We start from the raw sequence: 57,671 nt of genomic DNA, 5'->3' as shown, positions 1-57,671 counted from the left end.
CATCCAGATTGGCCGTCGGTTCATCCAGCACCAGCACCGGACAATCGCTGTACATCGCCCGCGCCAGTAATAAACGCTGACGTTGCCCAAGTGATAGCGCAGCATGACTCTCCCGCACCAACGCACTTAAGCCGCCGGGTAATTTATCGATAACGGGGGTTAATTGCAGACCTTGTAATGATTGTTCGATACGCTGACGTTTGGCCGCATCCAGATGCCCGTCGAACAGAGTAATGTTGTGTAATACCGAGGCATTAAACAGAATATCTTCCTGACTTTGCAGGAAGAACAAGCTATGCGCCTGCTGAAAATCAACGGCTTGCCCATCCACCAGAACTCGCCCTTGCTGTGGCGGCAACAACCCGGCCATCACTTTTAGTAGCGTGCTCTTCCCGGCACCTGACTCCCCGACAATCGCCACACTTTGGCCGCGCGCAAGCGAGAGCGAGAGATCCCGCAACACCGGCTGGCTGGCGTCATAAGCAAAACAGATATCCTGATAAACCAACTGACGACTAAACGCCGGAACAGCCGCAGGAATAGATGAATCAGTTGAGGCGGGCGTTTGTTGCCCGGCAGGGAACAGATCACGGGCACGGATATCAATCACATGCAGTTGGTTTTTCTGCAAAATGGCATAGAAGATCTTGGTGATATAGGAGGTGAAAATCTCGCGCACAAAACTATAAGCAAAAAACTCCCCTAAACTCAGTGTACCCTGCTTTAACATCGGCAATGCCAGCAGCATAAAGAACACCATTTCCAGGCTGCCGATCAGCTGATACAGGCTATTTTTGACCTGATCGTAGATTTTTTTCTTCTGTAACGCACTGAACAGTGACAGTACCAGGCCAGCAAATACACTCTGGCGCTGGCTGGCTAAACCCGCTGATTTAATGGTAGAAAAGCCCTGAATCGTTTCCAGAATAAAATCACTTTGCTCAGCGCCTTTTACCTGTAACTGTTGGGTGTAATAGCGATCGCGATAAATAGCCCAAATACTGATCAAGCCCATCAATATCACGCCAACGACAGAAACCATCGCCAGTAACAGGCTCATATAACACATCACCGCTAATGCAATGGCACCGATTATCCAATCAGTCCGCAGGCCGTTATCCAGCTCGATTTTCTGTGTTGCAGCCATCTGCCAATTTGAAAAACGGCTGAAGATATCCCCTGGGGCGCGTTTATCAAAAAAATTGAGAGAATGGCTCAGTAAGCGAGAGAATCCGGCCACACTGCTCAGCACCACAAATTGTTTGATATAGCGCTCGGTGATGTATCGCACCACAAAAGCTAATGATGTAGCAACCACGAAGGCCAGCAGAAAATAGAAATAGGGGAAATCAGTCTTTCCGACAGAAGAAAACACGTCATTAATTGCGCTGCTGACCATCGTCGGCATGATAAACAACGTCAGCGAGATCAAGAGCGCTAACGTCATCAGCCAATAGATGCCACGGACATTAGCCGTTTCTTTCAGGCTCATGCAATCAAGCGCACTCAGTCGTGTGCTGTGTTCAATCTTCTTTATCGCGTCAGGGGAGGCCGGTGTTTCAGAATCCAGCACCAGTGCATAGCCGCTGATTTCCGCTTTTAATGCGTCCATTGGCAGTAGTTGCTGGCCGATCGCCGGATTCATCACACAGACGTAGTTGCCTTTGCGGTACGCGAGCAGCACGTAGTGACTCGCTCCGTAATGCAAAATAGCAGGCAATGGCAAGGCAGACAGTTCCTGATGTTCAAATACCACCGGATAAACCGGTATCGCCAGTTCAGACAAAATAGTGCACAGGGTCGCCAGTGACGTTCCGTGCTCAGATGCAGGATAGCGCTCCCGTAAGCTCTCCAACGGTGCGTTGATGCCTTGGGTCTGTGCCAGCATCGCAATACAGGCCAGGCCGCATTCATTGGTTTCGCTCTGAAAAATCAGCGGCGGGATTATCTTTTCCATTTTCTACTATTCTTCGTAAGTAACATTATTCGTTAATAAAAAATAACGAATGCGAGTGCCATAACAACCAGTCTTGTGGATGCTGTATCATTGATATTTCAATCAATTCGGGTAATTTCATTTTTACTTCCCGAGCCGTGAGCGCAGGGTAAATATGGATTTTTATTTCTTTGTCGTAATAGAGATAATAAAAAACCACCTGCGCTGACAGTGCTCTGGCAACGCGAATAATGCCGCTGTGCAAACTCGCTGGGCGGTTAAATAACTGACAGGGCATTTTGGCCGTTTCAGCCATCTGGTTATTCACGGTATAATCCGGCGTGATATCGGGGAAGATAATGATATTCTGTTTATGTTCAGCCGCTTGCATAATGGCATCCATCAGATTACCTGCAATTGCACGGCTATCCGCATGGATCGAGCAGTAAGAAATATTCACGCCGCCCATTTGCCGAGCCTGCTCTTTATAAGCCTCCGCGCTGGCCGAAACGACCACCGTCGCCTGCCCAGGGTAAACCCCTGCACCGACTATGCCCGCCAGAACATCGGAAACCATATGCAGTGGGGCCAGAATGACCGGTGAACCCGCCTGATGCAGCGCACTCACCTGATTATCCAGTTGTTGGGTGCAGGCAGCTAACTGCGCTAAAATTTGCCGGTTTTGCCCATAAGTTGCAGCCAGTTCCAATACCTGACGACGCTGGGCTATTTGGATAAAATTCCGCATTGACGGGCTATTCTGACCCTGCAATAAGCATTGGCTGTTAGCCGCCGCCACCCGCGCCAAATTTTTCTGTCGCCGTGAATTCAAGCCCATCACGCGGCGAACCGCAGCACACCACAATAAAAAGCGGTAATCACCGTGGTGTAATAACCAGCAAGCCAGTTTTAGCTGCATACGTCTAAATACTGCACCACTAAAGGTCAACTTATCGAGTTGGTTTCTCCAGATAAAATAGCCCCAGACGACAAACAGCCTCATTATTTGTCCAGTGCCTTATCGTGCTGTAATAATGACAAAAGATGGTCTGAGAACGCAGGGAACGCTCGATCCTGAAGTGCTACCCATTTTTTACCGACAATAAAAGCAGGTGTAGCGTCAATTTTGTAATATGTCCTGACCGCCGTCATATAGTTGAGCAGGTCTTTAACCTCTGCCGACTGGCTGGTTTGCTGATATTTTACGACATCAATATCATTCGATTTTAACCAAGCGTCTCGTTGGCTGCGGTCAGTTAAATCAATGTTATCTTTTAGCACCGCTTTATAGGCACTCTGGCGATATTGTGGTTCAATTCCCATGACGCTTAAGGTGGCAAAGATCGGTGCAAACCGCGCCAGGCCGCTGGGCTGATCACTGCTGATATGCAGGCGAATAAAACGTGTCCCTTCCGGCATTCGCTGTTCTAATTTGGCCATATTCTCTTCATTAATGGCACAGTAATGGCAACCATAAGAGAAGATCTCGATAATAGTTTTATCGTCTTTGATAGGGCTGCCTTGAATGTCACTACTGCTGACAGATATGAGGCTTTCCTGTGTGTCCTGATTGAGTACGAAGTAGTGAAAGTAGGCGGTAGTTATCAATGAAGAAACCAAGATAACAAAAATTGTGTAGCCTATAAAAAACCCGCTTTTTCTTAAAATGCTTTTTTTGGTAAATATATCATTCTTTATAGGCATAAAATTATCTTCACATTAAATTAACGCTAAATTTATTAAACTCCAGCGCTAAAAACACATTCATAAAAGTAAAACAGGCAAGCAAGATAACTAACCCTATACTTGCCTGGGTTATCATCAGATATTAATCGTTAATCAATTTGATATCTTAACGGCAGTTAGCAACACTGGTCGGTGTCGCAGTACGGCTAACAACTTTACCGTGTTTATCTGTACATGTAGTAATTGCCTGACAAGTTAACGTCGTGCTGCCAGTCAACCATTCGTAAGTATCTGTACATGTAGTACAAGTCCCGCCAATAACAGTATTGGCATCAGCCATGTCAATTTTTTTCATGTGAATCCCTTAAATATAAATTTACAGCCTATTACTCAATAGCCCATTAGTAAGAGTACGTTAGAATAAAATAATCCTAAGCGATAAATTTATACTATATAAGCACAATAAAACACAATATAAATAATATTTATTTACTGAACGCGACGTGAATTAAACCCACGGGAGATTTTCACTATAGCTATATAGCGAAATTAAGATTAAATACTAAGAATATAAATAACTACCCGAGTAAAATCCTATTTATATTCTTAATAATGATGCGCTAATATAAAGCACACATATCAATCGGGGTTTAAAAATAAGACATTATCACCACTCCACTACCATTAAAACTCCCCGCGTCAGGTAACCCTGCCGTATGCAATGTCGACTCAATCATAAAAGTATTATTTCCAACCCCTGCGGTCACTGATACCCCATTTGACAAATCTTGCCCTGACACTTTCAGCGTTGATGTCAGGTTACCGTTTTGCCCAAGGTTGATACTGGTGTTACCCACTAACGTTAATTTCAGTAAGGTATTGGCGGTACAGTTTATATACAACGGTGCGCTTTTTTGCGAGCCATTGACACTCTGTTGATTAAGAGAGCCATAGCTAATGTTGACATCACCGGTGATATCACACGTTTCTGGCGTTGGAGGAACCGTGCCACAGTAAGAGCCAGGAATAGATTGGCCGCTGAAGTTGATATCGTTAGCCCCTTGCCAATACATCACGCCAAAGCAGGTGCCCACTGCCCGCAGGGGGTTGGTGGTTATTGTCGCCCAACTGCCGGATACGCCATTTTTGGTAACGAAAGCAACCCTCATATCCTGAGCCGTTGCGCCACGCGGAACAATGACACGAGATAAGGCATAGGATGGGTTGGCACAAAGCTCATCCGGATCATTTGAAAAATGGCATATTGCTACAGAGCAAGAGGCTGCGGTACAAAGTTGAGTGCTGCCATTTTCCTCGCTAGGCCAGGAGAAAGTACCAATATATTGGCCACTAATACGTGTTTGTGTCGATACCCAGGCACTGGCTTCGCCATATTGCGGGAATAAAAACAGCACACAGGCTATTATCCAGCAATATCTATGAGTTAACTGCATATCAGGCTGTTTCATTAATTAAATTTCCATTGAAAATAAATCTCAGCTACGGTTTTTTCGTCTTGAAATAAACCGTGATAAGAAACACCAATCAATAATATTGCAGAGTAAAAGTTGCTATTGCTGTAAAACCGCCACGCTTAATTGTGTGCTGGGTGATAGCATCCGGTTCACCCTGAACATACGCTTTTAATGTAATAACATTGCCGCCAGAATTAAGTACGATAGCATCGTTCTCTTGATCTAAAGGTAAAAGTGTTCCGGCCAGCGTTTCCAGTCCAATCGCTATTCCCATATCATTACCGTTGACCGCCAATAGCCCTGGTAAATAGCTATTATTACTGCCGGAGAAAATAATTTTCACGGTATTACCCTGACTGATATCACAATCAATCAGATGTATTTGAAACTGTTTACCTAACGTACGCTGATTCAGATAGAGGTATTTATCTATTACCGTGCCAAACTCCAGAGCAATAGCTTCATCTCCTGGGCGAATAGTGCAAGGTTCTGCCACCAGAGCGCCATGAAAACGCATATTATCTGCGGCATATATCGGTAATATCCAACAGATGTTCAGTATCAAAATACTCAAGACAATAAGACAATAGCGCATCAGCAGATATAAATTAGTCATTATTTTATCCTATTGATAATCTACTAATAATGTCGCGGTAGCCTCAAAAACACCCTCACCCAAGGTTGCCCCCACAACCTGAACCGGTACCGCCTGTAATATTGGTGGGTTGCTGTTGTCATAAGGAATACGGGTATTAAGGGCAAGCGGAATACCATTTTTCAGCAAGCGAATACCGAGATCCGGCATATTGGTTTGTATCGCCGCAGAATCAAAGGTAGTGACTGATGCGCTGATTATCGTAAGACCAAGATCCAAGCCTGCGGTTAACGCATCGCAAGTCACTTGATAAGGCACATTTTGGGTATAGTTGATGCCATCGATCTTTTTCACCCCCAGATTTTCGCCGAAAGCCACATCAATGGTGCTGCCACTGTTAATAACGCATGGCGGCGGATCAATTAATGTACCAGAGAATTGCATATTATCGGCGTATGCCAAGGGGCTACTCAGCATCACAACAACCGTAGCCGCAACGCACAATATGGATTGATCATTCATCATTACTGATACTCCACAAGCATCGTCGCTGAAGCGGTAAAATCACCCGTCGCCAGCGTGATATTGGTCTGTTTTACCGGCACCGCCTGCAAAACCGGAATAGTCGGATAAGTGAAATTGAGTGAAGTATTGAGCGCTAAAGGCTGCCCGTTCCGAATTAACTGGACACCTAATCCTGGGGTGCTGGTTCTCAATATGCCGTTACCAAATGTCGCGGTATTACCCTGAATACTCATTTTCAGGCTGTTGGATGCCGCCGTTGTACAGTCGAGGGTATAATTCACTGGCTGCATATATTGAGTGCCGTCAATCCGTGAAGTCAGGATATCGTTGCCAAAATTGACATTGATGGTGCTATTACTGTTAATCACGCAAGGCGGCGCGGCAAAAATAGTCACCGAAACATTGACCGTTGCGGTCTTGTTCAATGCCCATGCCGTGGTGCTTGATAATGTCATTAACGCTATCATCATCGTGCCCAATCGGTTAACAGAACTCATCCCATATTCCTTATTCATCGTTCAGCCAAATATCACGGCTTTATCTCTATCGGAATTACGCCGTGATAAGCGCTTATTTGGTGCTTTCAACTACTGAGCAGGTGCTGCCGGTGCAAGCAAATGTCAGTTTTGGACGACCGCCAAAATCGTTGACGTAAGTCAATACCGGCTTGCTGCCTAACGCGCCAGCACTGGCATCTAACATGCTCTGCCCTTTCGGTGGAACCATCAATGGCTTAAAGCCCGCAGCGGTTTTCCCGGTTTTACTCTCGCTAAAATCGACCAACGTGATGTAATACGGTGTCGGGTTATTGACCTGATAACGGTCGCCCTGGCGGGTTAGCTGCAACTTTTCTTGCCAGGGCGTCGACATCTCGCTCTTGGTCGGCACGATGGATGCGGGCCGGTAGAAAAGTTTGATGCGTGTTTGTAGCGCAATCTGCAACGTATTGGGTTTATCTGTGCGCGGTGGAATTTCACGCAAGTTAAAATAGAACAGTGTTTCCCTGTCCTGCGCTAACTGGCTGACGGCGGGCAGTGTTTGCACTTTTAACTGGCTGAGTGCGCCCGCTTCCACACGCTGCACCGGCGGAACTACCGTCAGCGGTGTATTAATTTTGTTACCCTGCTCATCTTCAATCCACCCTTGAGCCAGATAAGGCAGTTGCTTATTCTGATTACTGATATTCAGGCTGATAGATTTATCACCACCGTTAAGAATTACCCGAGTCCTGTCGAGTGCGATGGCAGCCATTGCGCCATGTGCCATAAATGCCGTGATTAAAATGGCAGTGACTCGCAATTTATTGTTCAATTTCATTACCTTTTCCTTCGATTAATCATGTCAGAACCGGGCAGCACTGATTTTCGGTTATTTCTTTATGTTTTTACTGTGTTTTTATTGAGTCGTAGGCGGCTTATCCCCCACCGCAATCGGGTGGCAAGGTAGCAACAGATTGGTCAGCACTTGCGCCGATAATGTCTCCGGCAAAGTGATGCGACACTGCGCCTGTCCATTCCAATTTACTGACATAGTCTCACCCGCTTTGATACCACTTAAGTAGGTCGAACCGTCGTCGTTCACAATGCCAGTTTCCTGCTGAGATTCGTTTAATACCGTAGCGCCAAACGGCGGTGACGTGCCATCCGCCATCCGCAATACGGCCATCGCCTTCTCACCTGAAATCACATCAAAACGGCGATAGCCAATAGCGCCTTCGGTCAATGTCAGTTGTGCCACCGAGCTGTTGCCGACCTCAACATCATCAGCCAAATTATCGACATCAATGCTGGCGCGATTGCGGTAATAGCTGTTGATATCACTCACCACGGCCTTACCGAAATTGTTGGTTCGCACCGTGGATCCGTACCCCTGAACCGGAACATCGGCAACACCTTGGGTATCAAGCATGAGTCGGGTACCGCCGATGGTATTTGCCCGATGAAGTGCGCCACCTTCCGCCGTCAAGGTGGCTCCGCCTTGCACACCAACCCCTACTGAGTTGTATTGCCCTTCTTGATAACTGGCATTCGCATTCACGGTGGCGTTGTTACCTTCATGATTGAAGTTACCACTCACTAACGCGCCACTGCGCGCCACACCAGTATTAAGCTGATAACTATTATGTGCATCCAAACGATCGGTATAACCTACGCGTTGCGTGGTTTCGCTACCGCTCACGGTTGCGCTGTAACTGACAGTGGCGCTCTCACCGAATGGCATCGACATCGAGACATAGACCCCGTCATCATTGCTATCGTTATAGCTGTTACGGTAAGCCGACAGCGTCACACTGACATTCTTGAATTTGCCGATATCAAAATAGCGAGCTAATGACAGGTTATAGCGATCATTCGCCGAACGATCCCAATAGGTCTGGTGGCTATAGTTCAAATAAGCGCTCAAGCCCAGATCGCGAAATTGCTGGTTAAAGCTGATGGTATACATCTCTTTGTTGCCACCAACGGGGTCGCCGCGATAGCGCGTATTGAGATAATCGGTCATGCTCATAAAATTACGTTCGGAAAAACGATAGCCGGCGAACGTCACCTGACTGCCACTCTCCTGGAAGTTTTTCGAATAGTTGATGCGGTAAGAGCCACCACTCAAGTTGCCTTGATCGGGCAAACTGGCCCACGATTGAGTCATATCAACTGACAACGCGCCCAGCGCCATCAAGTCTCGGCCAACCCCCATTGAAGCGGCCTGATATTCGTTTTCACCATTGATCGCACCGCCATACAATGACCAGCCGTTATTAATCCCCCAGGAGAACTCACCGGTGGCAAATAATGGCCCTTCAGCATGATGGCCAATATCCGAAGGCTTACCGGCGGCCACCTTGTAGCGCACCATCCCAGGGCGTGTCAGATAAGGGATGCTGGCAGTATTAACCTGGAATTTCTGCACCTGCCCATCAGCTTCCTCCACCTGGACATCCAGTGTGCCAGAGACAAAACTGTTTAAATTTTGAATACGAAACGGGCCAGCGGCGACCAATGTTTCGCTTAATACGCGTCCTTGCTGACTGACAACCACTTTGGCGCTGGTACGCGCAACCCCTGAAATTTCAGGCGCATAACCCCGCAAATTCGGTGGCAACATATTGTCATCGGTTGCCAGGCTGGCACCGCTAAAGCGAAAGCTGTCAAAAATACCCGAGTTCAGAAAATCCTCCCCCAGTGTCAACTTGGCACCTAAATTTGGAATAGCCCGATACGCGTAATAACGGCTCCAATCCCACTGCCGCTCAGTGGGCGAACCAGAGACTTGAGCGATTCGGCTCTGCCAGTCCGCACGCAATCGCCAGGCACCGATATTGGCACCCGTCGTACCATTCCCACTCAGGGTATTATTGCTACTATTATTTGTTTCCTGACGGTTAAGCTGCCCTAACATATTGTAATCAAACAGTACGCCAGAAATTCCTTCTTCCCAACGTGATGGCGGGTCCCAATCGGCGGAACTGTATTCCAACCAGGCTTGCGGTACCCCCAAAAACAGTGACGACGAGGCCAAATCACCCCGCACAGTCATGCCGGGCAAGCTGTCGATGTTCAGACACTCACCGTTATGCCACCAAGTCAGTTTATGGAGATTCTCTTCTTTCAACGCCAGCAGTTCTACCAACTTTGGGGATAAACAAGCATCACTCTTCTTAGGATCTTTTTCGGCGGGATAAAACACCACTTGTTGCTCATTGAGTTCTTGTTTATTCATATATACCAGCAGGTTGTAACTGCCTGGCATAATAAAACCACGTTGAGAAAACTGACTTAAATCGATATTGGCTCGATCCTTGGTATCCAGTACATCGGTATTAAACTGAATATCATCACTGGCCGCCGCCCCACAAGCATTGCTACATAACGCTGTCGCAATCAAAATACGTAACAAATCACGACGGACAAAACCGTAGGTGATGAAAGGAGCGGATACCATGAGATAGATCACCTTACTTATTGAAATCAGTAATAATCCAATTTGAAACGGACGCTGGAATGATAAGAACCAGCACGCAGCATTTTTCCATTGCCCACTAAACGCAGGGCATAATTGAGCGTCATATCACCAGGGATGATATTGATATCCGGCGACTGCACACCAGGCGCAGCAATATTCCCCCTGTCATCCACAATTTGTAACGCAACCCCTTCAGCCTCACCGAGAACGGCAAAGTCACTACCGTCCGCTGCGCCGTCAAATGTCACGGAAAAATGCTGCAAATTAGATTTAGCAGGATCAGCATGAACCAACGTGCAATCCAGCAAACGAATCTCGAACGGATGCTCACTTCCCGCACCGTTTTCGACTAACTGGCCGATAGGTAATATCGACATATCAATGGTTTGTTCGAGGCTGCCTGGATCAATTGCACAGGCAGTATCAGTAATACTTCCTTCCATACTTACGCGACCCCACTCTGTTTTCAGGGGAGCAGCCATTACCGATAAACTCACCAATAAGGCCATCAGTAAGGAAGGAGGCACTATTTGAAAAAATGACCCGAACATAAATCACCTGGCTCATCCAACACGTATCTTTTTCAAGAGGAAAAGACATGCGGAAAGCTCCGCATGTCCAATTAAAAAAGGGGTGCTTATTGGTAAGCCAGCGTGAAGTCAGCTACGCTGTAGAAGTTACCAGGCTTAACTGCGTTAGAAGCTGTGCTGCCTTGCAGGTAAGCTGAGAAAGTCAGTGTATTGTTTGGGCCAACCAAAGTTTGCCCAGCAGTTGGCTGGCCCAAAGTCACTACAGAACCAGAACCATCAGTGATGGCAATACCCGCGCCTTCAGCTACACCAGTGATACCCAACAGGCCAGCGACAGCTGTTGATTCTGAACCGCTGAATGTAGTGGTTACAGTGTCCAGTGTCGTGACATCGCAGTTTTCCAGTTTGATCAGGAAATTGCGCGGAGTTGATTTACCACCATTTGTCAAAGCAACATTAGAGATCTGGCCCAAATTCACAGTCTGATCAACGGTATCAGGAGTGATTGAGCAAGGTGCGTCAATGATAGAACCGGTAAAAGTCACAGTACCGTGCCCCTGATCAGCAGCGTGAGCCACAGAAGCAAAACCCAGTACCAAACCCGCAGCCAAGATCGTTTTATTCAGTTTCATTACGTGATTCCTTTATGCACACAATTAAAATTTGGCATGCTGACTTACCTTAATAAAATCAAGGGAAATACAGCATTGACGTAGTTAAAAATAAAATTAAATACAACTTTTTCTTAGAAGATACGGCAGAAAAAGTGTCGAAACGCATGGAGCCATAAAGTAACGGTGTAGAAACTCTAAGAGTTCCACACCACATACTTTCATTTAAATAACGACATGGCTCTTAGTTTTCGTTGCAGATAATACAAATATAAACATTTAGTTCATAGATATTTAATTCAAACAGATAAAATTCAGAGTGTTTAACTTATTTAATTCCCCCCAGTCGATTGTATCGATAACTTTGATCGATAAACCCTATGCCCTCGACATATACCACTATGAAAAAGAGCAAGTCGACATATTAGATCGCTAAAACTTGCTTTTTCAAAATTAAAGATTGCATATTTTCAATGGCAAATTATACTCGACATTAAGTGCTTACCGTTGAAATACAAACAGCATAAACACCTTAAAATCACAAAATATACAAAACCTTACAACAACTTAGGAAATACACGATCACGAGCAAGGTTTATCTTAATTAAATATGGCTGACACATAGAAGTAGAAAAGATAAAGCCTTTGATATGTAAGTGATTACCAACAGAATGAAAATAAAATCTATTTATTAATTAAACCAACAACCTTTTGTTTACATGCAATAACAAAAGCATTCACATCATATAGATGGTCGCATTAGACCTTAATGAAGAGGGAATATAACAACACATCTAAAACAGAAAGGAAATACACCCAGAAAAATGTAGGACCATTCTATTTTGTCGTATGAATAATCCCACATGTAAATAGGAATTAAATATATCACCAACAGACAAATATAAGCACCGCAGTAGAAATTCTTAAGTCATCATTACAACAAGGATAAAAATATGGCATACAGAAATCAGCGTAAAGAAGAAATAATGGAAATTCTGGAAGAGAAGTGTAATGCATTAAAGGAGCAGTTTACTGAATCTCTCCCTCCTGTGGTCAATTGGCCTAAAACCAGAGAACTTGCCGATAAAGCACAATTAGATATTTATACGGCAAGGTTGGTATTAATGAAGCTGGTCGATGAAAACAGGGTGGAAATGTCAGAGACCAAAGTAATGAACTCCTTACGCTGGTTTATTGCGCAACCGACAGAAAAAAGAATGCGGTCTGAACCAGAAAGCTGATGATAGAAATGAAACCATCCATACGTGCATTCATAAGATCAGCACTCTCACCCCAAGGTATTAATCTTGCTGTTTTGGGTGTCTTATCTCTCACCTTTCTTGCCATGATGCACTACGCAATCAATCCAGGAGGTTCAGGGCTACATCTTCCGCTTAACATTGTCGTCTGGGGCATGATGGCACTACTGGCCATAGCACTCTATGTACCTCGTTTCGACATGAAGGAAATCATAACCTCACCAGGAGGCCGCTGGCTGTTATCCGGTGTACTGCTTATGAGTCTTCCTGGTTTACACCCTGAGAGCCTAGAAAACGTTAGCAGTTGGCTACCCCGAATACTGGGCTTGTGGGGTGGCATAGTCCTGCTGCTGGGGCTGTTTCGCCTCAAGCTGAATGCGAATGTACGTCAAGGGTGGTTATTACTGATTTTGCTCTCTGCCTGGAGCCAGACCATTCTGGCGCTACTGCAATGGACCGTTTTTACATCCAATAACTGGATGGAGTTTGATCTAGCTGAACGCCCTTACGGGATATTTCAGCAAACCAATGTGTTAGCCAGTTATATTGCCACAGGGTATGGAATTGCCATCTACCTGTTTATGGTGTCCTCTCATCGAATTGTACGTGGCCTATGTACACTCACGCTGCTGGTCTTCCCAGGCTTATTGATGTTGTTACATTCCAGAATTGGCTGGCTTGGTGGGGTAACCACGTTGCTATTGTTGTCGCTCTATTATTGGCGACAGAGGCAGATGGTAGGGTTATGGCTATGCAGTTTATTAAGCCTGCTGGCGGCGTACTCTCTGTCGGATCAGATGGTGGATAGTGTTTGGATATCGAAAGCAGCCAGTAACCAACAACGCGGGTTAATACTGGTCTATACCTGGCAGATGATACAGCAGCATCCGTGGCAAGGCTGGGGTTTTGGCAGTTTCGAACCGGCTTTCGCTCGCGAACTGGCACAAGCTGGGCATGTCACCAAACACTTCATTTACCCCTCCCATCCACATAATGAACTGCTCTATGCTTGGGTCGAGGGGGGCATAGTGGCATTGATTGGAATGCTGGTATTAGCTATTGGCTATATCAAACCACTTTTCATTCAACCGAAAATAGTCTTCCCTCTCTGGGTGCTAACTCTGCCTATCGCCTTACATTTAATGACCGAACTCCCACTTTATCAATCAGCAGCTCATTGGTTAGTGCTGATTTTATTGGGCCGATTGATGGTTCCCGAAACCATGATTCACCCCACGATAGCCAAGCCAGCTTTATGGCAACGTAGGCTCGATGGTAGCGTAGTTTTCTCGGCGCTGTTCACATTGATATTTATGATAACCGGCTGGCAAACAGGGCGGGTACTGACGCTAACGGAGCGAAGTGGCTTGGTAGATATGCGGCCATTAGATAACCTGAAAAATCCTTATATCCAGTGGGAACGCTATCAATACATCCGCCATATCAATCTACTATTACAATTCAACAAACGGCCTGATCCAGCTTTACTGGCGCAGTTTACGATATGGGCAAAGCAGTACATCCAGTACCATAACGATCCAAACGTTTATCAAAGCCTTATCATGATTGCCCGCTATCAGAATGAGGTTGCTCAAGCCGATAGCTTGCTACGAGCGGCTCAAGCATTATTCCCCGATAACCCGACGTTCGGGTCGTCTTAACAGGATAAAAACCGGGGGAAGACACCCGGTTTTCCACTTTGCCAGAAGAGATTACTACAGTGGGTAACGCAATATGGCATTTAGATGCTGGCCTTTAGGCAGATCATTCTGACGAACAGCCATCACTTGTGCACCAGTAGCCAGCGCACGTCGGGCTATTTCGTCGATAACACCGTAGCTTAGCGCATCATCTTGTTCAGTAAAGGTGATCGAGCCTTGCTCATCAACAATACCTGCAACAACACTATCCATATCCACCAGTAATAGATCTATTGCCCCCTGAGTTGCCAATCGTGCAGCATCAGACAAATCAGTTGTTACGCGTCTTTGGCCTGCTCGAGTTTCAAACAGGGGTTTCAACGCTGCTATCTGAGATTGATAGTACCGCTCCATGAATGGACGCGCCATCGTGACTAATTCAGATATACCGATATGCTCCGCGTTGGTAAATAAAGTTTCATCAACCAGATGGGGTAATGTATTCGTCGAACGGTAAATAGAAGCCAATGGTTCAGTGCTCACTAAAATCAACGGGCAGTCACGCTGAACAAAAATCGGGCGCAGCGCATGGTCAATTTGACGAGTGTATTGCGCCAAACGAATTTTATCGTCGACACCACCGTGTTTCTGCACATTTAGCGATGCTTTACCCACGGCATCCAAGACACTGGTTGGCAAGTTTGCTACAGCCATTTCTGCTGCGGGGACATCCGCAAAAAACTCTATAACCCGCGTTTGATTCTCTGATAGAGCCAAAATATAGGCAGAATGAGGAAATGTCAGCGCCCGCAATAGCGGCTTAACATAGAAACGGTCACTCACATGTAACTGATTGGGAATAGCATTCGCTAAACGATAGGTTCGGATACTGTCCGGGTTAGCAAAAATAGCTAAACTGTAGGCGTGCATGTCCCAAAAACTGGCGTCATCCAAGATAGAATTTAGCTCTACTTCAATCTGAGCCAGACGGCGTTTATCAAAATCAATCGCTTGAAGTTGCCGTAATGCATCTTTGATGAAATTACCCATCTGGATTTTACTGGCGGTCAGTTCCTGATGCCTTGGCGATGTTTCAATGTAGATAGATACGCAAGCGTCTGCGCGTGCATCAGATAAAAGTAAAAATTCTTCACGGCTGGGGATATCTACATAAAGCATGGGTAACCTCGTCACATATGACTGTTTAAGATGGATTATTTTTCACCATCAGAAAAGAATAAAAATCTAATCAAAGCACCACATATCCGTTGTTAATATCGCAATGTTGGAGATGAAGTTGATAAATTAAAATTTCTGCCTTAATCAACGATAGCCCCCCCTATTTAAATTGTACTTTTCGACATTGGCCTGACGATTACGCTGATACTTTATTGCTTGTTTTTTGAGCTGCAAATAGCATAAAAAACTCCCTAACAGATGTTTTTTTCCCCACATACAAATAAACTCTGCGAGATGTCTCGAATTTTTACCTATGTCAGTTTCATGACCGCTGGGCTAGTATACCTGCTGGAAAAAAGACTTGATGGTGGGTAACAATGAAGTGGCCTTTATCTCTATTATAGTTGCACTTTTAATAGCTTGCCTCTCTTGTTAGCCGTAAAATCATGTGATGACCAACGATAACAATAAAAATCACAATGCACTTTAAATTCAATGGACTAGAAACTATATCGCATGAATAACACCGACAAACTCGACTCCCATACCCCAATGATGCAGCAGTATCTGCGACTCAAAGCCCAACACCCTGATATCTTATTGTTTTATCGGATGGGGGATTTTTATGAGCTATTTTACAGTGATGCCAAGCGCGCGTCACAGTTACTGGATATCTCGCTGACTAAACGGGGTGCCTCCGCCGGAGAACCAATTCCTATGGCGGGTGTTCCTTACCATTCAATAGAAAACTATCTGGCAAAGTTAGTCCAGTTGGGTGAGTCTGCGGCTATTTGCGAGCAAATCGGTGATCCCGCGACCAGTAAAGGCCCGGTTGAGCGCAAAGTAGTGCGTATCGTGACACCAGGTACAGTCAGCGATGAAGCTTTATTGCAAGAGCGGCAGGATAATCTGCTGGCTGCTATTTGGCAGGATGGACGTGGATTCGGTTACGCAACATTGGATATTAGTTCAGGCCGTTTTAGGGTCACAGAACCGGCTGATCTTGAAACTATGGCCGCCGAACTGCAACGCACCCATCCCGCGGAGTTACTTTATCCCGAAAATTTTGAGCAAATGTCGCTGATAGAGCAGCGTCATGGCTTACGCCGCCGCCCATTGTGGGAATTTGAGCTGGAAACCGCTAAACAGCAGCTTAATCTGCAATTTGCTACCCGTGATTTAATTGGTTTCGGTGTGGAGCAAGCCCATCTGGCGCTACGTGCCGCAGGTTGCCTGCTGCAATATGTCAAAGATACCCAGCGCACCTCGTTGCCCCATATCCGTGGTTTAACGATGGAGCGCCAGCAAGACGGTATCATCATGGACGCAGCCGCGCGCCGCAACCTCGAACTTACGCAAAACCTGTCTGGCGGAACTGAAAATACCTTAGCTGCCATCCTTGATTGCAGCGTAACAGCAATGGGCAGCCGTATGCTGAAACGCTGGCTACATATGCCAGTTCGTGACATCAAGGTATTAACAGATCGCCAGCAAGCCATTGGCAGCTTGCAAGAGATTACCGCCGAACTGCAAACACCTTTGCGCCAAGTCGGTGATCTGGAACGTATCCTGGCACGCCTGGCGTTACGCACTGCACGCCCGAGAGATTTGGCGAGAATGCGTCATGCATTTCAACAGTTGCCGGAGATCCATCGTTTACTGCAACCGGTAAATATTCCCCATGTGCAAAACCTGTTGTCGCAGGTGGGCCAATTCGATGAGCTACAAGACCTGCTAGAACGGGCTATTGTCGAAACGCCGCCGGTATTAGTGCGCGATGGTGGCGTGATTGCACCAGGTTACAACACTGAGCTGGATGAGTGGCGGGCGTTGGCCGACGGAGCCACTGATTATCTGGATAGGCTGGAGATCCGTGAGCGTGAGAAACTGGGGTTAGATACCTTAAAGGTGGGCTTTAATGGTGTGCACGGCTATTACATTCAGGTCAGTCGTGGCCAGAGTCACCTAGTGCCAATTCATTACGTGCGCCGACAAACACTGAAAAACGCCGAGCGCTACATTATTCCGGAACTGAAAGAGTATGAAGACAAGGTTCTGACCTCTAAAGGCAAAGCGCTGGCGATTGAAAAAGGTTTATACGAAGAGATTTTTGATCTTCTGCTACCACATTTGCCCGAATTGCAGATCAGCGCCAATGCACTGGCCGAGCTGGATGTGCTGGCGAATCTGGCTGAACGGGCTGAAACACTCAACTATTCCTGCCCGACCTTAAGTGATAAACCGGGCATCAAAATTACCGGTGGCCGCCACCCGGTGGTGGAACAAGTTCTGAGTGAGCCTTTTATTTCCAATCCGTTGACGTTATCACCCCAGCGGCGAATGCTGATCATTACCGGCCCTAATATGGGGGGAAAAGTACCTATATGCGTCAAACTGCATTGATCGTGCTGCTGGCTCATATGGGCAGCTACGTTCCAGCGGATCAGGCCACTATTGGCCCAGTTGATCGCATCTTTACCCGCGTTGGTGCAGCGGATGACCTGGCATCCGGCCGCTCGACCTTTATGGTGGAAATGACCGAAACTGCCAATATTCTGCATAATGCCACCGAACAAAGCCTGGTGTTAATGGATGAAATTGGCCGTGGCACCTCAACCTATGATGGCTTGTCATTGGCTTGGGCCTGTGCTGAAAATCTGGCCAGCCGTATTAAGGCAATGACACTATTTGCCACCCACTACTTCGAACTAACGACCCTGCCGGAGAAAATGGAAGGTGTGGTGAATGTTCATCTGGATGCAATGGAACACGGTGAAACCATCGCCTTTATGCATAGCGTGCAAGATGGTGCGGCCAGTAAAAGTTATGGTTTGGCGGTCGCAGCACTGGCTGGTGTTCCACGGGATGTCATTAAGCGGGCGCGGCAAAAACTGAAAGAACTGGAATCACTCTCAAATAACGCCGCAGCCAGCAAAATTGATGGCTCGCAACTGACACTGCTTAATGAAGAAACGCCACCGGCCGTTGAAGCCTTGGAAGCACTCGACCCCGATTCACTGTCACCCCGTCAGGCACTGGAATGGATTTATCGCCTGAAGAACATGGTCTAGCAGACATAAAAAAACGGTGAACATCTGTTCACCGTTTTTGTGTTTTATAGAATGCATATGTTTATATGCTATTCGGCGGACTACAAGATATTGACCTTTCAAGGGCCTTTATTCACCCAAGGCATGATCGGTATCTGTATCTAGTGTCCTTTATTCTTTCTATTCGCGGAACAACGCCTCGATGCTCAGACCTTGTGTTTGCAATATTTCCCGCAAACGACGCAAACCTTCAACTTGAATCTGGCGGACACGTTCGCGTGTCAAACCAATCTCACGGCCTACATCTTCCAACGTTGCAGCTTCATACCCTAGCAGACCAAAACGACGGGCCAATACTTCGCGCTGTTTGGCATTTAACTCAAACAACCATTTGACGATACTTTGTTTCATATCATCATCTTGCGTCGTATCTTCTGGACCGTTTTCATTTTCGTCAGACAGAATATCCAACAAGGCTTTCTCTGAATCGCCGCCTAAAGGTGTATCAACAGAAGTGATACGTTCATTAAGACGCAACATACGACTCACATCATCGACCGGTTTGTCGAGTTGCTCTGCAATCTCTTCAGCGCTCGGTTCATGATCCAATTTATGAGAAAGTTCTCGCGCGGTACGCAAATAAACGTTTAATTCTTTAACAATATGGATAGGTAAACGGATAGTTCGGGTTTGATTCATAATTGCCCGTTCAATCGTTTGACGAATCCACCAGGTAGCATAAGTGGAGAAACGGAAACCGCGTTCAGGGTCAAACTTTTCCACCGCACGAATCAAGCCGAGGTTACCCTCTTCGATCAGATCCAACAGTGCTAAACCACGATTACTGTAACGGCGGGCAATTTTCACCACCAACCGCAAGTTACTTTCGATCATCCGCCGACGTGAAGGCACATCTCCGCGCAATGCACGGCGGGCAAAATAAACCTCTTCTTCGGCAGTTAACAATGGTGAATACCCAATCTCACCAAGATAGAGCTGAGTCGCATCCAGCACCCGCTGGGTAACACCTTGCGCCAACAGCTCATCTTCTGCTAACTCGCTTTCAGTAGATTCATCCTCTACTAATGCTTTTTCATCGAAAATTTCAGTTTCCGTACTGTTTTCATCAAAATCAGCATCTTCATGCAACTCGTTAACTTTCAGCGTATTTTGGCTCATATGCTGCTCCTACCCGTGAATCCGGCGAGCAGAATACAGCGTATTCTGCCCAATCTATCGCTGCGGAAGGTAACGCAGCGGGTTTACGGATTTCCCCTTGTAACGAATTTCAAAGTGCAATCTTACTGAACTGGTTCCGGTGCTACCCATGGTTGCTATTTTTTGACCCGCCTTCACTTCTTGTTGTTCCCGGACCAGCATTGTATCGTTATGAGCGTAGGCGCTCAGGTAATCATCATTGTGTTTGATGATGATTAGATTACCGTAACCCCGCAGTGCGTTCCCGGCATACACAACTCGCCCATCTGCTGTAGCGAAAATCGGTTGCCCACGAGAACCGGCGATATCAATCCCTTTATTGCCCCCTTCGGAAGCAGAGAAACTATCGATCGTTTTACCTTCAGTTGGCCATTTCCAGCTACTGACTGGACCACCATTACTGGCGGGTTCACTGACGGAACTGCCTGGCGCGGTAACAGGTGCGGTTGTAGCGACAACAGCCCCTGACGCTGGTAACATTTTACCAACATTCTGTTTACCCGAGTTTTCAGAATACGCGCTAGTTGATTGAGAATCAACCGTTGTAGTTGTGTTCTGAATATTTGCCGGCGGTTTTGCTACTCCGCCTGATGTGGCATCGGTTGCGGCTAACATACCGCCACCCGATCCATTACCCAACTGGAGGGATTGACCCACATTCAAGCTGTAGGGTTCAGCAATATTATTTTTTGCAGCCAGATCACGGAAGTCATTCCCCGTTATCCAGGCAATATAAAACAGCGTATCACCACGCTTAACGGTATAGGTATTACCGCTGTAGCTTCCCTTGGGGATATCGCCGTAGCTACGGTTATAAACAATACGTTCACCAGAACTATTGGTGCCCGTACCCCTTATCATCGCACCTGAACTGTCACCACCCACACTACTGATAGGGGCCGCTGTTGAATTATCATTATTGGTACAACCAACTAACCACAAACTCATAACCGTACATGCCGCAACCCGGCGTAATGTAATCATTGGGCTTCCCGTGCTCATGCTTCCCCCGTGACAGCAATAATAAGCGATGTATCCAAAATACCTTTTATACTGTAGTCAAAATGACCATTAGCGACAGTAAAACCGCGGGTTAATGACGGTCACTTCACTCATTTTCACGTATTAAAAGGCTCATCAGCACATAACCAAACCAACGGTTGGTCTGCACCAAAGAAACAAAATGCACAAGCGCGCATCCTATCAAGACCACGCCTGCCAGACCATAAAATTTATGTTACTGATTTTACACCGATCTTTAACGTTAACAATAACGTCGCAGCCACGATGAAGGTTTAAGGATGAAATAGAGACATTTCTCAGGCGAGTTCCCCTTTAACCAAAGGTACAAAGCGCACCGCTTCCACCGTTTCAACCTTGAATTCATTGTTACGGCGTTGCACGCATTGCAATGTTTGAGCCTGCTCCCCAACCGGCAACACCAAAATTCCACCGTCATCTAATTGCTCAAGCAGTGCATGAGGGATTTCGGGGGGGGCTGCGGTCACAATGATCGCATCAAATGGCCCGCGTGATGTCCAACCTAACCAGCCATCACCATGACGGGTAGAGACATTATGCAGATCCAACTGTTTCAGGCGACGTTTTGCCTGCCACTGTAGCCCTTTGATTCGTTCGACTGAGCAGACATGTTCAACCAAATGCGCCAGAATAGCAGTCTGATAGCCAGAACCGGTGCCTATTTCTAATACCCGCGAGGTGGGAGTCAGTTGTAACAACTCGGTCATCCGCGCCACCATGTAGGGCTGAGAAATCGTCTGCCCAGAACCAATGGGAAGAGCGGTATTCTCATATGCCTTATGGGATAAAGCTTCATCGACGAAACGCTCACGTGGCACCGCTTCGATCGCTTGCAACAAGCGTTCGTCCTGAATACCTTGCTGACGTAACTGCATCAGCAATGTTTGCATACGTTTATTCACCATTCCCCGTCAACCTCGGTATTTATTAATCAGTAATATCAGCTAACCAACGTTCAACTACGTCCTGTGCCGCGTAGGCCGTTAAATCAACCTGAAGCGGCGTGATAGAAACATAACCTTGCTCAATCGCAGCAAAATCAGTATCCGGCCCCACATCAAATTTTTCACCAGGCGGCCCAATCCAATAGAGATCCTGCCCGCGCGGGTCTTGTTGACAAAATACCTGCTCTGCCGGATGGCGGCTACCACAACGTGTCACCCGAATACCTTTAATCTCAGATAAGGGTAAATCAGGGACATTAACATTGAGTATCTTGCCAGTACGCAATGGCTTACGGTGCAACGCCCGTAATATACGGCAGGTGACTGCCGCTGCGGTAGCGTAATGCTGATGACCGTTGAGTGAGACTGCCAGAGCAGGGAAACCTAAATGACGCCCCTCCATGGCCGCAGCTACCGTGCCGGAATAGATGACATCATCACCCAGATTTGGGCCTGCGTTGATACCCGATACCACAATATCGGGTCGCGGGCGCATCAAAGCGTTGACCCCCAGATAGACACAATCGGTCGGAGTGCCTTGCTGCACCGCAATATCGCCATTGGATAATGTGGTAATGCGTAATGCGCAATCGAGCGTTAATGCATTGGATGAACCGCTACGGTTGCGATCCGGTGCAACAATTTGCACCTGTGCAAACTCCCGCAATGCGGCAGCCAGCGTTTGTATACCCGGTGCGGAAATACCGTCGTCGTTACTCAGCAATATCCGCAGCATCGGCATTATCCTGGCTCATTATTTCTCGCACCACACTGGTGGCAAAACTGCCGGCGGGTAACCAGAAGCTCACTTCAAGAGTTACGTCATCCCACCAATTCCATGCCATATTCTGCGGTTTCAGCAAAATGGCACGGCGCCCGCCTTCGACGCGTTCACGTCTGATCAACGCCAGTAAGTCGGTTTGCGCCGCCAGACATGCCAGTTCAAACGCCAATGCTTCGCCTTGCGTGCCTAATTCGCCATCACCCGGCAGAGGTGCGGTAATATTCAATTCACCGATATCAACCCGTTGCTGCAAAGTAGCCAGTTCATCCGGTTTGGCAACAAACCAACTGCCGCGCCCGGAGAGCTGCAAAGCATCGCCTTCCAGTACCGTTGCCGCCTGCTGTTGTGCTAAACGGTGACTGCTGATTAAATTGAACATTGCGCTGCGGCTGGCCGAAAGATAAAAGCTGCGTTTGCTACGCTCTTTAACCCGAATCTCATTATTCGCCCATAAGCGCGCCTGTACCAGATTATTCCCCCCACGACCAAAGCGCTGGCTGCCGAAATAGTTAGGTACGCCGTGAGCGGCAATCTGTTGCAACCGTTGTTCGACATCCTGCCGATCCGTAATATGACGCAGCACCAAGGTGAAAGCATTGCCTTTCAGTGAACCAATGCGCAGCTTGCGTTTCTGTCGCACCGCTTCCAACACTTCACACCCTTCAAGTTCGAAAGTAGACAAATCCGGCGCGTCTTTACCCGGTAAGTGCAGACAGAACCACTGCTCGGTGACCGCGTGACGATCTTTCAAGCCGGCATAGCTCACCAGGCGCGGATGGATCTTGGCAAAACGTGCCAAATAATCCGCAACAAACTGGGTATTACAGCCATTCTTGCGGATACGGACCAGCAAATGCTCGCCTTCACCATCCGGCTCAAATCCCAAATCCTCTATCACCAGAAAATCTTCCGGATTAGCTTTTAAAATGCCGCTGGCCTTGGGTTTGCCGTGGAGCCAGGTTAGATTTTCCATATCCATCTGTTATGCCTTAAGCCTGTTCGACTTTAATTAATAGCGCAACCGCTTCACACGCAATGCCTTCACCACGCCCGGTAAAACCGAGCTGCTCAGTGGTGGTCGCTTTTACGTTGATATCATCCATATGACATTGTAGGTCTTCCGCCAAATTAACGCGCATTTGCGGGATATGGGGTGCCATTTTAGGTGCCTGAGCAATAATCGTAATATCGAGATTACCGAGCTTATAGCCTTTCGCCAAAATCCGGCGATAAGCCTCACGCAATAAGCCACGGCTGTCAGCACCTTTAAAGGCAGGATCGGTATCGGGGAACAATTTGCCGATATCGCCTAACGCTGCGGCACCTAATAGCGCATCGGTGGCTGCGTGTAATGCAACATCACCATCAGAGTGCGCCAGTAAGCCCTTCTCGTAGGGGATACGCACGCCACCAATAATCAGCGGGCCACTGCCATTTTCGCCAAATTTATGAACATCGAAACCATGACCAATTCGCATTAATTGCACTCCAATCATTTTGGATATTGCCGTTGGGTTAAGTAAAACTCTGCCAGCGCCAGATCCTCTGGGCGCGTCACCTTGATATTATCCGAACGGCCCGCAATCAGTAGCGGATGATAGCCGCAATGTTCCAAAGCTGAAGCCTCATCCGTGACCATCACCCCGTCTTGCAGGGCGCGGGATAAGCACATTTTTAATAACTCAAGTGGGAAAATCTGGGGGGTAAGGGCGTGCCACAGATCCTGGCGATCTACTGTATGGGCTATGGCGTGAATACCCGCTTCACCGCGTTTCATGGTGTCACGAACCGGTGCTGCCAGAATACCGCCAACCTTGCTGTGTGCTGTAATCGCTAACAGCTTTTCAAAACAGTCAGGGTGCAAGCAAGGACGAGCGGCATCATGAACCAACACCCATTTGGCCTGCCCTGCCTGCTGCAAACCTGCCATCACAGAGTCAGCACGCAGCTCACCACCGTGGACAATACTGATGCGAGAGTCCTGCGCGATAGGTAGCATAGAAAATTGAGTGTCCTGCGGGTGTATCACCACGATAATCCGCTGAACTCGCGGGTGGCCGAACAACGATGAAATTGCATGTTCAATTATCGTCTTGCCCCCCACAGTCAAATACTGTTTAGGACAATCAGCCTGCATACGGCTACCAATACCCGCAGCCGGTACTATCGCAATAATATCAGGCGCGACCACATCAGGAAGGGAAACAGCGAAGTTACTCATTATTTATTGTTGCGCGTTATTTTGTGTCGAAGGGATACTCGCATTGCGTCTGGATTGGTCAGGAACCAGACGATAGAAACTTTCACCGGGCTTAATCATACCCAGTTCGTTACGTGCGCGTTCTTCGATCGCCTCTTGACCACCGTTCAAATCATCAATTTCAGCAAATAGCTGATCGTTTCGGGCTTTAAGTTTGCCGTTATTGCCCTCTTGAAGCGCCACGTCATCCTTAACCCGAACAAAATCATGGACACCATTCTTGCCCAACCACAGTGAATACTGTAGCCAGCCAAGTAAAATCAGCAATAGTAGTGTAAGTTTTCCCATTCCCGCCCCCTGAAAAACTGCCTATACCGTAAATAATTCGAGTTGCAGGAAGGCAGCAACTGAGCGACAAATTGGTTGTAAACCATTTTGAACAGCGCCTGCTGGCCCGTAGGGTGAGCCTTTAACGAGGCTCATAATCCTCAGGAGCTTACATAAGTAAGTGACTGAGGTGATCGAAGGCAGCCAACACACATGCAACTTGAAATATGACGGGTACAATCATCCCATAACTTTTCACCGGACTCCACTGTGTGACGGAAATAGGCCATCAGGGTCAGATTAAGGACGATTTCCAGCAAAAATACCACGCAAATCGGCAAAATGTTATTAATTGCTGTTTTTCAGCACACTTTACTGCCACTGCCCCTACCCATTATCAGATCAAACAAGTCATGCAGAGATAAATACTGCCAAAACTGTTTTTAGCCTCAGCTTTCACCAACAACCAAACCAAAAGTGCATATTTAATGCTAACAAAAATAAATAAACCCTGTATTGGTTGAGTTTGTAGTTATAAAAGTTTATTTTTATGCACTCAAACTGCATAAATAAAAAAATCGACATTAACTCAATTTCACTTTTCAACGGGGATGATTACATGTTTAAACGTTTAATATTGGTCGGTACTTGCCTGGCTGCGGTGTTATCCGCAAGTGCCACTATGGCCGCAGAACCCACGTATGTGGTCGGTTCTGGGGGGACATATCGTCCATTTGAGTATGAAAATAGCCAGAAACAACTGGAAGGCTTTGATATCGATATCATCAAAGCTATCGCTAAAGCAGACGGTTTTCAGGTCAAACTGGTGAATACCCCGTGGGAAGGTATTTTCGCCACGCTAGGCTCCGGTGACCGCGATATCATTATTTCAGGTATTACCATTACCGATAAACGCAAGCAAATGGTGGATTTCTCAGATCCATACTTCCCGGCGGAACAAACTATCGTGGTCGCTAAAGGGTCTAAAGTTGATTCTATCGCCGCACTGAAAAACCTGAATGTCGGTGTCGTTAACTCCAGTACCGGCGATATCGTGGTCTCTGATGTATTGGGTAAAAACAGCACCGCCATCAAGCGCTTTGATAACACCCCACTGATGCTGCAAGAGTTATATGAAGACGGTATTGCCGCCGCCGTAGGTGATGTGGGTGTCGCCAAGTTCTACCTGAAAACCCATCCGGAAAAAGCATTTGAATTGGTCTCCGATACCAAATTTGAACGCCAATATTTTGGTATCGCGGTAGCAAAAGGTAACGACGAATTACGTAATAAAATCAATAACGGTTTGCAAAAGATCGTTGCTGACGGCACTTACGCCAAAATTTATGAAAAATGGTTTGATGCTCAGGTGCCTACGCTGCCTACAGCAACACAGCCAGCAAAATAACCCTTTCTTCTATAAGCTACCGTGTGTGTGAATACGCGGTAGCCTGATTGACCGGACTACCCTATGTCAGGATTTCGTTGGGAAATCATCCAGGAATACGCCCCGTTGTTTATGGACGGCGCCTTGATGACAATAAAGTGCACCATTATTTGTGTGATTCTGGGAACAACCTGGGGTTTAACGCTTGGTTTGGGGCGATTGGCGCAGGCACCTCATGGTGTCTGGAAGCCGGTCTTGTATTACTTTGTTCAATGGCCGGTGCGCATCTATATCAGCGCCATTCGGGGAACACCGCTGTTTGTGCAGATCATGGTGGTTCACTTCGCACTAGTGCCGCTATTTATCAATCCGCGAGATGGCATTCTGGTTACCAATGGAATTATGTCCTCTGATTTCGCCAGAATGCTGCGTTCTGATTACGGTGCTTTTTTATCCTGCGTTGTTGCAATCACTCTAAACGCCGGTGCTTATGTCTCAGAAATTTTCCGGGCCGGAATTCAGTCAATTGATCGCGGCCAGATGGAGGCTTCACGCTCGCTGGGCATGAGCTACGGCAAGACGATGCGCAAGGTTATCCTGCCACAGGCTTTCCGTCGTATGTTGCCACCGCTAGGTAACAATGCCATTGCTATCGTCAAGGATTCATCGCTGGCATCCGCCATCGGGCTGGCTGACTTAGCCTATGCCGCCCGTACCGTCTCCGGTGCCTACGCGACTTATTGGGAACCCTACCTGGCCATTTCAGTAGTGTATTGGGTCATTACATTCTTACTTTCGCTGTTAGTGCGGCATATGGAAAAGAGGTTCGGGAAAAGTGATTCACGTACATAACCTGCAAAAACAATTTGGCGAAACCCATGTGCTGCGCGGTATTTCCTGCGAAATTCTGCCCAAAGAAGTGGTTTGTATTATCGGGCCATCCGGCTCGGGTAAAAGCACGTTTCTGCGTTGCATTAACGCCTTGGAAACCTTGTCTGGTGGCGAGATAACCGTCAACGGTTTTGAGATACATAATCCGAAAACTGATCTCAACCGTCTGCGTGAAAGTGTCGGCATGGTGTTCCAGCGTTTTAATCTGTTCCCGCATATGACCGTGTTGGAAAACCTGGTTATGGCACCGATGGCGGTCAAAAAGCTGTCTCGTAATCAAGCCATAGAACGGGCTGAATTGCTGCTGCGCAAGGTTGGATTGCTCGATAAAATCGATGCCTATCCCAGCAGCCTGTCCGGTGGGCAACAGCAGCGCGTCGCCATTGCCAGAGCCTTGGCAATGGAACCCAAGATTATGCTATTTGATGAGCCAACCTCGGCGCTTGACCCTGAACTGGTCGGCGAAGTGCTGGCGGTAATGAAAGCCTTAGCATTGGAAGGCATGACGATGGTGGTTGTCACCCATGAAATGGGCTTTGCCCGCGATGTGGCCGACCGGGTGTTATTTATTGATCAAGGGGTTATTCAGGAAGAGGGGCGGCCAGAAGAGATCTTTACCGCGCCAAGTAATCCGCGTACTCAGGCATTTCTCAGCAAGGTGCTTTCAGCACAAGGGTAACAACCATCGCTTTAACATGGCGGGCTGCCATCGGGTAAAACTCAGCAGCCCGCAGATTCAGCCCTCACCAACCGGTGAGAAATGAAAACAACATCCAGAACAAACAGACCACAGCAATGCCCGTACCTGCCACCGTTAATAGCAAGTTACTGCGCGTTAACATACTTAGAGTAATGCCTATCAGTACAGACACCGGCATCAGCGCCAGAAAGAATGGCCAGGTGTACAGCAGAAAGAAAACCGTATTCAGGCCGTAGACGAAGAAAGGGATCGCAAACGCCAGCCAATAAAAGACAAAACCTGTAGCGCCACCGAGAAAGGAGTAAGACGGTTCCTCACGTTCGCGCTGTCCGTTGATAGTAATTGGGGTCACATTCTGCATAGAAATCCTGTGAGTACAGTTTACCGGCACGCTCTGAGGGCGTTTTACCAGCAGCTATAAGTATCTATACCCAAAATAATTCGAGTTGCAGGAAGACGGCAATTGAGCAAATCCCGATGAACTTACTCAGGTAAGTGATTCGGGTGAGCGAAAGCAGCCAACGCACATGCAGCTTGAAGTATGACGGGTATATCAGGATTTGATAATAGCTCGACCACGCAGCACGTCTAACAATTGTTCAATCAAATTTGTTACTAATTGTTCACCCTGCAAATGAATATCGGGTTGTTCAGGTGATTCATAAACCGCGTCAATCCCTGTGAAGTTTTTCAACTCACCGGCCCGGGCTTTTTTATACAATCCTTTCGGGTCGCGCGCTTCGCAAATGGCCAACGGCGTATCGACAAACACCTCAATAAACTGGCCTGATGCCAGCATATCCCGCACCATTTCCCGCTCAACCCGATGAGGCGAGATAAACGCCGTTAACACCACCAGCCCGGCATCCACCATCAATTTAGCCACTTCCCCAACCCGGCGGATATTCTCGCGCCGGTCTGTCTCTGAGAAGCCCAAATCGCGGCATAAACCGTGACGCACATTGTCGCCATCCAGTAAGTAAGTGCTAACACCGCGAGCAAACAGTGCTTGCTCCAGCGCCCCCGCCAGCGTGGATTTACCGGAACCGGATAAGCCGGTAAACCACAGCACCACGCCTTGATGACCGTGCTGCTGCTCGCGATCCTGCTGCGTCACCGCATGAGGGTGCCAGACCACGTTCTCATCGACGGGCAAGGCTACCACGTTATGCCATTCTAACGGATCGGCGTGCAAGCTACTTACCTCCTAACAGATCGCGCGCACCCCAGTGCGGGAAGTGACGGCGAACCAACGCATTTAGCTCCAGTTCAAACGTACTGAATGCACTATCTTCCTGATAAACCGTCGCCAGTGCTTCACGAATTAAGCCCGCGCCGACAGTGACATTGCTCAGCCGGTCAATAAAGATCATGCCGCCGGTATCACGGTTGTGCTGATAGCTGTCCAGCAGCAGCGGTTCATCGAATGCCAGTTCAACCAAGCCAATACCATTGAGCGGCAAACTCTCTACCACTCGCTGGGTCAGTGAGTTGATTTCAACCTGATATTGAATATTTTCAACGCGCGCACGGGTCTTTTTACCGGCGATTTTGATATCATAACTTTGCCCAACCACCAACGGTTGCTCCGCCATCCACACCACATCCACCAGCGCATTTTGCGCCGCTTTCAGGGTTTCACTGGCATCCACCAGCAAGTCACCACGGCTGATATCCACGTCATCTGTCAGCACCAGCGTAATCGCTTCACCGGGAATGGCTTCAGTCAGGTCACCATCAAAGGTGACAATGCGCGCAATAGTCGATTCCACACCGGAAGGTAGCACTTTTTATTTTTTGCCCAACCCGCACGATACCGGCAGACAAGGTGCCAGCATAACCGCGAAAATCCAAATTAGGCCGATTAACATATTGCACCGGAAAGCGCAGCGGCTGGTGACGACTGACATTAACCACATCAACGCTTTCCAGTACTTCAAGCAGTGTCGGGCCGGAATACCAATTCATCTTCTCACTGGGAGAGGCCACATTGTCGCCATCCAACGCCGATAGCGGAACAAATTTAATATCCAGATCAGTCGGTAACTGTTCGGCAAAACTCAGGTAATCTTGGTTAAATTGCTCGAAAACACTTTCCTGATAATCGACCAAATCCATCTTGTTCACCGCCACCACCAAGTGGCGAATACCCAACAAAGTAGCAATAAAGCTGTGGCGGCGGGTTTGATCCAATACCCCTTTACGGGCATCGATCAGTAAAATAGCCAGGTCACAAGTAGATGCACCGGTCGCCATATTGCGGGTATATTGCTCATGTCCGGGCGTGTCAGCGATGATAAATTTGCGTTTCTCCGTCGAGAAGTAGCGGTAAGCTACATCAATGGTAATGCCCTGCTCACGCTCGGCCTGCAAGCCATCCACCAGCAGCGCCAGATCCAGTTTTTCACCCTGCGTCCCGATACGTTTGCTGTCAGTGTGGAGCGTTGATAGCTGATCTTCGTAGATCTGGCGGGTATCGTGCAATAACCGGCCAATCAGGGTGCTTTTGCCATCATCTACACTGCCGCAGGTCAGAAAACGCAGCATGGTTTTATGCTGCTGAGCGTGCAGGTAGGCTTCCACCCCACCCTCGTTGGCAATCTGTTGGGCCATAGAGGTGTTATCTAAAATCATCGACTTACTTTTTACCGCCGACGAATGTTCAGTTACGGGTTTGTGCTGTAAATTTGTGCTCATCGGGCGCTCCTCAGAAGTATCCCTGACGCTTTTTAAGCTCCATTGAGCCGGATTGGTCGCGGTCAATCATGCGGCCCTGACGTTCGCTGGTGGTGGAGATAAGCATCTCTTCGATAATCGCAGGCAGGGTTTGCGCCTCTGACTCCACCGCACCGGTCAGTGGCCAGCAGCCCAAAGTACGAAAGCGCACCATCTTCTGAGTAATCACTTCACCTGGCTGCAAATCAATACGATCGTCATCAACCATCAATAACATACCATCGCGCTCCACCACCGGACGCGGTTTTGCCAAATACAACGGCACAATGTCTATTTTTTCCAGGAAGATATATTGCCAGATATCCAGTTCAGTCCAGTTAGACAGCGGGAATACACGGATACTTTCGCCTTTGTTAATCTGACCATTGTAGTTATGCCACAACTCCGGACGCTGATTTTTTGGGTCCCAACGGTGGAAGCGGTCACGGAACGAATAAATACGTTCTTTGGCGCGCGATTTCTCTTCATCGCGGCGCGCACCACCGAAAGCCGCATCAAAACCGTATTTGTTCAACGCCTGTTTTAAACCCTCAGTTTTCATGATGTCAGTGTGTTTGGCACTACCGTGGACAAATGGGTTGATGCCCATCGCCACCCCTTCCGGATTGCGGTGCACCAGCAACTCACAACCAAAGGCTTTGGCTGTTTGGTCGCGAAACTCATACATTTCACGGAATTTCCAACCGGTGTCCACATGCAATAGCGGGAACGGCAAAGTGCCTGGGAAGAAGGCTTTGCGTGCCAAATGCAGCATCACAGAAGAGTCCTTACCGATAGAATAGAGCATCACCGGGTTTGCGAATTCGGCGGCCACTTCACGGATGATATGGATACTCTCCGCCTCCAATTGCCGCAAATGCGTAAGTCGTTTCTCGTCCATAACAGATCCTTTATGCCAAATTCACGACTGACGGGCTAAGAGCCTGTTCAGTCTGCGGTTGTTGCCCAAACCAGGCAATTTGGTGATGTAAATCCACCACTTCCCCGATAACCAGTAGTGCCGGTGTGGGTGCCTGATTTGCGAGTAATTCGAGTTGTGCCAGTGTACCGGTCAATACTTGCTGATCGGCACGGGTTCCCCGGCCAATAACCGCCACCGGCGTAGTGCTGGCGCGGCCATGAGTGATTAGCTGCTGGCTGATTTCAGCTGCTTTCACCGTTCCCATGTAGATTGCCAACGTCTGGCGACCACGGGCCAGCGACTGCCAATCCAAATCATCGCCATCGGGACGGCAATGTCCGGTAATAAATGTCACGCTTTGGGCGTGGTCGCGATGAGTCAGCGGAATACCGGCATAGGCTGTCGCTCCGCTCGCTGCCGTTACTCCTGGCACCACTTGAAACGCAATGCCTGCCTGCGCAACGACTTGCAGTTCTTCACCGCCACGACCAAAGATAAATGGATCACCGCCTTTAAGTCGCACCACCCGCTTGCCCTGTCGCGCCAGTGTGACCAATAATTGATTGGTTTCCTCCTGTGCCACCGAGTGCGCTCCGGCCCGTTTGCCAACACAGATACGTTCGGCATCACGTCGCACTAAATCCAACACTTCCGGGCTAACCAAATGGTCATACAGCACCACATCCGCCTGCTGAATCACTTGCAGACCGCGTAAGGTCAATAAACCGGGATCGCCTGGCCCCGCACCCACCAGCGCCACTTCACCGATCGGGCTACGTTGCTCGCTCAATGATAACTGTAATTCATCTTCGGCCTGCGTTAACTGACCACGGCTGACCAAACTGGCGAAACGGCCACTGAAGGCGTTTTCCCAGAAGCGGCGTCGCTCACCCATTGAAGCTATGTGCTGTTTCACCCTCCCGCGCCAACGCCCAGCGACAGCGGCCATATCACCCAAACTGCTGGGTAACAAGGCTTCTAATTTCTCGCGCAAAAGACGTGCCAGTACCGGAGCCTGACCGGATGAAGAGATAGCCACCACCAGCGGCGAACGATCGACAATCGACGGGAAGATAAACGAGCAACGGGGTTGGTCATCCACCACATTCGCCAGAAGATGGCGCTTATCTGCTGCGGCAAAAACCGCCGCGTTCAACACCGTATCGTTGGTGGCAGCAATCACTAAAAACACCTCATCTAACTGCTCTGGAACAAAAACCGTTGCCAGCCAATTGATGCGCCCCTTCTGATGTTGCCGTTCAAGTTCAGGTGAGAGGGTCTGTGCCACGACCCGCACTTGTGCGCCTGCACGGTGCAGTAGTTCAATTTTTCGCGCAGCGACTTCGCCGCCGCCGACGACCAACACTGGGCGTTGTTTCAAATCGGCAAATAGAGGTAGATAGTCCACAACGTCCTTCAATTACATGATAAAGCGTAGGGTGACTATAGGGGGGGGACATTGCCTTATGAAATGACGAAAAGTAATTACAAGTTCCATAATGATATATAGCGTTGCAAGTAAGGCGTGTCGCAAGGTTCACTGATGATTCGGCCACACCACAATTTACAGAAAGATGGATATATACGAATTGTCTATTGGTGCAGACAGTTTCATACTAAGCATCGGAAAGATGCAGCATTGTCCATGCCAACAGGTATGGCCCAGACGATAACAAGGATATTTCGGTATGTTTTCCCGCCGTTGCCTGAAGTGGGCACTATTCACGCTATGTTTCAGTTCTATTTTGCCGCTACACGCAGCACCGAATCCTGCGCCGGGTCACATCGCAGAGCAGCAAATTCGCCATATCAGTACCTACTTTCCTGGCCGCATGGCGGGTAGCCCAGCCGAACTGCTGGCAGCCGACTATATCAATCATCGTTTTCAACAGATGGGTTATCAGAGCAACTTACGTGGTTTTAATACCCGTTATCTTTATACCAGCAAGAATGGCAAGCAAAGCTGGCGGACACTGAGTGCCACCTCGGTCATTGCCGCGCGCAATGTGTTGCCAGAAAAGAACAATGCAGCCAGCAATGCTGATGAGCAGAAACAGATAATCGTGATGGCACATTTTGATACCTATACGCCGCAAAGTGATAGTGACCTGGATAAAAACCTTGGCGGACTGACCTTACAAGGTGTTGATGATAATGCGGCAGGTGTAGGGGTGATGCTGGAATTGGCCGAGCGCTTGAAAGACATACCACTGCGCTATGACTTGCGGTTTGTAGCACTGAGTGCCGAGGAAATTGGCGCGCAAGGGACAGAAAATTACCTGCAACGAATGAGCAAATCAGAGAAAGCCAACACGCTATTGGTGATCAATTTAGACCGCCTGATTACCGGTGACCGCCTCTATTTTAATGCCAGTCACCAGCCCACAGCTATTACAGCACAAGAGCAGGCGCTAACCCTCGCGCGCCACTATGGTATTACGGCTTCCACTGTAAAAAACAAAGTGATCGCCCCCTGTCGGGCTGAGAAGAACGCTTTTGATGCTGCGGGAATAGCAGTGTTATCCGTCGAGGCCAGCAACTACAGGTTGGGCAATAAAGACGGCTGCCAGCAGCGGGCTATCAGCAAGCATTTCCCACAGGGAATCACCCGCCATCAAAACCAACTGGATAACTTAAATTATCTGGATAAGTTCTTGCCGGGCCGAATCACTAAACGTACGCATGACACCGTACAAATAATGTTGCCACTGATACAAGAGTTAGCTGGCGCTAAAAAATAGTCTGTCGTGCGAAACATCACACAAAATACGTAAAAAATTCATTAACTCACAGTAAGGGCGCGTTTAGCGCCCCGAGACGCTGAAAAGTAAAATGAAGGGGAACCGTGTCGTTAGGGTCGTCGTGGCGTCAGCCACTGGAGTGTCACTTGTTACTGAGCTATCAGCCTTCATGCAAGCCGCATTCACGTTTTAGGCCAAAGAAGCGCGTCTCTTCTTCGCTCATGCCCGGTTCCCATTTACGGGTGGTATGAGTATCACCAACTGATAGATAACCCTCTTCCCATAGCGGATGATAACTCAGGCCATGTTGCGTCAAGTACTGGTAAACCTGCCGGTTATCCCAATCAATGATAGGGAGCAACTTGAAGACCCCGCGCGCAATGGCCAAAACGGGTAGTTTTGCACGACTCCCTGATTGTTCACGGCGCAGGCCCGCAAACCAGGTTTGCGCACCTAAGGTTTCCAGTGCGCGGTTCATCGGCTCAACTTTATTCAGCTCGTTATAGCGCTCTATGCCCTCAACACCCTGTTCCCACAGTTTGCCATAGCGAGCTTCTTGCCAGGCGGGGCTTTGCTGCGCGCGAAACACCTGCAAATTGAGCTGAAGTTTTTCGGTAAGAGAATCAATAAACTGATAGGTTTCAGGGAACAGATAACCGGTATCAGTGAGGATCACCGGGATATCCGGCTGCTGGCGTGTCACCAGATGCAAGCAAACTGCGGCCTGAATACCAAAGCTGGAAGAGAGCACAAACTCACCGGGTAGATTTTCCAACGCCCAACTGACGCGCTCCTGTGCGGTTAGATGCTCCAATTGCCCATTAACCAGCGCCAATGCCGCCGCTTGTTCCGCTTTCGGCAGCGCGTTAAGTTCATTGAGATTAAATTGGCTCACACCGCCTCCTGAACATCATAAAAGTCGCGGGCTGAATCTATCACCGGAGCAATAACACCGACGCGAATAACAAAATCACCGAAACCTTCATCAGTATGACGTTCCTTCGCCCAGCGCCCGACCAACTGATCGGTAATGGCCAGAATTTCATCTTCAGTAATGTTTTCACGGTACATCCGCGGTATTCGCGTACCTTCGCGATTGCCGCCCAGATGCAGGTTATAGCGGCCAACCGCTTTCCCCACCAGCCCCATTTCCGCCAATAAAGCACGGCCACAGCCATTAGGGCAACCAGTGACGCGCATCACAATATGCTCATCAGGCAGACCATGCTGTTGCAAAATACCTTCAATACGGGTGACAAACTCCGGCAGGAAGCGTTCAGCCTCCGCCATCGCCAATGGGCAAGTTGGGAACGAAACACAAGCCATTGAATTCTCACGCTGCGGGCTGACACTGTCATCCATCAGGCCATGTTCACGGGCCAATGCTTCAATGCGCGCTTTGTCTTTTTCCGGCACACCAGCCACAATCAGGTTCTGGTTAGCGGTTAAACGGAAATCGCCCTGATGGATTTTGGCAATTTCCGCCACGCCGGTTTTCAGACTGCGGCCTGGGTAATCCAGCAAACGGCCATTTTCGATAAATAGGGTCAGATGCCACTTTTTATCAATGCCTTTCACCCAACCGATGCGATCGCCACGGCCAGTAAATTGATAAGGTTTGATGGCTGTGAAACTCACACCGGCGCGCTTTTCAACTTCGGCTTTAAACACATCAACACCGACGCGCTCTAGCGTATATTTGGTTTTAGCATTCTTACGGTCAGTACGGTTACCCCAATCGCGTTGGGTCGTCACCACCGCTTCAGCGATAGCTAAAGTGTGTTGTAGCGGGATATAGCCAAATTCACTGGCTTTGCGTGGGTAAGTATTCTTATCACCGTGGGCAATAGATAACCCACCGCCTACCAGCACGTTAAAGCCGACTAACTTGCCCTTCTCCGCCACAGCGACAAAGTTAAGGTCATTGGCATGGAGATCCACATCATTTTGCGGCGGAATGACTACCGTCGTTTTGAATTTGCGAGGCAAATAAGTGGCACCGAGGATCGGTTCTTCATCCGTGGTTGCCACTTTTTCGGCATCCAGCCAGATCTCAGCGTAAGCACGGGTGCGTGGCAGTAGATGCTCGGAAATCTTCTTCGCCCATTCATAAGCTTCCTGATGGAGCACTGATTCCACCGGATTCGAGGTGCAAAGCACGTTACGGTTAACATCGTTTGCCGTTGCTAATGCATCCAGACCCAATTGATTGAGCAACTGGTGAGCCGGTTTGACATTCCCTTTCAAAATGCCATGAAACTGGAATGTCTGGCGGTTAGTGATACGAATGCTGCCATATAAGGTGTTATCCGCAGCAAACTTATCAATCCCCAACCACTGTTGCGGGGTAATGATCCCACCAGGTAAACGGCAGCGCAACATCATGGCATGGCGTGGTTCCAGCTTCTGTTCAGCGCGCTCGGCACGGATATCACGGTCATCTTGTTGATACATGCCGTGAAAGCGGATTAACAAGAAGTTATCGCCATTGAACCCGCCGGTCAGCCCGTCATTCAAATCTTCTGCAATCGTCCCGCGTAGGAAGTTGCTTTGCGACTTCATGCGCTCGCCGTCAGAAAGTTTTCCCGTCACGACCAACGGCCCAGGGTGTTTTTCACTCATCAGTACACATCCCGCTGATAACGGCGCGCCAGGCGCAGCTCACTTAAATATTCATCAGCCTGCTCAGCATCCATCGCGCCGTGCAGAGCCACCACGTCCAGTAAAACCTGCTCAACGTCTTTCGCCATGCGATTAGCATCGCCACAGACGTAAATGTGGGCACCTTGTTGGATCCAATCCCACAGTTCTGCACCTTGTTCGCGCAGTTTGTCTTGTACATATATTTTATGGGCTTGATCGCGCGACCATGCCAGATCAATACGAGTCAGCAAGCCATCTTTGACATAGCGTTGCCATTCAACCTGATAGAGAAAATCTTCAGTAAAATGCGGATTGCCGAACAGTAACCAGTTCTTGCCCGTAGCACCGTCGGCTTCGCGCTGCTGCATAAACGCACGGAACGGGGCAATACCAGTTCCTGGCCCAATCATTATCACTGGCGTTTCTGGGTTAGCGGGTAGACGGAAGTTATCGTTATGTTCGATAAAGATGCGAATATCACCATCCACTTTGAGGCGATCCGCCAGATAACCCGATGCACCACCTGTACGTGGCCGACCATCAATGTCATAGCGCACCACGCCAACGGTGATATGCACTTCATTCTCGGTTTCAGCCTGTGAGGAGGCGATGGAATAGAGGCGAGGTGTCAGTGGCCGTAATAACGCAATCAATTGATCCGCATTCAGGTCTGAAGGAGCCTGACGAACCATATCAACAATTGGGGTATTTTTCGCATAGTGTTGCAGCGCCGGTTTATCCGCCAACAGCGCAATCAGTTTCTCATCTCGGGAAAGTGCGGCGTATTTATCGACAATCACCGTGGTGTTTTGTGTCAGTTCAAAATGGCTGCACAGCGCTTGAGCCAGCGGCATATTCTGCTCATCAACACAGACCGGCTCATCGCCTTTAAGCCACAATAGCGCCAACAACTCTTCGACCAATGCCAAGTCATTATCAAACCAGACACCCAGAGCATCGCCCGGTTGGTAGCGCAGCCCGGAGTCCCCTAAATCAATTTCAATATGGCGCACATCTTTTTCGGAGTTACGGCCTGTCACTTTCTGCTGCACGGATAACTGTGCGGTCAGTGGCGCAGTTTTACTGTAAGGGCTGGAGGTGAGTTCATCAACCGCGCCGCTTTGCGTAATCGCAGCAGCAGCGGATTGCGCAGGGACTCTTGCCTGCAATGTCGCCACAATCTGTTGACGCCACTGTAGTGCGGATTCTTGATATTCTACATCGGCATCCACTCTCTCCAGCAGCCGCTGAGCGCCAAGCTCTGCCAGCTTATTGTCAAAATCTTTGCCTGCCTGACAGAAATGCTCGTAGGAGGTATCACCTAAACCAAACACCGCAAACACTGTTTCTGGCAATTTTGGCGCTTTTTTAGAGAATAAGAATTTATGCAATGCGACGGCTTCCTCCGCCGGTTCACCTTCGCCTTGAGTAGAAGCGACAATCACCAGCAAGCGTTCCTGCGCGATTTGTTTAAACTTATAATCACTGGCATTTACCAGATTGACGTTAAGTTTCACCGCTAAAAGATCATCGCGTAACTGCTCCGCCAAACGGCGCGCGTTGCCGGTCTGAGAGGCGGAAATCAGGGTGATCGTCACTGGCGCGGGTGCCGCCACCGCAGGGGCAACAACCGCGCCAGATTGCTGGTTAACCATGCCCCAGAAGTAACCGGACAACCATGCCATCTGGGTTGGGGAAAAATCACCCACCACCGCTTGCAAGCGGGCCAACTGCTCCGGCGATAGCGGAAGTAAAGAACAAGGAGGAGCCTGAGTCGTCATTGCAGTACTAATTCCTTTATGCTTAGCCACGAAAGGCACGGACAACTATCAGTGCAAACAGTTTGCGCTCAAAAGTCTTGATAGTTTGTAAGGTTAACCATCCCGATAATAACAATTAAAGAAGCGATGGAAATAATAAATAACTAAAACGACTAAGCAGTTTTTCAGGTAATAGATACGAGTTAAAGTATTCAACTTATTAGGAAAATTCACTTGTGGTTACATCAATCATACATAGGTCTACGTCTGTATATAAATCAGTAAGCTAGGTGATATAAATAAAAATATGGCAGACCCAATACCGCCGTCGTTACGCGCGATCATAGCCAGTATCGGTGCTTTCCGGTACTATGCGGCGGTTTTTGAGTTAATAAGGTCAAGACTATGAGCACTACTCTATTTAAAGATTTTCAGTTTGAAGCTGCCCATCGGCTACCTCATGTCCCAGAGGGCCATAAGTGCGGTCGCTTGCACGGCCATTCATTTATGATCCGTATTGAGGTCACTGGTGAAGTTGACGCTCACTCCGGCTGGGTGATGGATTTTGCTGAGCTGAAAGCCGCATTTAACCCCATTTGGGAGCGTTTGGATCATCATTATCTAAATGACATTCCTGGTTTGGAAAATCCAACCAGTGAAGTGCTGGCCAGTTGGATTTGGCAACAACTTAAACCGCAGTTACCAGAACTGAGCGCGGTGATGGTGAAAGAGACCTGTTCTGCGGGTTGTGTTTATCGCGGCGAGTAAAGCTGATACCCAAAATCATTGGCGTTACAGCAAGGCTGCAAGCGAACAAATCCCGATGAGCTTACATGAGTAAGTGATTCGGGTGACAAATCTGTCGGGAGCAGATTTGAACGCTGCTTGCAGCGGCCTCGCAGAGGCGAGGCCCATGGATGGGCCGAGTAATGAACGCAGCTAACAACGCTGTAACGGCAAAGGCGCATCGGATCCCCAAAGTCATTGGCATTACAGCAAGGCTGCAAGCGAACAAATCCCGATGAGCTTACATGAGTAAGTGATTCGGGTTAGTAAGCGCCGCAACACCGCTGCGGCAGCAAGGGCGAAGGGGATTAAGCGATATTTAAATACTTATGTGTCTGCATCGATAGCCGCCAGTTCCTGGCGATACAAGTTTCAATACAGAGCTTGGTAGCCTCGTCTTTCTGGCTGATAGGCTGCAAGGCAATAATCCGCTTTTTGTCATCCGTCAGTGTTTCCAGCAATGCCTCCAGCGCCTCGATATCCCGTAGACGCCCCACTGGATGTTTAATTTCATCAGCTCGCTCTAATGCCTGAGGTAGCACTTTCAGGCCACCACGCATATTCACTTTTGGCGAAACCGTTACCCAAGTGGTGGCCGAGCACCGCACTTCATGAGTACCGCTGGTTTCAATCTGACAACGGTAACCGGCTTGTTCTAGCTGTGAGGTTAACGGAAACAAATCATAAATAGCAGGCTCCCCCCCCGTTATCACCACATGGCGAGCGGTATAGCCTTGTTGAATGAAGAGATCCAATAGTTGCTGTTCGCTGGCGGAACCCCAAGCATCACTTTCGGCAGTTTTTACCATGATGCGTTGCATATCGACTTCCCGATCGGCCTCTTTCTCCCAAGTGTGTTTAGTATCGCACCAACTGCAACCTACCGGACAGCCCTGCAAGCGCACGAAAATCGCCGGTACGCCGGTGAAGTAACCTTCGCCCTGCAAGGTCTGGAACATTTCATTAATCGGGTACTGCATCTGCATATCTATCCTGATTCAAGCCAATGGGCGATTATCGCAGATTCTCTGACTGTGACCAAACTGGCAACACTTCTGCTGCCAGTTTGTCTGTATCAGAGTATTACTCAATCACACCACAGGCCATCCGCGCACCGCCACCGCCTAATGGCATAGGATGATCGGCATAATTATCACCACCGGCATGGATCATCAGCGCGTGTTTTTTAATCTCAGAGAGTGATTTCAGCCGTGGAGCCAATACCTGATAAGTAGCCGTGCCATCGGCATTCATCACCAGCCCTGGCAGATCGCCAAGATGCCCTTGGTCATTATAAGGCCCAAGGTGTGCGGCGGTTTTTTGTGGGTCAAAATGCCCCCCCGCAGCGAGTGCTGGCATGGCTTTACCGTCTTTTTGCCCCGGAGTACAGCTTGGGTTCTCATGTAGGTGGAAACCATGAATACCTGCCACCAACCCAGTTAGCTTCGGCGTGAACAGCAAACCATAAGGGGTTTCGGTCACAGTCACAGTGCCGAGGGCCTTACCATTACCGTCGGGCAGCGCTTCATTCATCGTTACGGTAACACCTGCCGCCAGCACACTGCCGGCAAAAAGTATCGCCGGTAACGTTAAGTATTTCAGTTTCATCAGTTATCTTCCTTTATGCATTATTGTCGAATCATTCCGGTACTTATTAATAATAACCAGTGATGAATTATCTGCACGGCAGCGGTGTTTTAGATGTGAGTCAGACAGGTCATCCCTGCGAGATTCAGATTAATCTCGCAGGAAACAAGCGGTAATAATAGGTTAATTGGGATGAGTCAACTAATTTGCGGGTGCCACATTATATTTAAAGTTAGCTCACAGCTAACATATCACCGAAGCTTGCCAATGCATTAGAATTCGTTGGAGAATTATATGAGCAGAGCATTTCGCTATTTTCCAGGATGGAAGACATTAGATACGTTAAGGGGGATAAATACCCTTCAGATGATATATCACTCTTCGGTGATAACATTACTTTGGAGTTAATATTATTCGCAACAAGTTTGCGTTTCGCCTGTACCTTATCAGCCGCTTTAGCTACCTGCTTTTTATACATAGCAGGACATTCGTCAACTGTCTGGTTTTCTTGGCACCCTTTTTTTGAGCTAGTCATTACTGTTCCACCATCAATATGTACGGTAATTCCTCCATCTTCACGCTTAATACTTTTTTCAACTATATTCTTATCAATTACGCCGCATTGAATTTCAACATAAGCCTGTTGAAATAAGACATCTCCATTCGCAACTGATTTTAATATATCATCAGATGCATTATTTTCAGCCAGAATAACTAAGTTTGAAATTTCAATAAGTCCATAGTTGCGTTCGGGCGAAAGAAAGCTAATTATTTTTTCATGACCCTTTAAGCGATCAGTCTGAAAAAGCCTCTTACGACTCACCTTATCAAAAATTACATCATTCGTTTTTTTAGATAAATTCAAATATAAAATAAAGGATTTACTTATACCTTCATCTATTTGAGATTTTTGTCTTTCCAATGCTGCTCTATTTTCCGATATATTGATGTCAATATTAGTTTTAGATATTCCCCTCTCAGATTCAGCGTACGATAATCTGGCAGATTCAGAGTTATTAACAGGCTCGATTATCCCTTTCGATTCCAATTCAGTAGGGAGAGGAACGTTTTTCGTTTTACCATTCAAGGTGCCTTGAATGCCGGGAGCTAACTTATTATTTATGTCTGGCTGAGTATTTCCATCCTGACGCACGCCCTTTGCATAGGAAAAAATGCCTTCTGAGGATAATTCCTTGCTTCTAATCTTGTTACATATTATTTTTATTTCATTTTTCCTCACTTTAAATACATGAATAAGATAAGCTTCGCTGGCAGTAATTTCCCCCTTAGCAACCGAGTATAATAATTCATCGGATACACCGCCGTTAATCAAGGTGATTAATTCCACTGAACTAAAAGCTACTTCATCTTTTTTTAAACTAATAACTTCAATTATCTCCTTACGTAGCACTTTGGGCTTACCTGAAAGAACATAATTAAAATCTATGATTAAAGAACCGGTCAATATATCACTTACTTTACTTCCTTCAAGGCTAACATTATAGTTATATTGTGCCAAATAGAAATTCGTAATAGACTTAGAGTAAGGTAACATAGATAAATCGAATGATCCTCTTACGATTTTTTTTAAATCTTCATACTCGATACCGCTAACCGTCAATTCTTTTAAAATTTTAATGGATTTATTGAAAACTATTTTATTGTTATATGCAAACCTTGCCAGTTTTTTACTAACGCCATAATCATCTACAGCTCGAGCTATCTTTCTATTTTTCTCTGCAATATCTATTGTTACTATTTTATTAGTGATCTCTATTTTTTTACTATCGGACATGTCTTTATTAATATGGGAGAACCCTGTTTTCTCAAGTAATTGGGGATTAAATGCACTCACTACTCGCTTAGATTTATATAATGAAGTTTCGGTTAAAAACGGATTATTAGCATCCTGTTTTTTTAGATGTTGTAGTATCTTTTTTTCTTGCAATAGAATACCTGAATCCTGCTGCAATTTTTTTATATCTATCTCGTGGGGAGAGTCATGCCTGAAAAATAATTCATTTATCTCATCTTCATTAAACCCTATTTTAATAAGCGTGTAAATAAGGACATATTTATTCTCATTTTCAACAGCTTGAAAAATTAAATCTTTGGATGCACCAGAGTCATTTAATACTAACATCCTCGCTAAGTTATAGCGTCGGGATGAACCATCTGCGATATTCAGGTAGTAATCAAACTCATATTTACTGAAGTTAGGAAATAGATGTAAAAATAGATCTGATAAACTCGCGTTCCCGCTAAAATCACATTGTATACCATCATCAATATATTTTAATTTTTTTTCCACGCCGTCATTAAACTCAATCATACCTTTTTCAAAATAATTCAGGTCTAATGATGGTTTTTTCTCATAGGGTGCAGAATATGAATTTCTCATATAAATCCTTATAAATTAGTGAATAGGTAGAATATCTTTCATATAGTCTATGCCAAGCCATTCTACCTAAAACCGATTTAATTCCATCTCAAATTATCTTTATAAGTATTATTATTCTTTACCACAAAAATAAATCCATAAAAAAACCCACCTATTAAGGTGGGTTATCAACAAACTGTTTTACAGAAGGTAGAGCGCAGTAATTACTGGCCTTTGACTTCTTTAAGACCGTTGAATGGTGCGCGGTCGCCCAGCGCTTCCTCAATCCGAATAAGCTGGTTGTATTTAGCAACACGGTCAGAACGGCTCATAGAACCGGTTTTGATTTGGCCCGCTGCGGTACCGACTGCCAGATCGGCAATAGTAGCATCTTCGGTTTCGCCTGAACGGTGAGAGATAACCGCGGTGTAACCTGCATCTTTCGCCATCTTGATAGCAGCCAGAGTTTCGGTCAGAGAACCGATCTGGTTGAATTTAATCAAGATAGAGTTAGCAACGCCTTTGTCGATACCTTCCTTCAGGATCTTGGTGTTGGTTACGAACAGGTCGTCACCAACCAACTGGATTTTGTCACCCAGAACTTCGGTCTGGTATTTGAAGCCAGCCCAGTCAGATTCGTCCAGACCGTCTTCGATAGAAACGATTGGGTACTGTTTGGTCAGGTCTTCCAGGAAGTGAGTGAACTCTTCAGAAGTGAACGCTTTGTTGCCTTCGCCAGCCAGGACATATTTGCCATCTTTGTAGAATTCAGATGCAGCACAGTCCATCGCCAGAGTGACGTCTTTGCCCAACACGTAGCCTGCCTGTTTTACCGCTTCAGCGATAACAGCCAATGCTTCGGCGTTAGAACCCAGGTTTGGCGCGTAGCCGCCTTCGTCGCCTACCGCAGTGCTCATGCCTTTGGATTTCAGAACTTTAGCCAAGGTATGGAACACTTCAGAACCGATGCGAACCGCTTCTTTCAGAGTTTTAGCGCCGACTGGCTGAATCATAAACTCTTGAATATCAACGTTGTTATCAGCATGCTCGCCGCCGTTGATGATGTTCATCATCGGCAATGGCATAGAGAATTTGCCTGGGGTGCCGTTCAGTTCAGCAATGTGCTCATACAAAGGCATGCCTTTAGATGCTGCTGCGGCTTTCGCAGCTGCCAGAGAAACAGCGAGGATGGCGTTAGCACCAAACTGGGATTTGTTCTCAGTACCGTCCAGATCGATCATGATTTTATCGATATTAGCCTGATCTTTGGCATCTTTACCGATAACTGCCTGAGCAATTGGGCCATTTACTGCTGCAACGGCTTTCAGAACGCCTTTGCCCAGGAAACGGGATTTGTCACCGTCACGCAGTTCCAGTGCTTCACGGGAACCAGTAGAAGCACCTGATGGTGCCGCAGCCAAACCAACAAAACCGCCTTCCAGATGAACTTCGGCTTCTACAGTTGGGTTACCACGGGAGTCGATGATTTCGCGACCGATGACTTTAACGATTTTGGACATTAGATTCTCCTCAGTACAAGTTAAACTAAAACTCCAGACAGAGGGGGCGACATCGCTGCCGCCCCTTCTACCAAATATTTTATTTCACCTGGCGCTTCTGATAATCACCAGCCGCTTTTACAAAACCGGCGAACAACGGGTGACCATCACGCGGCGTCGAAGTAAATTCTGGATGGAACTGACAAGCCACAAACCACGGGTGATTTGGTAACTCGATGATTTCCACCAGTTTGTTATCCGCAGAACGCCCTGCTACACGTAACCCGGCGGCTTCAATCTGCTTCAACAACATGTTGTTTACTTCATAGCGATGACGATGACGTTCAACGATGGTAGGTTCGCCATACATCTGGCGCACCAGGCTACCTTCAGTCAGGTGACATTGCTGCCCACCCACACGCATGGTACCGCCCAAATCGCTCTCTTCCGTGCGTACTTCAACGTTGCCGTCTTCATCACGCCATTCGGTGATTAATGCGACCACCGGATACTTACAGTCTGGCACAAATTCTGTGGAGTTCGCATTTTCCATCCCCGCCACATTGCGGGCAAACTCCATCAGTGCAACCTGCATACCCAGGCAAATACCCAGATAAGGAATATTGTGTTCACGGGCATAGCGTGCCGCCAGTACTTTGCCTTCCACACCACGGTAACCGAAACCGCCGGGGATAAGGATAGCATCCAGCCCTTTTAGCATCTCTTCGCCGCGCGTTTCAACATCTTGCGAATCGATCAGCTTAATATTCACCGTCAGACGATTTTTTAGCCCGCCGTGCTTGAGCGCTTCAATCACCGATTTATAAGCATCCGGCAGTTCTACGTATTTGCCGATCATCCCGATGGTCACTTCGCCACCCGGATTTGATTCTTCGTATAATACCTGTTCCCATTCAGCGAGATTTGCTTCAGGACAAGTTAAGCTGAATCGTTTACAAATATAATCGTCAAGGCCCTGTGATTTCAATAGCCCTGGGATTTTATAAATGGAATCAACATCTTTTAGGGAGATAACCGCTTTCTCTGGCACATTGCAGAACAAGGCAATTTTGGCCCGTTCATTAGCAGGAACTGCGCGATCAGAACGGCAAATCAGCACATCTGGCTGAATACCGATAGAAAGCAGCTCTTTTACCGAATGTTGCGTTGGCTTAGTTTTCACTTCACCGGCAGCCGCCAGGTAAGGAACCAATGTCAGGTGCATGTAAAGTGTATGCTCGCGGCCAACATCAACCGCCATCTGACGAATGGCCTCGAGGAATGGCAGAGATTCAATATCGCCCACGGTACCACCAATTTCAACCAAAACGACATCGTGACCTTCGCCGCCTTCGATGATACGTTCTTTAATGGCATTGGTGATGTGAGGAATAACCTGAATGGTCGCACCCAAGTAGTCGCCACGGCGCTCTTTACGCAGAACTTCCGAGTAGATACGGCCGGTGGTGAAGTTATTACGGCGGGTCATTTTGGTGCGAATGAAGCGCTCGTAGTGCCCTAAATCCAGATCGGTTTCAGCACCATCTTCGGTGACGAAAACTTCCCCGTGTTGTGTCGGGCTCATGGTGCCCGGATCCACGTTGATATACGGGTCCAGTTTCATGATGGTAACGTTGAGGCCACGGGCTTCAAGTATAGCCGCCAGAGAGGCTGCGGCAATGCCTTTACCCAGAGAGGATACGACCCCGCCGGTCACAAAAATATAATTAGTTGTCATGCTGAACCTGAAGTTTAGGTTTAAAGACGATGGAAGAACCAAGACGGGAAAGTAGTATACCCGAACCTTGGTTTCGCTACAAACACTCTCCGTACCAGTGACCGTTTTCACCGCTAAGACTGCACGGAATACCGCCCTACTATCCTTTATAATTCAATGCATTAGCGCAATTAAAATTCAACAACCATCCATCAAATGAATTAAAACACCTTACATTTCAGTTTCTTGCTTTTTAACTTGCTGCCAGGCAGATTCCATTTCATCCAATGTCGCGCTCTCCATAGTCTTACCTGACGCCGTAACTATTTGTTCTACCTGACGAAAACGACGTTCAAACTTACGATTTGCCGCCTGTAAGGCATTTTCAGCTTTATGGCCTAAATGGCGAGATAAGTTAACGGTGGCAAACAGTAAATCACCAATTTCCTCACCCAACTTCTCTTCATCCACCACTACCTGGTGAGCTTCGAACATCACTTCATCGATCTCTTCGTAGACTTTATCCAGCACCGGCCCCAGAGTGTCCCAATCAAAACCGACTGATGCGCAACGCTGCTGGATTTTATGCGCTTTCATCAGCGCGGGCAGCGCGTCAGGGATATCATCTAATGCCGAATATAATGCCTTCTCCGCCCTTTCTTCGGCTTTACGCGACTCCCACCCTGCCAATGCAGTGTCACTGCTAATTATAGCGTCTGAAACGTTTTGCGGCGCATCAGGGAATACATGTGGATGGCGACGTTCCAGTTTATCGCAGATGGCATGACAAACATCATCGAACGCAAATAGCCCTTGCTCCTGCCCCATCTGTGCATAAAACACCACCTGAAACAGCAAATCCCCCAATTCATCACGTAAATCGTCAAAATCCTTGCGCTGAATCGCGTCAAGCACCTCATAGGTTTCTTCTAATGTATAGGGAGCGATGGTGTCAAACGTCTGTTTACGATCCCACGGACAGCCATGCGCCGGATCGCGCAAAGTACGCATAATATCCAGCAAACGTTGTAGTGCTAAAGCGGTGGTAGCAGGGGTAGTTACTGGCTGGGTCATCTGAATTTATTCACTTTTTTTAAAAAAATTTGAGGCGTAGCGAGCGCAGGCAGATTGATTGCGGCCAGCGCACAGCCCCCGGAATGTACACGTAGTACATGAGGAGGGCGAGCACTGCCCAATATCAATATGCCAAAGCGCAGTAGCCGTCCAGATCAAAAACTTAATTGCCGTGGAGCCGACGGGCATCTATCACATCCGGCAACTGATTCAGCTTGGCCAACACTCTGCCCAGCACCTGTAGATTGTAGATCTCGATATCCATATCGATGGTTGCCATCATCTTTTTGGTATCGCTACGGCTGGCAACCCCCAGTACATTGACCTTTTCGTTCGCCAAAATGGTGGTGATATCACGCAACAAGCCACTGCGATCATTGGCGGTAACCCGCACCACCAGCGAATAGCCACTGGAATAGCTCTCCCCCCAAACCGCATCGACAATCCGCTCAGGCGCATGGGATTGTAACTCGGCTAGCTGCTCACAATCGGCGCGGTGAATGGATATTCCGCGACCTTGGGTGATAAAACCAATAATTTCATCACCCGGAATAGGCTGGCAGCAGCGCGCAATATGGTGCATCAGGTTACCGACACCTTCGACGACAATGCGCCCGCTGTCTTTACTGGCATTGCGTGGCGGTGGCTGATGTTTATTATTCAGATGGCGTAATGCCTCTAAATCAGCCTCTTCCGCCGTTGGCTTATTTAATTTGCCTTGCAGGAAGTTGACCATCTGATTCAGACGAATATCACCACCGCCAATAGCCGCCAACACTTCATCCATCGAATTCATGTTATAGCGCGGCACCAGCAGCTTCTCTGCCTCTTTCAGACTGATATCCATGTGCTCCAGCTCGTCATCCAACATCTGTCGGCCAGCAAGAATATTCTTGTCTCTGTCTTGTTTTCTAAACCAGTTATGAATCTTGGAGCGCCCGCGGCTGGTAGTGACATAACCGAGGTTAGGATTCAGCCAGTCACGGCTTGGGTTAGGCTGTTTCTGGGTGATGACTTCAATCTGATCACCCATCTGTAACTGGTAAGTAAACGGCACAATTCGGCCACTGATTTTAGCCCCAATACAGCGGTGCCCCACATCGCTATGAATATGGTAAGCGAAGTCGAGTGGGGTAGAACCAGCAGGTAAATCAATAACATCGCCTTTCGGCGTAAACACATAGACCCGATCGTCAAACACCTGACTGCGCACTTCATCCAGCATCTCGCCGGAATCTGCCATCTCTTCCTGCCAGGCAATCAGCTTACGTAACCAGGCAATGCGCCCTTCGTAACCGGAGCGACCTGCGGCCACCGCACCTTCTTTGTACTTCCAGTGGGCAGCAACCCCCAGTTCAGCATCTTCATGCATCTGGCGGGTACGAATCTGAATCTCCAGCGTTTTCCCACGCGGCCCGAGGACTACAGTATGAATTGACTGATAACCATTGGGTTTAGGGTTAGCAACGTAATCATCAAATTCATCGGGCAAATGGCGGAAATGGGTATGGACAATACCGAGTGCGGCATAGCAATCCTGTAAGCGCTCCACCACTACCCGCACGGCTCGCACATCAAACAGTTCATCGAAGGCCAGCGACTTCTTCTGCATTTTGCGCCAGATACTGTAGATATGCTTGGGGCGACCATAAATGTCGGCTTTGATCCCTTCATCTGCCATTGCTTTGTGCAATGTGGCTACAAAATCATCAATGAATTGCTCACGATCGATACGGCGCTCGTGGAGCAATTTGGCGATTTGCTTATATTCATCTGGATGCAAATAGCGGAAGCAGAAGTCTTCCAACTCCCACTTTATCTGGCCGATACCCAAGCGGTTAGCCAGTGGCGCATAGATATTGGAACACTCTTTGGCCGCCAGTACGCGTTCGTCTTCCGGCGCATCTTTCACTTCACGTAAATGTGCAATGCGCTCTGCCAGTTTGATGACCACACAGCGGAAATCTTCCACCATCGCCAATAACATACGGCGCACGTTATCCACTTGCTCAGAGCTCATGGAGTCATTATGAGTGGCTTTCAACTGACGGATGGCATCCATATCGCGCACACCGTGCACCAGATAAGTAATACCTTTACCGAATTGTTCGGTCAGCGTGGCTTCATCCACCACGTTGGCATCCACCAGCGGGAACAGTAGCGCCGCGCGCATACTGTCATTATCCATGCTAAGGGTGGAAAGAATTTCAACCATTTCAAGGCCGCGCCACAGCAACAATGAGGCATCGGGATGGTTTTGCGTCTGCTGCTCACAATACCGCCAGGTTTCGGCCAGGCGCTCACCTGACTGCGGATTAGGAAGCCCCAAACTGGCGATCCAATCGTCGAGAGCAAACTCGCCCGCTGGATTCAAATGTGCACTTCGTACCGCAACCATAACTTCTCCCTACTTTGCGACCCCTGGCTCCTGCATAAACAGCGCCATAGATTCAAGATGCCCGGTGTGGGGAAACATATCCAACATTCGCACCTGAGCAAGACGGTAACCGGCGGCTAACAGCACCTGACTATCCCGTGCCAGCGTGGTGGGATTACACGAAACATACACCACCCGCTTCGGCGCCAGTTTGACTATGTGTGACATAACCCCGGCAGCACCTGCGCGAGCGGGATCTAACAATACTTTATCGAAACCTTGCGCCGCCCACGGCTGGCGGCTAATGTCAGACTCCAGATTCTCATGAAAAAATGACACGTTGGCTAGCCCATTAGTCAGGGCATTATATTGCCCATTCGCTACCAGCGCCGCAACTCCTTCCACCCCGACGACATTGCGCGCACGTCGCGCCAGTGGCAATGTGAAATTACCCATACCGCAGAACAGATCCAACACCCGCTCATGCGGCTCGACTTCAAGCCATTCTATAACCTGAGCCACCATTTGCTGGTTAACCACATCATTGACCTGAATAAAATCCCGCGGGTGAAATGCTAAGCGTAGACCGTCAATCTGGTAATAGGGGTCTTCACCAATCAGTTTTTCCAAACTGTCGCTGTTAGCGGCCAGATATACCGCGATCTGTTCCCGTTTGGCAAATTCGGTCAGAGCCTTACGGTCTACCTCGTTAAGGGTATCAAGGTGGCGCAAAACCAGCAACGGCCCGTTATCAGCTAACACCAACTCTACATGCCCTAACCGACGAACAGCTTTTAATTCAGACAAACACTGATAGAGCGGTTGCAACAAATGCTCCAATTCTGGCCTCAGGACCGGGCAATGTTTTATACTGACTACATTATGGGATTCAGTGCGGTGAAAACCCATTTGCAGCCGTTGCTGTTTAGGCTGATACATCAGCGCCAACCTGGCCCGCCGCCGATAGCCGTACTCTGGGCCACAGATTACCGGTTCTAATTTGACGTGTGCGCCAGTTTCCCGTGCGACCAATCGGGTGAGTGCATCTGCTTTGCTATTGCGCTGTAATTGAGCACAGGCATGTTGCTGTTGACAGCCTCCACAAATACCAAAGTGAGGGCAAGGGGGAGTGACTCTTTCACAACTTTGGTTAAGTAAACGTTTAAGCTTACCGTGCCCATACTGGCGTTTCTGTGCAACCAGCTCAATTTCGGCCTGCTCCCCCGGTAAAACGCCGGGGATAAAAATAGCTTTTCCCTGATAGCGTGCAACGCCCTGCCCAAATGGGTCCAGCGAGTTTACGGTCACCGTTATCGTTTGGTGGGTCGTCACACATCGGTTTGGGGAGTAGAATTGTGCCATATTGATTGATTAAGCATCGGTTACGTAAGCTATTAATTATCCCACATTGGAATACCATGACCAAATACAGTCTTCGCGCGCGCATGATGATTTTAATCCTGGCCCCCACGCTGCTTCTTGGGCTGTTACTCAGCACGTCGTTTATGGTAAATCGCTATAATGAACTGCAAAACCAAGTAGTTAACGCGGGTACGAATATTATCGAACCGCTAGCCGTTGCCAGCGAGTATGGAATGACCTTCCGTAATCGCGATACAGTTCGCCAGTTGATTAATCTACTTCACCGCAGACACTCGAGTATTGTTCGGTCAATATCCGTTTTTAACGCAGATAATAATCTTTTCGTCACATCTAACTATAATTACAATTCCTCACAATTAAGATTGCCCAACGGCGAGCCAATTCCCACCTCACTAATGCTCTCCTATCGCGGCGACTCCTTAATCCTGCGTATGCCCATCGTCGCTGAGTCTAATTTAACCAGTCAGCGATCTTCAGATCCGAATCAGGTTAATAAGCCATTAGGCTATATCGCGATGGATTTGGATCTGCAATCAGTACGCCTACAACAATATAAAGAAGTCTTTATTTCCACCTTACTACTGCTGTTTTGCATGTGTGTAGCGATTTTGTTTGCTTATCGCCTAATGCGCGATGTCACCGGCCCGATCCGTAATATGGTAAATACTGTAGACCGTATTCGTCGTGGGCAGTTAAATAGTCGGGTTGAAGGGCATATGCTTGGGGAATTGAATATTCTCAAAAATGGCATTAACTCGATGGCAATGTCGCTGGCAGCCTATCACGAAGAGATGCAGCAAAATATCGATCAAGCCACGTCTGATCTACGCGAAACATTAGAGCAGATGGAGATCCAGAACGTCGAGTTGGGACTGGCGAAAAAACGCGCGCAGGAAGCCGCACGGATTAAATCGGAGTTTCTGGCCAATATGTCGCATGAGTTGCGTACACCACTCAATGGTGTGATTGGTTTTACCCGTCAAACGCTGAAGACCTCACTGACGCCGACACAAACCGACTATTTGCAAACCATCCAGCGCTCTGCCAACAACCTGTTGTGTATCATTAATGATGTGCTGGACTTTTCCAAGCTGGAAGCCGAGAAGCTGATCCTTGAGCATATCCCTTTCTCACTGCGTGGCGCACTGGATGAAGTGGTTATCCTGCTGGCACATACCGCCCATGAGAAAGGCCTGGAACTGACGTTGCATGTGAACAATGACGTGCCAGAGCAGGTGGTCGGTGATGCCATGCGATTGCAGCAAATTGTGACAAACCTGCTGGGAAATGCGATTAAATTCACCGAACAGGGCAATATTGATATTCTGGTTGCGGTGCGGGCAATCGCCAGCCAGCAGGTCACGCTAGTGGTCGAAATACATGATACCGGCATCGGTATTTCTGAATCGCAACAGGCTCAGTTGTTCCAGGCGTTTCGTCAGGCGGATGCCAGTATTTCGCGTCGTCACGGCGGCACCGGGCTTGGGCTGGTAATTACTGAAAGATTGGTCAAAGAGATGGGAGGCGACATCAGTTTCCACAGTCAGGTGGATCGCGGATCAACGTTCCGATTTTATATCACATTGGATCTTAACGACACAATCGCCTATCGCCATCCGGATATGTCACGGTTAGAAGGGAAGACACTGGCTTATATTGAGCGTAACGCCGCCGCCGCAAGAGCGACGTTAGACCTGCTCAGTGTCACGCCATTGCAGATAACCCATAGCCCGACACTGGCTCAGTTGCCTGCACAGCATTATGATTTCTCGTTAGTTGGTGTGCCAATCCCATTCCGTAATAACATGGCCGTTCATCAGGATAAATTGATGGCGGCATTGAAAATCGCAGACCGCGTTATTTTGGCCCTACCAAGCCAATCACAGGTGGAAGCAGAACAACTTAAGCAAATCGGGGCCAAGGCGTGCCTGGTTAAGCCATTATCATCTAATCGATTGATTCCTCTGCTGTTATCTGAAGATACTCCTTGTGAATTACCTCTATTGGAACAACCTCATAAACTGCCTAAGTTACCTTTCAAAGTGATGGCCGTTGACGACAACCCCGCTAACTTGAAATTAATTGGCACTCTGCTCGAAGAACTGGTTGAAGAGACCGTATTATGTGACAGCGGCGCTAAGGCGATTGCCTATGCCCGTGAAAATACCTTAGATATCATTTTGATGGATATCCAAATGCCAGAAATTGATGGTATCCGTGCCAGCGAAATCATTCATCAGATGTCACATCATCAGGACACCCCTATCATTGCCGTCACCGCTCATGCCGTCAGAGGGCAGCAAGAACAATTATTAAAATTAGGTATGGCAGACTATTTGGCAAAGCCTCTTGATGAAGCCCGGCTGATACAGGCTTTGTCTCGCTATCAACATAATAACCCGCCACCGCTCAAAACAGATATTACGCCGCTATCATCGCCACCACCAGGTCGTGAGGGCGCGATAGATTGGCCCCTCGCTGTCAGGCAAGCTGCAAATAAAGAAATGTTAGCTAAAGACTTATTAATCATGCTGTTAGAGTTTATGCCGCAAGTAACTCTGCGTGTAGACGCTATTCTGGCCGGAGCAGATGATGAGGATATTCTGAATCTGATTCACAAATTTCATGGCAGTTGTGCCTGTAGCGGTGTACCGCGGTTGAGGCAATTGTGTCTGACTATTGAGCAGCAGTTACGCAAGCAAACAAACTTGCAGGATTTACAACCTGAATGGCTTGAACTGATGGATGAGATGGATAACGTCCGCAGTGCTGCAAAAATCTATGTAGCGACAACGTAGTTACATTACTTAATCCAGTAAAAACAACAAAAGGGGCACAGCTAAAATTAACTGTGCCCTGAGGGTAACAACACCACTACATCACATTGTTACTGCATTAATAAATAAAGTGAAGTATCACCACGCTGAATGCTCAATGCCAATACCGATGGTTTGGTGTCGAGGATCTTCCGCAGCTCACCGAGGTTCTGCACCGGTTGTTGGTTAATCCCCATGATGATATCGCCTTTTTTCAGGCCAATACGTGCCGCAGCGGTCCCCGCTTTCACGCTATCAACTTTCACGCCTTTCTTACCGTTAACGTCAGTATTGCTCAACTCCGCACCTTCAATGCCGGTGTAGAGATTGCCGGAGTCAACCTGAGTTTGGCTGCTCTGCTCCAGAGTGACCTCAACATTGATCGGTTTGCCGTCACGCAGCAGGCCCAGCGTCATTTTGCTCCCCACCGGTAAAGTACCGATTTCAGCACGGAAGCCAGCGAAGCTATTGATGGCTTTACCGTTCATACTGACAATCACATCACCCGCCTTAATCCCAGCTTTGGCCGCCGCAGATTTTGGTATAACCTGACTGATAAACGCGCCTTTCTGTGCATCCACTTTCATGGCTTTGGCCAGCTCAGAGTTCAACTCTGTGCCCATGATGCCCAGTTCGCCACGTTTCACTTGGCCGAACTCAACCATCTGCGATGTCAGGTTTTTCACCATGTTACTTGGGATAGCAAACCCGATACCGATATTACCGCCATCCGGAGCCAGAATTGCGGTGTTAATTCCGATCAGCTCACCGTTGAGATTGATCAACGCACCGCCAGAGTTACCCCGGTTAATCGCAGCGTCAGTCTGGATAAAGTTTTCGTAGTTTTCCACATTCAAACCACTGCGTCCCAAGGCCGACACGATACCTGAGGTGACGGTTTCACCCAGCCCATAGGGGTTACCAATAGCAACGGTATAATCCCCGACGCGCAGTTGGTCAGAATCAGCAATTTTAATCGCAGTCAGATTCTTAGCATCTTTGAGCTGTAACAGTGCAATATCGGTACGTGGATCTTTACCAATCACTTTTGCTTCATAGCTGCGCCCATCACTCAACTTTACGTTGATTTTGGTGGCATTATCGACAACGTGATTATTAGTAACCACATAACCCTTAGCGGCATCAATGATCACACCCGAACCAAGGGAACGAAACTCCTGTTTACTTGGCTGACCACCTTGACCGCCCTGCCCCCCCTGACACATCGGAGAGCCTTGGAACGGCGAACCATCCTGGCAGAATGGAGAGTCATCACCAAAGAATTGCTGGAACTGTGGTGGCATCCGGCCCGCAGCACCGGCATTGCTAACCTGGGTGCTGCCTTCTACATTAATACTGACGACCGAAGGCATGACTTTCTCTAGCATAGGCGCCAGGCTAGGAAGCTGCTGGCTGCTGGAAGAAGCCGTTTCTGCCGCAACCGCAGAAGAGACCGGCCCCAGGGCGAAACCGATGCTCAATGCCAATGCACTTAACACTAAAGTTGTTTTTTTCATGTATTCAAGTTCTCGCTATACAATTAACAATTGGGTCAATTAAATGATACGTAACAAACTTACGTCTTGCATAGTAAGATTAAATATGGGGAATGAAGTTCACAGAGCCAATAATAGCAATAGTAAAAAATATTGTCCGTCTTTACAAAACTATAACTTATTAAACGGACAACTCGCCATCACTCGATATGTTATTCTGCAGCCATTAAACGACGATACTCATCGTAAGCATAAAGATCTGTCATACCACTGATATAATCCTGAATTAGCCGCGCACGATAATAATATTCATATATCTCATATTGTTCAGTCGATAAATTACGTAAATTTTCGGTTGATTCAACATAAGCCAACCGATGTTTCGTCGACAATTTATGGAACAACCGAGTTTCAATGGGATACTGGCGGTGAGTGTCTTCTACTACCAATTGGGTAAATGCAGTTTGCGGCATAGCTAATAGCGGGCTATAAATATCCAGCAACCCACTTATTACTCTATACCCTTGTAATTCAAGCTGTTCTACTTCCGGATGATTAAATACGTGTTTCGCTGCAACCTTTTTGAAGGTTTGCAGTAATTTACACGCAGGACTAGAATCTTCTAATAAAGCTTGATTAAACGAACCACAAAATACTGCCGGAAGATGTTCAATAAAGCGTTGTGCGGCATGAGGAACTAATTTCCCCACGGTATTCACCCGTAAATACATGAAAAATTGATCTTCTGAACTACGCCGCCCCTGCCCACGACCTAATTGACGGAATGCACCACCGACGACTTTATCAAACAGATCACCGTGAGTCACCTCGCCCCACTCCTGCATCAGATGCTCATAAAGTTGCTCTACGCTGAAAATAGTTTTTTCGACAGCATCCTCGAGGTCAGCAATACAATAAGAAATATCATCAGCCGCTTCCATAATATATGTTAGAGGAAAACGGTTAAACTCGCCCATATTGAGTTCGCGACGTAAATCTTTAACATAGTGTTCTTCGGCCAGATAAAAACCCGGTTTTTTCATCAAATAGTGATGTGACGGTGGGATATCAGCAGACCAATAAGCGGGTTTGGTATATTTAAGAATGCATCCGACCTGAGCATAAGTCAGATTCAGCTTTAATAAGCTGTAAACCAGGCGAATTGCCTGTGCATTCCCCTCAAACTGGCTGAGGTCATGACGGATTTTACTGCGCAAAATATTAAGTTCAGACTCACCTTCCCGCAGTTTCAGCACATGAATCAGGCACTGATCTTTGCCCCTAGGTTCAGCACCACCGCCATTAGGGTCCATCTGTTTGGTAAACCAGTTATTAATAGCCGATTCACCAAAATGACCAAACGGAGGGTTGCCAATGTCATGCATCAGGCAAGCCATTTCGACAATACTTTCAAAAGGATCAAGCAGTTTATCCAAACCATAAGCGGTGATTTTTTTATCCTGCTTAAAGCGATTTAGGATCTCTTTGGCGATATAACGCCCCACCTGCTGCACCTCCAGCGAATGGGTTAAGCGACTACGTACTGCGGCATTGCGCTCCAATGGGAATACCTGCGTTTTTTGCTGCAAACGCCGGATAGCGGCAGAATTAACTATCCTGCCACGATCACTTTCAAACACTCTGGTGATCTCGTATTCATCTTCTGCCGAGCTGGATTTACCAAATGGCCGCTGAAAACTGATTTTCTGCCTAAAGTCGATCCCGGACATATTTTCTCCTGATCATTACGCATAAACATGTGCTGTAAATAGTGATACCGGCTCCCGCCAGCAGATGCAATTGATTACGTATGAACTGCGGCACATTACGCTATTTT

46 protein-coding genes and 2 pseudogenes (1 of these 48 running past the window's edge) are annotated in these 57,671 nt (G+C 47.7%); 9 read left to right on the top strand and 39 right to left on the bottom strand.

The window, feature by feature from the left end; translation table 11 throughout:
- The 12 genes from YALDO0001_RS06650 to YALDO0001_RS06595 form a co-directional block, all read right to left on the bottom strand.
- A protein-coding gene (locus YALDO0001_RS06650) for a peptidase domain-containing ABC transporter (RefSeq protein ID WP_004701194.1) crosses the window boundary here: on the bottom strand, nt 1–1,957 show its 5' portion. Its footprint begins 194 nt before the window's first position; the window shows 1,957 of its 2,151 coding nt (coding positions 1–1,957); its start codon is at nt 1,955–1,957; the stop codon falls past the left edge of the window.
- Between the two features lie 25 nt (nt 1,958–1,982).
- Nucleotides 1,983–2,939, bottom strand: coding sequence for a lysophospholipid acyltransferase family protein (locus tag YALDO0001_RS06645; RefSeq protein ID WP_004701191.1), 957 nt, complete (start codon nt 2,937–2,939; stop codon nt 1,983–1,985).
- On the bottom strand, nt 2,939–3,544 hold the full coding sequence (locus tag YALDO0001_RS06640; protein ID WP_231585781.1) for a DsbA family protein: 606 nt from the start codon (nt 3,542–3,544) through the stop codon (nt 2,939–2,941). The genes YALDO0001_RS06645 and YALDO0001_RS06640 overlap by 1 nt, the downstream gene beginning before the upstream one ends.
- A 244-nt stretch (nt 3,545–3,788) precedes the next feature.
- Nucleotides 3,789–3,977 carry a DUF4762 family protein gene (locus tag YALDO0001_RS06635; RefSeq protein ID WP_004701190.1) on the bottom strand — a complete coding sequence of 63 codons (189 nt, stop codon included), beginning with the start codon at nt 3,975–3,977 and terminating at the stop codon, nt 3,789–3,791.
- A gap of 295 nt (nt 3,978–4,272) precedes the next feature.
- Nucleotides 4,273–5,091: an MrpH family fimbial adhesin gene (locus YALDO0001_RS06630; protein WP_004701187.1), complete on the bottom strand. Its 819-nt coding sequence runs from the start codon at nt 5,089–5,091 to the stop codon at nt 4,273–4,275.
- Between the two features lie 76 nt (nt 5,092–5,167).
- A complete protein-coding gene (locus tag YALDO0001_RS06625) occupies nt 5,168–5,713 on the bottom strand; it encodes a fimbrial protein (protein ID WP_004701185.1) in 546 nt (181 codons plus the stop codon).
- Nucleotides 5,714–5,722: 9 nt separating this feature from the next.
- Complete coding sequence (locus YALDO0001_RS06620; RefSeq protein ID WP_082168013.1) at nt 5,723–6,217, bottom strand: fimbrial protein; 495 nt, start codon at nt 6,215–6,217, stop codon at nt 5,723–5,725.
- Entirely contained in the window at nt 6,217–6,714 is a 498-nt protein-coding gene (locus tag YALDO0001_RS06615) for a fimbrial protein (RefSeq protein WP_042839505.1), read from the bottom strand. Before YALDO0001_RS06615 ends, YALDO0001_RS06620 begins: the two co-directional genes overlap by 1 nt.
- Nucleotides 6,715–6,787: 73 nt before the next feature.
- A complete protein-coding gene (locus YALDO0001_RS06610) occupies nt 6,788–7,534 on the bottom strand; it encodes a fimbria/pilus periplasmic chaperone (RefSeq protein WP_004701181.1) in 747 nt (248 codons plus the stop codon).
- A gap of 78 nt (nt 7,535–7,612) precedes the next feature.
- On the bottom strand, nt 7,613–10,156 hold the full coding sequence (locus YALDO0001_RS06605) for an outer membrane usher protein (RefSeq protein WP_004701179.1): 2,544 nt from the start codon (nt 10,154–10,156) through the stop codon (nt 7,613–7,615).
- 26 nt (nt 10,157–10,182) lie between these two features.
- Nucleotides 10,183–10,686, bottom strand: coding sequence for a fimbrial protein (locus YALDO0001_RS06600; protein ID WP_004701178.1), 504 nt, complete (start codon nt 10,684–10,686; stop codon nt 10,183–10,185).
- Nucleotides 10,687–10,814: 128 nt separating this feature from the next.
- Nucleotides 10,815–11,339 (bottom strand): fimbrial protein, encoded by a 525-nt coding sequence (locus tag YALDO0001_RS06595; protein WP_004701175.1) that lies wholly within the window; start codon nt 11,337–11,339, stop codon nt 10,815–10,817.
- Between the two features lie 932 nt (nt 11,340–12,271).
- Between YALDO0001_RS06595 and YALDO0001_RS06590 the strand changes: the two genes are divergently transcribed.
- Together YALDO0001_RS06590 and YALDO0001_RS06585 are read left to right on the top strand one after the other, a co-directional pair.
- Nucleotides 12,272–12,559 (top strand): FaeA/PapI family transcriptional regulator, encoded by a 288-nt coding sequence (locus YALDO0001_RS06590; protein WP_004701174.1) that lies wholly within the window; start codon nt 12,272–12,274, stop codon nt 12,557–12,559.
- A gap of 104 nt (nt 12,560–12,663) precedes the next feature.
- Nucleotides 12,664–14,238: a PglL family O-oligosaccharyltransferase gene (locus YALDO0001_RS06585; protein ID WP_004701172.1), complete on the top strand. Its 1,575-nt coding sequence runs from the start codon at nt 12,664–12,666 to the stop codon at nt 14,236–14,238.
- 54 nt (nt 14,239–14,292) lie between these two features.
- On the opposite strand, the gene YALDO0001_RS06580 is transcribed toward YALDO0001_RS06585, so the two are convergent.
- The gene (locus tag YALDO0001_RS06580; RefSeq protein WP_004701170.1) at nt 14,293–15,396 is read right to left on the bottom strand and encodes a baeRF11 domain-containing protein; all 1,104 of its coding nucleotides are present in this window, start codon (nt 15,394–15,396) and stop codon (nt 14,293–14,295) included.
- 516 nt (nt 15,397–15,912) lie between these two features.
- Between YALDO0001_RS06580 and mutS the strand changes: the two are divergent.
- A pseudogene (gene mutS / locus YALDO0001_RS06575) lies at nt 15,913–18,467 on the top strand (DNA mismatch repair protein MutS).
- Nucleotides 18,468–18,626: 159 nt separating this feature from the next.
- Here the strand turns inward: mutS and rpoS are convergent.
- The 8 genes from rpoS to ftsB form a co-directional block, all read right to left on the bottom strand.
- Nucleotides 18,627–19,625 carry an RNA polymerase sigma factor RpoS gene (gene rpoS, locus YALDO0001_RS06570; protein ID WP_004701163.1) on the bottom strand — a complete coding sequence of 333 codons (999 nt, stop codon included), beginning with the start codon at nt 19,623–19,625 and terminating at the stop codon, nt 18,627–18,629.
- A 54-nt stretch (nt 19,626–19,679) separates the two neighbouring features.
- Nucleotides 19,680–20,648: a murein hydrolase activator NlpD gene (nlpD, locus tag YALDO0001_RS06565; RefSeq protein WP_004701161.1), complete on the bottom strand. Its 969-nt coding sequence runs from the start codon at nt 20,646–20,648 to the stop codon at nt 19,680–19,682.
- Nucleotides 20,649–20,983: 335 nt separating this feature from the next.
- Entirely contained in the window at nt 20,984–21,610 is a 627-nt protein-coding gene (locus YALDO0001_RS06560; protein WP_004701159.1) for a protein-L-isoaspartate(D-aspartate) O-methyltransferase, read from the bottom strand.
- 22 nt (nt 21,611–21,632) lie between these two features.
- Nucleotides 21,633–22,385 (bottom strand): 5'/3'-nucleotidase SurE, encoded by a 753-nt coding sequence (surE, locus tag YALDO0001_RS06555; RefSeq protein ID WP_042547883.1) that lies wholly within the window; start codon nt 22,383–22,385, stop codon nt 21,633–21,635.
- A complete protein-coding gene (gene truD / locus YALDO0001_RS06550) occupies nt 22,363–23,412 on the bottom strand; it encodes a tRNA pseudouridine(13) synthase TruD (RefSeq protein ID WP_004701155.1) in 1,050 nt (349 codons plus the stop codon). The genes surE and truD overlap by 23 nt, the downstream gene beginning before the upstream one ends.
- A gap of 10 nt (nt 23,413–23,422) precedes the next feature.
- The gene (gene ispF / locus YALDO0001_RS06545; RefSeq protein ID WP_042548672.1) at nt 23,423–23,911 is read right to left on the bottom strand and encodes a 2-C-methyl-D-erythritol 2,4-cyclodiphosphate synthase; all 489 of its coding nucleotides are present in this window, start codon (nt 23,909–23,911) and stop codon (nt 23,423–23,425) included.
- A 14-nt stretch (nt 23,912–23,925) separates the two neighbouring features.
- A complete protein-coding gene (ispD, locus tag YALDO0001_RS06540) occupies nt 23,926–24,654 on the bottom strand; it encodes a 2-C-methyl-D-erythritol 4-phosphate cytidylyltransferase (RefSeq protein ID WP_004701150.1) in 729 nt (242 codons plus the stop codon).
- 3 nt (nt 24,655–24,657) lie between these two features.
- Nucleotides 24,658–24,981, bottom strand: coding sequence for a cell division protein FtsB (gene ftsB / locus YALDO0001_RS06535; protein ID WP_042547880.1), 324 nt, complete (start codon nt 24,979–24,981; stop codon nt 24,658–24,660).
- Between the two features lie 598 nt (nt 24,982–25,579).
- Here ftsB and YALDO0001_RS06530 point away from each other — a divergent pair.
- The 3 genes from YALDO0001_RS06530 (at nt 25,580) to YALDO0001_RS06520 (ending at nt 27,917) form a co-directional block, all read left to right on the top strand.
- Nucleotides 25,580–26,368 carry a basic amino acid ABC transporter substrate-binding protein gene (locus YALDO0001_RS06530; protein ID WP_004701147.1) on the top strand — a complete coding sequence of 263 codons (789 nt, stop codon included), beginning with the start codon at nt 25,580–25,582 and terminating at the stop codon, nt 26,366–26,368.
- 63 nt (nt 26,369–26,431) lie between these two features.
- Complete coding sequence (locus YALDO0001_RS06525) at nt 26,432–27,199, top strand: amino acid ABC transporter permease (protein ID WP_004701146.1); 768 nt, start codon at nt 26,432–26,434, stop codon at nt 27,197–27,199.
- Nucleotides 27,183–27,917, top strand: a complete 735-nt coding sequence (locus YALDO0001_RS06520) for an amino acid ABC transporter ATP-binding protein (RefSeq protein ID WP_042547878.1) — start codon at nt 27,183–27,185, stop codon at nt 27,915–27,917. The genes YALDO0001_RS06525 and YALDO0001_RS06520 overlap by 17 nt, the downstream gene beginning before the upstream one ends.
- A 64-nt stretch (nt 27,918–27,981) precedes the next feature.
- Here the strand turns inward: YALDO0001_RS06520 and YALDO0001_RS06515 are convergent, their stop codons facing one another.
- The 5 genes and pseudogenes from YALDO0001_RS06515 to cysG all read right to left on the bottom strand — a co-directional run bounded on the left by YALDO0001_RS06515 (nt 27,982) and on the right by cysG (nt 32,983).
- On the bottom strand, nt 27,982–28,299 hold the full coding sequence (locus YALDO0001_RS06515) for a DUF3561 family protein (protein ID WP_004701142.1): 318 nt from the start codon (nt 28,297–28,299) through the stop codon (nt 27,982–27,984).
- A gap of 192 nt (nt 28,300–28,491) precedes the next feature.
- The gene (gene cysC, locus YALDO0001_RS06510) at nt 28,492–29,133 is read right to left on the bottom strand and encodes an adenylyl-sulfate kinase (RefSeq protein ID WP_004701140.1); all 642 of its coding nucleotides are present in this window, start codon (nt 29,131–29,133) and stop codon (nt 28,492–28,494) included.
- A 1-nt stretch (nt 29,134) separates the two neighbouring features.
- Nucleotides 29,135–30,635: pseudogene (gene cysN, locus YALDO0001_RS06505) on the bottom strand (sulfate adenylyltransferase subunit CysN).
- A 10-nt stretch (nt 30,636–30,645) separates the two neighbouring features.
- Nucleotides 30,646–31,554, bottom strand: a complete 909-nt coding sequence (cysD, locus tag YALDO0001_RS06500) for a sulfate adenylyltransferase subunit CysD (RefSeq protein ID WP_004701133.1) — start codon at nt 31,552–31,554, stop codon at nt 30,646–30,648.
- 10 nt (nt 31,555–31,564) lie between these two features.
- The gene (cysG, locus tag YALDO0001_RS06495; protein WP_004701131.1) at nt 31,565–32,983 is read right to left on the bottom strand and encodes a siroheme synthase CysG; all 1,419 of its coding nucleotides are present in this window, start codon (nt 32,981–32,983) and stop codon (nt 31,565–31,567) included.
- 280 nt (nt 32,984–33,263) lie between these two features.
- On the opposite strand from cysG, the gene YALDO0001_RS06490 reads away from it, so the two are divergent.
- On the top strand, nt 33,264–34,316 hold the full coding sequence (locus YALDO0001_RS06490; protein WP_004701129.1) for an aminopeptidase: 1,053 nt from the start codon (nt 33,264–33,266) through the stop codon (nt 34,314–34,316).
- 160 nt (nt 34,317–34,476) lie between these two features.
- On the opposite strand, the gene YALDO0001_RS06485 is transcribed toward YALDO0001_RS06490, so the two are convergent.
- The 3 genes from YALDO0001_RS06485 to cysJ are packed head-to-tail and all read right to left on the bottom strand — an operon-like array spanning nt 34,477 to nt 38,740.
- On the bottom strand, nt 34,477–35,211 hold the full coding sequence (locus YALDO0001_RS06485; protein WP_042839504.1) for a phosphoadenylyl-sulfate reductase: 735 nt from the start codon (nt 35,209–35,211) through the stop codon (nt 34,477–34,479).
- Nucleotides 35,208–36,938, bottom strand: coding sequence for an assimilatory sulfite reductase (NADPH) hemoprotein subunit (gene cysI / locus YALDO0001_RS06480; protein WP_042839503.1), 1,731 nt, complete (start codon nt 36,936–36,938; stop codon nt 35,208–35,210). Before cysI ends, YALDO0001_RS06485 begins: the two co-directional genes overlap by 4 nt.
- The gene (cysJ, locus tag YALDO0001_RS06475) at nt 36,938–38,740 is read right to left on the bottom strand and encodes an NADPH-dependent assimilatory sulfite reductase flavoprotein subunit (protein ID WP_004701125.1); all 1,803 of its coding nucleotides are present in this window, start codon (nt 38,738–38,740) and stop codon (nt 36,938–36,940) included. Before cysJ ends, cysI begins: the two co-directional genes overlap by 1 nt.
- A gap of 384 nt (nt 38,741–39,124) precedes the next feature.
- Between cysJ and queD the strand changes: the two genes are divergently transcribed.
- The gene (queD, locus tag YALDO0001_RS06470) at nt 39,125–39,487 is read left to right on the top strand and encodes a 6-carboxytetrahydropterin synthase QueD (RefSeq protein ID WP_042839502.1); all 363 of its coding nucleotides are present in this window, start codon (nt 39,125–39,127) and stop codon (nt 39,485–39,487) included.
- 326 nt (nt 39,488–39,813) lie between these two features.
- Here the strand turns inward: queD and queE are convergent, their stop codons facing one another.
- From queE to rlmD, 8 genes are all read right to left on the bottom strand, one after another.
- Nucleotides 39,814–40,485, bottom strand: a complete 672-nt coding sequence (gene queE / locus YALDO0001_RS06465) for a 7-carboxy-7-deazaguanine synthase QueE (protein ID WP_042839522.1) — start codon at nt 40,483–40,485, stop codon at nt 39,814–39,816.
- 103 nt (nt 40,486–40,588) lie between these two features.
- Nucleotides 40,589–41,113, bottom strand: a complete 525-nt coding sequence (sodC, locus tag YALDO0001_RS06460; RefSeq protein WP_004701119.1) for a superoxide dismutase family protein — start codon at nt 41,111–41,113, stop codon at nt 40,589–40,591.
- Nucleotides 41,114–41,324: 211 nt separating this feature from the next.
- Nucleotides 41,325–43,493, bottom strand: a complete 2,169-nt coding sequence (locus tag YALDO0001_RS06455) for a hypothetical protein (protein WP_004701117.1) — start codon at nt 43,491–43,493, stop codon at nt 41,325–41,327.
- Nucleotides 43,494–43,696: 203 nt separating this feature from the next.
- Nucleotides 43,697–44,992, bottom strand: coding sequence for a phosphopyruvate hydratase (gene eno, locus YALDO0001_RS06450; RefSeq protein ID WP_004701114.1), 1,296 nt, complete (start codon nt 44,990–44,992; stop codon nt 43,697–43,699).
- A gap of 79 nt (nt 44,993–45,071) precedes the next feature.
- Nucleotides 45,072–46,709, bottom strand: coding sequence for a glutamine hydrolyzing CTP synthase (pyrG, locus tag YALDO0001_RS06445; protein ID WP_004701112.1), 1,638 nt, complete (start codon nt 46,707–46,709; stop codon nt 45,072–45,074).
- A 210-nt stretch (nt 46,710–46,919) separates the two neighbouring features.
- Nucleotides 46,920–47,762 carry a nucleoside triphosphate pyrophosphohydrolase gene (mazG, locus tag YALDO0001_RS06440; protein WP_004701110.1) on the bottom strand — a complete coding sequence of 281 codons (843 nt, stop codon included), beginning with the start codon at nt 47,760–47,762 and terminating at the stop codon, nt 46,920–46,922.
- Between the two features lie 163 nt (nt 47,763–47,925).
- Nucleotides 47,926–50,160, bottom strand: coding sequence for a GTP diphosphokinase (relA, locus tag YALDO0001_RS06435; protein ID WP_042547865.1), 2,235 nt, complete (start codon nt 50,158–50,160; stop codon nt 47,926–47,928).
- A gap of 9 nt (nt 50,161–50,169) precedes the next feature.
- On the bottom strand, nt 50,170–51,501 hold the full coding sequence (gene rlmD / locus YALDO0001_RS06430) for a 23S rRNA (uracil(1939)-C(5))-methyltransferase RlmD (RefSeq protein WP_042547864.1): 1,332 nt from the start codon (nt 51,499–51,501) through the stop codon (nt 50,170–50,172).
- A 56-nt stretch (nt 51,502–51,557) separates the two neighbouring features.
- Between rlmD and barA the strand changes: the two genes are divergently transcribed.
- Nucleotides 51,558–54,320 (top strand): two-component sensor histidine kinase BarA, encoded by a 2,763-nt coding sequence (gene barA, locus YALDO0001_RS06425; RefSeq protein WP_042839501.1) that lies wholly within the window; start codon nt 51,558–51,560, stop codon nt 54,318–54,320.
- An 89-nt stretch (nt 54,321–54,409) separates the two neighbouring features.
- On the opposite strand, the gene degP is transcribed toward barA, so the two are convergent.
- A complete protein-coding gene (gene degP / locus YALDO0001_RS06420; protein ID WP_004701103.1) occupies nt 54,410–55,855 on the bottom strand; it encodes a serine endoprotease DegP in 1,446 nt (481 codons plus the stop codon).
- A 191-nt stretch (nt 55,856–56,046) separates the two neighbouring features.
- Entirely contained in the window at nt 56,047–57,564 is a 1,518-nt protein-coding gene (dgt, locus tag YALDO0001_RS06415) for a dGTPase (RefSeq protein WP_004701101.1), read from the bottom strand.
- Nucleotides 57,565–57,671: the final 107 nt, after the last annotated feature.

The organism is Yersinia aldovae ATCC 35236 (assembly GCF_000173735.1).
Taxonomy (GTDB): Bacteria; Pseudomonadota; Gammaproteobacteria; order Enterobacterales; family Enterobacteriaceae; genus Yersinia; species Yersinia aldovae.
This window is presented reverse-complemented; position numbering and strand designations above follow the sequence as displayed.

Bases quoted from the DNA above. Each gene is read 5' to 3' on its own strand.
- YALDO0001_RS06645 (WP_004701191.1), bottom strand. From the start codon at position 2,939: ATGAGGCTGTTTGTCGTCTGGGGCTATTTTATCTGGAGAAACCAACTC.
- YALDO0001_RS06635 (WP_004701190.1), bottom strand. From the start codon at position 3,977: ATGAAAAAAATTGACATGGCTGATGCCAATACTGTTATTGGCGGGACT.
- YALDO0001_RS06630 (WP_004701187.1), bottom strand. From the start codon at position 5,091: ATGAAACAGCCTGATATGCAGTTAACTCATAGATATTGCTGGATAATA.
- YALDO0001_RS06625 (WP_004701185.1), bottom strand. From the start codon at position 5,713: ATGACTAATTTATATCTGCTGATGCGCTATTGTCTTATTGTCTTGAGT.
- YALDO0001_RS06620 (WP_082168013.1), bottom strand. From the start codon at position 6,217: ATGATGAATGATCAATCCATATTGTGCGTTGCGGCTACGGTTGTTGTG.
- YALDO0001_RS06615 (WP_042839505.1), bottom strand. From the start codon at position 6,714: ATGAGTTCTGTTAACCGATTGGGCACGATGATGATAGCGTTAATGACA.
- YALDO0001_RS06610 (WP_004701181.1), bottom strand. From the start codon at position 7,534: ATGAAATTGAACAATAAATTGCGAGTCACTGCCATTTTAATCACGGCA.
- YALDO0001_RS06605 (WP_004701179.1), bottom strand. From the start codon at position 10,156: ATGGTATCCGCTCCTTTCATCACCTACGGTTTTGTCCGTCGTGATTTG.
- YALDO0001_RS06600 (WP_004701178.1), bottom strand. From the start codon at position 10,686: ATGGCCTTATTGGTGAGTTTATCGGTAATGGCTGCTCCCCTGAAAACA.
- YALDO0001_RS06595 (WP_004701175.1), bottom strand. From the start codon at position 11,339: ATGAAACTGAATAAAACGATCTTGGCTGCGGGTTTGGTACTGGGTTTT.
- YALDO0001_RS06590 (WP_004701174.1), top strand. From the start codon at position 12,272: ATGGCATACAGAAATCAGCGTAAAGAAGAAATAATGGAAATTCTGGAA.
- YALDO0001_RS06585 (WP_004701172.1), top strand. From the start codon at position 12,664: ATGATGCACTACGCAATCAATCCAGGAGGTTCAGGGCTACATCTTCCG.
- YALDO0001_RS06580 (WP_004701170.1), bottom strand. From the start codon at position 15,396: ATGCTTTATGTAGATATCCCCAGCCGTGAAGAATTTTTACTTTTATCT.
- rpoS (WP_004701163.1), bottom strand. From the start codon at position 19,625: ATGAGCCAAAATACGCTGAAAGTTAACGAGTTGCATGAAGATGCTGAT.
- nlpD (WP_004701161.1), bottom strand. From the start codon at position 20,648: ATGATTACATTACGCCGGGTTGCGGCATGTACGGTTATGAGTTTGTGG.
- YALDO0001_RS06560 (WP_004701159.1), bottom strand. From the start codon at position 21,610: ATGGTGAATAAACGTATGCAAACATTGCTGATGCAGTTACGTCAGCAA.
- surE (WP_042547883.1), bottom strand. From the start codon at position 22,385: ATGCTGCGGATATTGCTGAGTAACGACGACGGTATTTCCGCACCGGGT.
- truD (WP_004701155.1), bottom strand. From the start codon at position 23,412: ATGGATATGGAAAATCTAACCTGGCTCCACGGCAAACCCAAGGCCAGC.
- ispF (WP_042548672.1), bottom strand. From the start codon at position 23,911: ATGCGAATTGGTCATGGTTTCGATGTTCATAAATTTGGCGAAAATGGC.
- ispD (WP_004701150.1), bottom strand. From the start codon at position 24,654: ATGAGTAACTTCGCTGTTTCCCTTCCTGATGTGGTCGCGCCTGATATT.
- ftsB (WP_042547880.1), bottom strand. From the start codon at position 24,981: ATGGGAAAACTTACACTACTATTGCTGATTTTACTTGGCTGGCTACAG.
- YALDO0001_RS06530 (WP_004701147.1), top strand. From the start codon at position 25,580: ATGTTTAAACGTTTAATATTGGTCGGTACTTGCCTGGCTGCGGTGTTA.
- YALDO0001_RS06525 (WP_004701146.1), top strand. From the start codon at position 26,432: ATGTCAGGATTTCGTTGGGAAATCATCCAGGAATACGCCCCGTTGTTT.
- YALDO0001_RS06515 (WP_004701142.1), bottom strand. From the start codon at position 28,299: ATGCAGAATGTGACCCCAATTACTATCAACGGACAGCGCGAACGTGAG.
- cysD (WP_004701133.1), bottom strand. From the start codon at position 31,554: ATGGACGAGAAACGACTTACGCATTTGCGGCAATTGGAGGCGGAGAGT.
- YALDO0001_RS06490 (WP_004701129.1), top strand. From the start codon at position 33,264: ATGTTTTCCCGCCGTTGCCTGAAGTGGGCACTATTCACGCTATGTTTC.
- cysI (WP_042839503.1), bottom strand. From the start codon at position 36,938: ATGAGTGAAAAACACCCTGGGCCGTTGGTCGTGACGGGAAAACTTTCT.
- cysJ (WP_004701125.1), bottom strand. From the start codon at position 38,740: ATGACGACTCAGGCTCCTCCTTGTTCTTTACTTCCGCTATCGCCGGAG.
- queD (WP_042839502.1), top strand. From the start codon at position 39,125: ATGAGCACTACTCTATTTAAAGATTTTCAGTTTGAAGCTGCCCATCGG.
- queE (WP_042839522.1), bottom strand. From the start codon at position 40,485: ATGCAGTACCCGATTAATGAAATGTTCCAGACCTTGCAGGGCGAAGGT.
- sodC (WP_004701119.1), bottom strand. From the start codon at position 41,113: ATGAAACTGAAATACTTAACGTTACCGGCGATACTTTTTGCCGGCAGT.
- YALDO0001_RS06455 (WP_004701117.1), bottom strand. From the start codon at position 43,493: ATGAGAAATTCATATTCTGCACCCTATGAGAAAAAACCATCATTAGAC.
- eno (WP_004701114.1), bottom strand. From the start codon at position 44,992: ATGTCCAAAATCGTTAAAGTCATCGGTCGCGAAATCATCGACTCCCGT.
- pyrG (WP_004701112.1), bottom strand. From the start codon at position 46,709: ATGACAACTAATTATATTTTTGTGACCGGCGGGGTCGTATCCTCTCTG.
- mazG (WP_004701110.1), bottom strand. From the start codon at position 47,762: ATGACCCAGCCAGTAACTACCCCTGCTACCACCGCTTTAGCACTACAA.
- relA (WP_042547865.1), bottom strand. From the start codon at position 50,160: ATGGTTGCGGTACGAAGTGCACATTTGAATCCAGCGGGCGAGTTTGCT.
- rlmD (WP_042547864.1), bottom strand. From the start codon at position 51,501: ATGGCACAATTCTACTCCCCAAACCGATGTGTGACGACCCACCAAACG.
- barA (WP_042839501.1), top strand. From the start codon at position 51,558: ATGACCAAATACAGTCTTCGCGCGCGCATGATGATTTTAATCCTGGCC.
- degP (WP_004701103.1), bottom strand. From the start codon at position 55,855: ATGAAAAAAACAACTTTAGTGTTAAGTGCATTGGCATTGAGCATCGGT.
- dgt (WP_004701101.1), bottom strand. From the start codon at position 57,564: ATGTCCGGGATCGACTTTAGGCAGAAAATCAGTTTTCAGCGGCCATTT.